The following is a 57,671-nucleotide window of genomic DNA, read 5'->3' as shown; positions in this document are numbered from 1 at the left end:
TGGAGTGGCGCCAGTTCCGGGTGATTTCCCAGCTAAATTACAAGTCGATTATGTTCGCGTTTACGATGGGAGTTTTAAATATGCGGTAACAGGCGATAACAAAGTGTACCAAAATGAAACTAGTAAAACCTATTCTGTAAATGCAATTGCGGGGGCGACCTACAACTGGACTGTTCCAGCGGGAGCAACAATTGCATCAGGACAGGGAACAAATTCGGTTACTGTAAATTGGGGAACTTCTGGAGGAGATGTTTCTGTAGCTGCAACAGTTTCGGGTTGTAATGTTAATACCTACAAACTAGCGGTTACAACCGAACCAGCATTACCAGTTGAAAAAATACATGAAGATTTTCAAAGTAATCGAAATGTATTGTATCCTGTAAAAACTGGAGTTTTGACAGAAGCTGTTGCGAATCCTTCTGCTACAGGAATTAACACATCGGCATTGGTTGGAAAATATGTTCGAAATTCAAGCGAATTATATGATGTTTTGAATATCAGAAACGTAACGATTACTAATGCGAACGATTATGTTTACGGAAGAAAAAGGCTTTCGTTTGATATTTATACTTCGGCTCCTGTTGGAACAAAAATATCCATGCAATTAGAAAACAGCAATGTAACGACTGCAACCAATTATCCGTTAGGAAGACATAGCGGTTTTAAAGCAACAACAACAGTTCAGAACAAATGGGAAACAATAGAATTTGAGTTCGAAAAAGTAATCGATCCAAATACAAGTGCTTTGGCGATTAATAATGTGGTGATTCTTTTTGAATCGAATTCTAATTCGGGTGCGACTTATTATTTTGATAATTTGCTGACAAAAGCAGCGCCAGAAAAACCGATTATTGCAACAGATGTTCTGCAAAACTATGATGGAGCAAACAAAATCATAAAAGGAACCACTACTGGAACGTATTCTGTTGTGGCAAATCCAGGAACGAATTCGGTTAACTCTTCTGCAAATGTGGCAAAGTACGTTAGAAATGCATCAGAACAATACGATGTTCTTTTCTTTAATACACAAACTTCAATCGAAGATGCTGGTTTATTTAAAAATCAAACCAATAAAATCATGATCGATGTATACACAACAGCACCAATTGGTACGGTTGTAAGCATGAATTTTGAAAATAGCGCGACTTCGCTTCCAGCCAATTATCCGACAGGAAGAAATAGTAATTATGTAGCCATTACAACCAAACAAAATCAATGGGAAACATTAACTTTTTACTATAATTCCAGTCCGGATGCTGGAACTTCGAATCTAGCGGTTAATCAAATGGTTTTATTGTTTAATTCAGGTTCGTACACAAGCGATACGTATTATTTTGATAATATCAGAATTGGTTCGACTAAACTTCCAGATACATTTACACCTGGTGTAGTGTATGAAGATTATCAAACTATTCATAATATTACTTTTAGAGATGCGATTGGGACTTATACGCCAAATACAGCAAATCCAAATGCTAGCGGAATCAATACTTCTTCGAATGTTGGAAAATACGTTCGCAAGTCAACAGAATTGTATGATAATTTCTCATTCAATACAACATTAAATAACATTGGAGATTTTAAAGCTGGAACAAAAAAGTTTGCGATGGATGTTTACACTTCTGCACCAGTTGGATCAATCATTTCATGGCAAGCAGAAAGCAGTGCTTCGGTTCCGTCCAATTATCCTGTTGGAAGACATAGTATTTATCAAGGAGTTGTAAAACAAAGTAATGCTTGGCATACCATTACTTTTACGTACGTAAGCACGCCAGATGCTTCGACACCAGATAATGACGTAAACCGTTTTGTTTTCTTGTTTGAACCGGGAACCAATTCTGGAAACACCTATTATTTTGATAATTTAAGAGCTTTAAATTTAGTCTCTACAGAAACACCTGCAGGATTGCCTTCGCCTTGGATGAGTACCGATTTAGGTGCAGTTACACCTGCAGGAGAAGCGGCACACTCAAACGGTACTTTTACCATTAAAGGAGCAGGAAATGATATTTGGGATACAAGCGATCAATTTCAATTTGTAAATCAGCCAATAACTGGAGATGCTGAGATTATTGCTAAAGTAAATTCGTTAACTAATACCAACACTTATGCAAAAGCAGGAGTAATGTTTCGAGAAACACTTACACCAACTTCCAAACACGCCATGACAGACGCAAGTGCTGCAGCTGGAATTGAGTTTTTAACTCGTGATACGACTTCAGGAGCAACAACTGCTACAGTTACAACAGGAGCGGCTCCAAAATGGGTTCGTTTAGTAAGATCTGGAAATGTATTTACTTCTTACGCTTCAGATAACGGAACAACATGGACACAAGTGGGAACTCCAAAAACAATTGCAATGGCAAGCACAATTTATGTGGGAATGGCAGTTACTTCTCATGCAAACGGAACTTTGACAACTGGAGTTTTCAGTGATGTAACGGTTAGAAATATTACAGCAAATCCGAATGTGAATTTAGCTTTAGGCAAAACTGCAACGGCTTCTACAGAAGAAAATGCAACACTTTCAGCAAACAAAGCTACAGACGGAGACGGAGGTACAAGATGGGCGAGTTCTTTTGCCAATGCAACCGAATGGATTTATGTGGATTTAGGAAGTAATTATACTCTTAACCGTGTGGTGTTAAAATGGGAAGCAGCTTATGCAACGCAGTACAAAGTACAGCTTTCGGCAGATAATGTTTTCACAGAAAATGAAACCATCAGCACACAAACGGCAAGCGATGGAGGAACTGATGATTTAGCAGTAAGCGGAACAGGAAGATATTTACGCATTTTATGTACAGCAAAAGCTTTGGCTCCGTATGGATATTCATTGTATGAAATTGAAGCTTACGGATCTTCATCAACGGCTAGAATGGCTTTGAATGTTGAAGAAGAACCTCAAACGGAAGAAGCTGTTTTTGCAGTATATCCGAATCCGACGACTAATTATGTTCAAGTTTCATCTCCTGAAAACTTAAACAATAAAGTCATTACGATTTACGACAACACAGGAAATCTGGTTCTGCAAAATAAGCTTCAAGGAAATGAAAGTGTAATTGATGTAAGCAAACTTCGCAGAGGAATCTACATTTTAAACTTTAAATCAGACCAAAAAAGCTGGAGCAAAAAGCTGATTAAGAAATAATTTTAAATCCGTTGGGTGCAATTCAAGGAGGGCATACCAGTTGCACCTGGCGGATCATTTAGTCATTTGAAAATGACTTTGGTTTTAGAATCTAATTATTATGTAACCCCAAAATTATTTAGATATGAAAAACAATAAAATTCAAAGATTTTCTATTCTGACCGCACTGTTTCTAGTGTTTTCAACTTTTATGTACGGTCAGGGGCCAGTTCCTTTTACGATAAGCAATAATTCCACTTTTGCAGACAGCGATCTTTATGTTGCCATTGTTGGAATCGATTATACTACAGGAAACCATGTTTGGGTAAATGCCAAAACAAGTCAGGTTTTGCCAATGAGTGCTTCTTATAACACGGTTACAGGGCCAACTTATGGCGGAAATACTGGGCCTGGGCAAAACTCAAAATATGCTGCATGTTTTACAAAACTGAGTGAAATTCCAAACAAAACCTTCACTTTGCCATTAATTGCAGGATGCAGGGTTTTTATTTCTAAAGGATCACAATTGTACTTTTACTTTTTTGGAGCCAGCGGAGCGCCTTCAGGATATGCTTCGCCAAATCCGCAGAATGCTACAGATCCAAATCAGGGAATTTTATATGAAATGATCGAATTGACGAACAATCAATACGGTTTCTTCGGAAATCCAACACGTGTAGATTCATACAAATATCCAATGGGATTAGAACTGTTTGGAGCAAACGGTTACCAAAAGAAAGTGGGAGATTTGAAAAAACATGCTGATATCGTAGCCGCTTTTAAAGCCAATGTTCCAGCAGAGTTTCAAGGTTGTGTAAACGATGCAACAGGAGAAATTACAGCACCTTCTAAAACACCAGCTTATGCACAAGGAGGACCGTATGAAAACTATTTAAAATCTTATATTGATGCCATTTGGAACAAATACAAAAATGAAGATTTAATTTTCTATGCAGGAGATGCAGGAGTTTTTAAAGGAAGAGTTATTGGAGAACAACTAGAAATGGTTGGGCAATCTGGTGCTTTTGTGGGAAGAACTGGACGTGTTCAAAACCGACCGACAACGCAAGAAGCTCTTGAAGGAAAAGGTGTTTTGGATAGAAGATTGGTCGACGGAGATCTGGATTTAGTAATTCAAGCTCAATTAACGGCTGCGATCAACCGACATGTGGTAAACACTACAACTGCAAATCCAGGACAGCAAAATTGGTACGATGCATCGAAATATTATCAGACAAACCCAACCAATCATTATTCTAAATTTTGGCATTTGCTAGGAATTAATATCGATAATCTAGCTTACGGATTTGCTTATGATGATGTTGCCGATCAGTCGCCATCGCTTCATTCGCCACAGCCAACTAAAGTTATTGCTACGTTTGGAGGTTATTACGGACTTACAACACCTTCGGTTCCAGCTTCAACAGATGTTATTACAGTATATAAAGATTGCAATTACACAGGTTTCTCTGGCGGATTAACAATTGGAGATTATAATCTGGCTCGTTTGAATTCTTTAGGAGTTTTAAATGATGATATTTCTTCACTAAAAATTACTCAAGGTTATCAGGCGATTTTATATCAAGATGATAATTTTGGCGGAGCTTCAACGGTAATCAATTCTGATAATTCTTGTTTGAATACCACTTGGAATGATAAAGTGAGCTCTATCAGAGTGATTGCAAACGGAACGGCAACTTTAGGAAATCAGACTTTCTTTCTTCAAAACAGAAACAGCGGTTTATATATGGATGTTTGGAATTCTAGCATGTCAAACGGAGCTGGAATCAATCAAGGCGCTTTGAATTCTGGAAACAATCAGAAATTTACTTTTACGCATTTAGGAGACGGAATGTATAAAATCATTGCGAACCATAGCGGTATGTCAATGGATATCAATAATTTTAATAAAGCCAATGGTGCAAGAGTAGAGCAGTATCCGTACAATGCAACGACAAATCAGCAGTTTATTTTGGTTTCTACGGGAGATGGCTATTATAAAATTGTTGCCCGTCATAGCGGAAGAATTGTTGAGGTTGCAGGAGCAAGTACAGCTTCTGGAGCGATTGTGCAGCAATGGGATAATAACAATCAGACTTGCGGACAATGGAAATTAGTTCCTGCAACATCTTCTCAAACTTCAGTTTTAATTCAAGCAGAAGATTATTCAGCTATGAGCGGAATTCAAGTTGAAACAACTACAGATACTGGCGGAGGATCAAATGTGGGTTACACAGAAACGGGAGATTGGCTGGCGTACAATAGCATTAATTTCCCAACAACAGGTTCTTATTTAATTGAATACCGAGTAGCAAGCGCGGTTACAGGCGGAAGATTATCTGCAGATTTAAATGCTGGAGCTATTGTTTTAGGAAATGTTGATATTCCGAATACAGGAGGATGGCAGAACTGGCAAACTGTTTCGCAAACTGTAAATGTAAATGCAGGAACGTATAATTTCGGAATCTACATTCAGAATACGGGAATGAATATTAACTGGATTAAAATCACAAAAGTGGCAGGAACAGCGAGAATGGCGACAGCTGAAACGGTAGAAGAACCAGAAGAAACGGTTTTAAATGTTTATCCAAGTCCAGTAGAAAATACTCTTTTTGTTACCACAGATCTTTCTGGAGGAACTGCAAAAATTGTAGATTCTCAAACTGGAACTACTTTGTTTTCACAAAAAATAACCAACAATAATAGTTTTGATGTTTCGCATCTTAGAAAAGGAATCTATTTTATAGTTTTTGAAAAAGATGGCAAACAAACCATCAAGCGATTCATAAAGAAATAGTTTTAAAAAGTGATCTCAGGCTTTAGATTTAGATCATAATTTACGTAGTGTTAGTTCTGCGAAATTAAATTATAGATCAAATCAAAAAATCTAAAGTCTGAAATCTTAAATCAAAATATATAACTCAAATAACCGTCCCATGTTTACGAGTTTATTAATCTATTAAAACAATTATTATGAAAAACAATTACCGAAGAATGCTGCAGAAATGCATGATTATTTTAGTGTTGGGTGCTTTTAATTTAGTTTCGGCCCAAAAGAAAGTAATAGCTTATGTTCCCAATTGGATAGATTTGAATTCTTTTTCAAGCACAATCCAGTACAGTAAATTGACGCATATTAATATTGCGTTCGAAAATCCTGATGCTAATGGTTATTTAAGTTTTAATTCAGGAAGCAATGCTATTATCAATGCGGCGCATGCGCAAAACGTAAAAGTATTTGTATCGCTTGGAGGAGGTTCTGTTTCAGAAGGCGGAGCAATTCGTGACAATTATTTCAATTTAATAACCCCAGCCAACAGAACGGCTTTTATTCAGAAAATCTATGATTATGTCGTTGCTCACAATTTTGATGGAGTAGATGTTGATTTGGAAGGTCCTGCTATTAATGGAGATTACGGCGGATTTGTAATCGCTTTGGCTAATAAATTGCATGCTAATGGAAAATTGATTTCAGCAGCGCTTTCAGAAGGATATGGTGGTGCCAATGTACCTTCATCTACTTTTGCGGCTTATGACTGGATCAATATCATGGCTTATGATGCAACTGGGCCTTGGGCGCCAAACAATCCGGGTCAGCATTCTCCTTACAGTATGGCAGTAAATCAGTTTAATTATTGGACAGGAAGAGGATTGCCAGCAAGCAAAGCTATTATCGGACTTCCGTTTTATGGCTACGGTTTTGGAGCTTCTGCCAATCAGGGAATTTCTTATGCCAATATTGTGGCTCAATATCCAGGAGCTGAAAATTTGGATCAGGTGGGAAATACAATTTATTATAACGGAATTCCAACCATCAAACAAAAAACAACTTTTGCAATTCAGAATGCAGGCGGAGTTATGATTTGGGAATTGTCTCAGGATGCAACAGGAACAAAATCTTTGTTAAATGCCATTAATCAGGTAATTACTGGAGGTACTTCTCCAGGAACAGGAACTTTAATTCAAGCTGAAAATTACAATACGATGAGCGGAGTTCAAACCGAAGCAACAACTGATACAGGTGGTGGATTAAACGTTGGATATTGCGATACAGGCGACTGGATGGCATATTACAATATTAATTTTCCAACTTCTGGTTCTTATCAAATAGAATATCGCGTTTCAAGTGCGGTTACAGGAGGTAGATTATCATCAGATTTAAATGCAGGAACGATTCAGCTTGGCGCCATAAATGTTCCAAATACAGGAGGATGGCAAAACTGGCAGACGATTACGCAAACCGTAAACGTAAATGCAGGAACATACAATTTTGGAATTTATGTTCAAAATACTGGTTTTAATATCAACTGGTTTAGAATAACAAAATCGGGTTCAACGGCAAGAACAGCTGCGCCAACTACAGAACAATCCATTGCGAGTTTAGAAGTTTATCCAAATCCAACCGAAAGCCAGCTTTTCTTTAGCACAGAGGTTTCTGGCGGAAATGTAAATGTCATCAACACAGAAGGTGGCGCAACTGTTTTTTCTCAAACTGTAAACAATAATAGTATTGATGTTTCGACTTTAAAAACAGGAATTTATCTGATTTCAGTAGAGAAAAACGGAATCAAAACGGTAAGACGTTTTATTAAAAAATAATCATAACCCATTTGCCATAATGGTTTTAGATGCATTAAATTTTAGGTTTTAATGTGATGAAAAGGTTGTCATTTTTTTGACAGCCTTTTTTTGTAGCGCAGAGTTTTAGGTTTAACCGCAAAGAGCGCAAAGGTTTACGCAAAGAGCGCTAAGTTTTTTTGAGCTAAATTTTTATAAAATGAAAAGTTCGCAAAGCTTTATCCATATAACTTTGCGAACTTTGCGTTTTAAGCGTATTCGAATAATAAAAAACTTTGCGCTCTTTGCGGTTAAATTACAAAGTTATTTCAAACTTTTAACGTCCCCATTTTTCAAATCGACTGTAAAATGATCTGCTGGAACTTCGTGCATGAATTTATTGAAGATGATAAGAAATAATTTCATCTGTTTTTGTAGCGGATTATCTTTTGAAAGATCAGTTTTTGAATCTTCTAAAAATAAATGAGACAAGACTTTATATTCTTTTACTCGTTGAATTCCAACATCGGTTAAAGCCAATTCATCTGCACTTCTAAAACGGTAAAAATCTACTAGAAGATCGTAGCCAGTCCAATTAAAGTTTTCTTTTTTGAGATTGTTTTTAGCTAGAACTTTTTCTGATTTAGCTTCAGCTTCATTCCATTGTTTTTGAAATTGATCTTTGTTTTTAAGAATAAAATCAAAATCTTTATCCGATTGCATATTGGCCAAAACCAGTAAATCTTTCGCAGAAACATTCAATATAAAATCTTTGAAAGCAGTAGGCCAATCGTCTTTTAAGAATCGAAGGCGAACTAATTCTTTCAAATGGAAATCGGTAAAATCGTGATAGTTTTTCGTTTTTAAAATATCAATATTCCAAATATCTTGCGTTTTCCGACTTTCCAAAAATTGATATTCCATTTTATACAAATCGAAAAGTTCGTTGTATCTCGGAACATCATCAATAGTAATAGTTTGAATATCTACAAGATTATCTTTTTTGAAAGTCAATAATTTATAAGCTGGAATATAAGCCGCAAGCGATGGCGTCTGAATATTAACCAAAGTATTTCCTTTTGCAGAAGTTCGAACTCCTGTATCATTAATATGCATATGTCCGCCAAAATGAATTTTTAGTCCTGCATCTGCAAAAACTTGTGCTACTTCTTCAACAGGAACACGGTTTAACTGCCATTTGTTAGGGCCAAGCAATTCTTTTATTTCTGCGGAAGCGTCATCGTTAAAATCAATCATTGGGAAATGGCTGAAAGCGATTAAAGTTTTTCCTTGTTTTTTGGCTTCCGCCGAAATCGTTTCAACCCATTTTATGAGATGTTTTTTGTTAGAAAGTACATTGTTGTAACCTGTACTGGCTTCGTTGTAATTCTTAGAATCTTTTTCTGCAGAAGCATTTTTCTTTGGTATATAAACATTTCCATCAATCGCCATTAGCCAAAGCCCGTCGATAGGTTCTACGACATAACTAACATCTGGAACTTCATAACCTGGCGCTACTTCATATACACGATTTGCCAGTTTAGCGCTTTCTAAAGCCTTTTCAAATGTATAGTTTTCGCTTTTATAAGAAGAAAATGGAGTAGACCAGAATTTGTATTTTTTATTCGGATGAAAACCAAAATCATGAAGCTGATCTGTAATTCCTAAATAACCCATTTTAGCAATATCGGCGCTAACAACTACTGGCTGTTCGATGTTTAAATTGGGCTTATAAAGGCCGTTTTTGCTAAAAATGGGCTGACTTTTACCATCATTTCCTAAGAAATCTTCTTTGCCTGATTCTTGAGCAAAAGGCCCAACTGGATCGTGATTTCCCGTTGTGATGAAGAATTCTATTCCGTATTTTTTGGTGTATTGTTCTAATATTGTGGCTAATCCGCGAACGTGAATCGGTTGACCGTCATCGGTATAATCTCCGGGAAGCGCCACGCATTTGATTTTTCGCTTTGCGATATCTTCTAAAGTAGCTATAAATGCAAAATAGTTTTCATTGAAAATTCGTGTAGAATGTAGCTGAGATGACATGGTTCGAAGCAAGGTATATTGACCCGTTTTCGGATTTAGAACGCCTTTGTAATCGGAGTCTGAGAATCTACCAAATAGATCCTGTAAATGGACATCAGATAAAAATGCGATTTGCGTTCCGTTGAGGTTTTTTGCTTTTTGTGCTGATACTGTATTATTGAAGAAAACTAGGAGCAATATTATGTATACTATTGTAAATTTTGAATTCATAGGTTTTTGTTTTTTTTACCGCAAAGGGCGCAATCCCGATAGCTATCGGGATACGCAGAGAGCGCAAAGATTTTGAGCGAAGTTTATATAATAAACAAGTTCACAAAGCTTTGTGGATTTTACAATTTAAAAAAAATAATTATCGAATCTAATTTTGACATAGCCCGCGGTTTCAACCGCGGGCTATGTTTGAAAAAATATCTGCATATAGCTTTGCGTACTTTACGTTTATAAACGTAATCTTAAATAAAAAAATCTTTGCGAACTTTGCGTATCCCGATAGCTATCGGGATTGCGTCCTTTGCGGTTAAGAAAAAAATTTAAGGCACGTTTACAGGATTATTTCTAACATAACTTCCATCATCATATTTAATCTGATAAGGAGAATTAAAGAAAGTGCTAGGCAGATAATAATCGGTTGAGATGATTTGCGCGCCAGATTTTTTAGCCGCTTCAAAATGAGAATAATCGTTTTTGCGGGCTTCTTTGGTGTCAGAATCGGCTCTGGTTCGTATTAAATAGCCTTTTTTAACTAATTCTTCGATTTGCGGATCTTCAGGATTGTTTCTAAATAAAGCAGCAGCTTCAGGTTTTCCTGGTTCGGCGTTAATAAAAACGGCGCGTCCCTTAAGGGACGGATGATTCAATGCGTACAAATCTCTTTTTGCGCCGTTGTTATCTAATAAGAATAAAAATCTTCCTTTTGCTTCTTTTAGGGTTGGCCAATTGTTGTTTAATACTGCTTCTTCGAGTGTTTTATATTTTCCGCGAACCATGTCTGGCGTAATCAATTTGTCTTTTCCTAATTCTTTACGGATTACTTTGTCCATTTCGTCAAAAACAGCAACAGTAAAATCTTCTGGTTTTGTTCCGAAGAAATTGGCATCGCCATCTTTTGGTTCTAAAGTGATGAAAACAGGAACGTGATTCGGATTGGCGTCTGACCATTTTTTCAATTCCTGAAGACAGATTTCGAAAGTATAGCAAGAAGTTCTAAAATCGATATCAGGCATATGAAAAACCTTAAAACCTGGCTTTTTCATTAATCCGTTTGGGTCGTAAGCTTCTTCAGATTTTGCAATGTCCAAACCTTTCGGATGCGCATATTTTCCGCCTTTCGCGTCAGCAAAAATGTCAATTTCCAGATTTCGCAAGCCTTTGTTTAATTGATCGGTAATGCTGATGTGAGTGTATTGTAAACCTTTAAGCGAACGAGAAGTATCTCTAGCCTGAATAAGATTATATAAGTCAGTTTCGATCGCGTGACGATAACTGTTATGTGATCCGATAACCTGAAGCTGGTTAATTTTCAGATTGTCGTTTTGCAATTGAGCACTTAAATTTAAAGTGCTGGCAAATAATAAGGTGAACAAAAATGGTTTCATGATTCTAAAATGTAATTAATGTTTGACTGGGACGCATCAAAAGAAAATTCCATTTTTTGAAAGTCACTAAATTAAATGTCATGTTCGATTTTGATGTTAGTTTAATAAAAAGAAATCGCAAAGGCATTCCTATTTCTGCTTGAAAAAAGTAGTATTTCTACATCAAATGTGTTTATTTTTTAATTTAAACATAACATTGACGCAAAAAGTATTGGAGTTTCATTTCCTTATTTTACGATATTAAAAAGCCTGTAATTACCGTATGAATAATCCTGAAATTTTTGAACAAACGTATAACCAATATTGGAAAAAGCTCAATGCCTTTTCTTATACGATGACTCAGGATAAAGACTTGGCGCAGAACATTGTTCAGGATGTTTTTGTTGATTTATGGGAAAGAAAAGAAGAACTGAATATTAACGCAATCGAACCCTTTTTGTTTCGTGCGGTGAAGAATCAGGTTTTCAAACATTATCAAAACAATCGTTTTGACAAGACTATTTTAGAAGAAAAATTCGAAGACTACATTATCGATAATTTTTCGACAATAGATCCAGAAGTGATGGATTTGCTTTATTCTCTATTAGACAAACTTCCAGAAAAGAGAAAAGAAGTTTTGCTGATGTATAAATTTCAAGACATGACAATTGATCAGATTGCTGAGGAACTTGGAATTTCTAAACAAACTGTAAAAAATCAGATTTCATCTGCGGTGAAACAACTTCGCGAAGGCTTAAAAGACTTGGCTTGGCTGGCTCCTTTTATTATTTTCAATCAAAAATTTTAAAATAACTTTCGCTTGATGTTTTCATAATATTTGGCGATAGTACGATTTCTGGTTTCTGGTACTTATTCATAACAATAAGTATTTATGATAAAAAGAATCAAACATAGTTTAGAATATCTGCTGGATAAAAGTTCGCGAGGAAAAACTTCATTGGCAGAAGAAAATTTATTACATGATTTTGCCTTTAGCGAATATCAGAATTCAAAATGGGATAATGATCTTATGGGAAATCCAGAAATCGAATCTCAAAACATATATGACGAAATTCAGTTAAGAATTGGAAAGAAAAGATCTTTCCGTCCTTATTTAAAATATATAGCTGCTGCCAGTATTCTTTTTCTGCTTGGTTTAGGATTTTTCTTGAGACCAAATGTTTTAAACCAAAAACAAATCACATTTAAAACGTCATCGATTCCCAAATCTATCCAATTAAGTGACGGTTCGAAAATTTATCTGGCAGCAAACTCATCATTTCAGTATCCTGAAAAATTTGAAGGCGATCAAAGAACGGTTTCCTTACTAAAAGGAAATGCGTTTTTTGAGGTTGCCAAAGACAAACAGCACCCTTTTATTATTCATTCTGGCGAAATAAAAACCAGAGTTGTGGGAACTTCATTTCACATTCAATTATCAAAATTAAACTGTAAGGTAATCGTAGTAACCGGAAAAGTAAATGTTTCTGGAAAAGGGCAGAGTGTTGATTTAATGCCGAATCAGGAAGCTTTATTTGAGTCTCAAAAATTGACCAAACAAATGGCTGATAAAGCTTTTTTGATCAATTGGTATAATGAAGATGTAACGCTGGAACAAACTACTTTAAAACAAGTAATTGCCATTTTACAATATAAATACGGAGTTTCATTTGAGTATGATGACAAACACGTATTAGCAACGCCGTTAACGGTATTCATCAAGAAGGACGCGACATTAGAAAATGTTTTGGAACAAATAAATTATATCACAAACCTAAAATTCAAAGTTTATGGCGAAATAGTAAAAGTGGATTAAAAACAAAAAAGCAGTTGCGGGAACAACTGCTATTAATAATTAAGCATCGTAAAAACAATTACTTAAATCATGTATTTTAAACCTTCTTATTTAAATCTAAAGAGTTTTGTCTTTTTAGTTCTGGCTTTACTTGCCTTTCAGAGCGGTTATAGTAAAACTAATTTGCTAAAAGAGTCAAAAGTAGCAAATAAAATAGAAAAAGCTACCCTTGTTTCTATTTTTTCAAAATTAACACAACAAACCGATTACAAATTCAGCTACGGACAAGCTGTAATTGCTGATAACACAGCTTATGCGGTAAATTATAGCAATGAGTCTATTACGGCGATTTTGAATGATCTTTCGCAAAAAGCAAATTTCAATTATAACATTAACGGAAAATTGATTTTAATTCAAAAAACAGCTGCGCCAAAAGCAGTTAATACTAAAGCGGTTGACAGAATTAAAGTAAAAGGAAAAGTGGTCGATGAAAATAAACTGCCGATTCCTGGAGCAACAATTACAGAAACAAGTTCGTCAAATTCAACGGTAACTAATTTCGATGGAGAATTTGAAATTACAGTTGGGGAAGGAAAAACGATTGACATTTCTTATATGGGTTATAAAACTAAAACAGTTGCCGTACAAACTGGTTTTATGACGATTCAATTAGATCCAAATACAGCGGAATTAAATGAAGTTTTGGTTGTAGGTTACGGAAAACAATCTAAAAAAGACGTTACTGGTGCGGTTACGCAGTTGGAAGCAGGAAACTTTAAACAAGGTGTAAATGTTTCTGTAGATAATTTAATGCAGGGAAAAGTGGCTGGTGTGCGTGTTGTAAATACAAGCGGTGAGCCAGGAGCGGGAGTAAACGTGACCATTCGTGGAGTTGGATCTATCAGAAGCGGAAGTACGCCTTTGTTTGTTGTAGACGGTGTGCCTTTGTCTAATGATGATGTGAGTCCGTCGGGAAGTAATGTTGGATTTGGAACTTCTTCGGCTAAAAATCCGCTGAACTTTTTGAATACAAGCGATATCGAATCTATTACAGTTTTGAAAGATGCATCGGCTTCTGCAATTTATGGAGCGAGAGGATCTAACGGAGTGGTTTTGGTAACGACTAAAAAAGGTTCTAAAGGTGAAGGAACATTAACTTTTGATACTTATACAGGAGTTGCAACTGTGGCTAACAAACTTGACGTTTTAAGCGCTGGCGAATATAGAAATGCCATAAAAGATAAAGCATTTGATCACGGAGGAAATACAGATTGGCAAGATGTAATTTACAGAACAGCTATTACAACAAACAATTCGCTATCTTTTTCTAAACAGACAGATTCTGGAAACTATTACGCTTCGATTGCTCAAATGGATCAAGAAGGAGTGGTTCGCAACAGTAATTTCAAACGTCTTTCTGGAAGAATCAATGCAGCTGAATCATTTTTGGATAACAAACGTTTGAAAGTAAAAATGAATCTTACGGCGAGTGAAACTAAAGATGATGGAGTTCCAACAAGTGATGACGGTGGTTCTAACGGACAATTGATTGTACATACGTTAATGGCAAATCCGACGCGTTCTGTTTTTGATGCGAATGGGAATTACACCAACTTTAATATGAATGCGCATTACAATCCAGCGTATTTGTTGAGCATTTACCAAGATCAAACTAGAACGTTGAGAGTTTTAGGAAACTTAGAAGCGTCTCTTAGAATTATTGACGGATTAGAATATAAATTGAACATTGGTGTCGATCGTTCGATGGCGGAGAGAAACACAACCATTTTTCCAAACTTAACCGATTTGAATCCGAAAGGGAAATATGTTCAGAATAACTTAGATTCTAAAAACTCTTTAGTTGAGCATTATCTAACTTACAATTTGAATTTAGATAAACATAAAATTGAAGCTTTAGGAGGTTTTTCATACCAAAAATTTGAAAGATCGGGTACAAGTTTCAGCATTGACGGAATCGCAAATCAAGGCGAGGGAGTTCCGCCTTCAATCAATCCTGGTTTTAAAGGCACGCAATCTGGAACAACAGGTTACGCGCAAGAAAACGAATTGCAGTCTTATTTTGGAAGATTGAATTACAGTTTTGATAACAGATATCTTTTAACAGCTTCTATGAGAGGTGATGGTTCTACTCGTTTTGGTAAAAATAATAAATATGGTTATTTCCCATCATTTGCCTTAGGATGGAATATTGCGAATGAAAGTTTCTTAAAAGATTCTTCGACATTAAACAATTTAAAACTAAGAGCGAGCTGGGGACAGACAGGAAACCAAGAAGTTGAAAACAAAATTACGCAAGCAAGCTATTCTTTATCTGGAGCTGATGGATATTATTTATACGATGATTTAAATCTAGTGAACGGAGTTTCTGTAAACAGAACACCAAATCCTGATTTGAAATGGGAGGTTGTAACGCAATACAACGTTGGTTTAGATTTCAATTTATGGAATGACAAATTGTACGGAACATTAGATTATTTCAATAAAACGACTACCGATGCGATTTTAAATGTTCCTTCTCAAGCTTTGAGCCCAACGACTACAATTTGGACGAATATTGACGGTAAAATCATCAATAAAGGTATCGAGTTTATGTTAGGTTCAAAAATTGTGGACACGAAGAATTTCTCTTGGAATATTGATATGAACGGAGCAACGCTTCATAATAAAATTGAAGATCTTCCGGTTTCAGAAATTTTGACAGGAACAATTTCTGGTCCTGGACAATCGGGTGTAAATGCGAATATCTACAAAAGCGGATACGCAGCTGGATCATTCTATTTGTTAGAACATATTGGTTTTGATGCCAACGGAGCAAATATCTTTAAAGATCAAAATGGAGACGGTAAAATTGACAATAGCGACAGAATCATTATCGAAGGAGCTTTACCAACTTTCTACTACGGATTTAATAGTGATATGAGATACAAAAACTTTACATTCTCATTTTCTATTATCGGACAAACGGGAGGCTATTTATTGAACAACACAGGTTTAAATGCATTAAATATCAATAACCTTGCATCTGACCGTAACGTGGCTACAAATTATTATGAGTCTGGAGCAAATCCTGCAAACTCACCAATTTTGTCCACTTTATTCTTAGAAAAATCAGACTTTATTCGATTGAATACGGCTCGTATTGGTTACAATTTTGATTTAAAAGGATTGAACTGGATCAACGGATTAACGCTTTATGTTACAGGTCAGAACTTAATTACGATTACAAATTACACAGGTTACGATCCGTTAATCAACAGTCCGAAATCAAACGGAGGAAATCAATCTATCGGTATCGATTATGCGAGTTATCCAACTTCTAGAACATTCAGTTTTGGAGCAACTTTAAAACTATAATTATTATGAAGACAAATACAATTTTTAATATTAAAACATTAGCAATATTCTCTTTTATATGGCTTTTTGCAAGCTGTACCAATCTTGACGAAGTTGTTCTGGATGAGGTTTTAGGAGAAGACGCTTCAAACCCAGCTGGAGCTTTGGCTGCAGCTTATGACCGTTTGGGAGATGGAACTTTTGTAGATCATGGCGGTGTTTTCTCTTTACAAGAATATACGACAGATGAGGCCATCCTGCCAACTCGCGGAAGTGACTGGGGAGACGGAGGAAAATGGAGAGACATGCATGAGTTTAGTTGGAAATCGGATAATGCCATTGTGGTAGATAACTGGAATAAATTGACAAACGGAATTACACGTTCATTAACAGCTATTCAATCGGTTGAAGAAAGTTCAATTCCAGAGAAGAAATTGTTTTTAGCAGAAGCGAAAGGACTTTTAGCGTATTATTTATATACCACTTTAGATTTGTACGGACAAGCGCCTTACAGAGATCCGATGAATCCAAATGCGCCTTTACAGATTTTAAAAGCCGATACGCAAATCGATCAATTGATAAAAGATGTTGAAGCTTTATTGCCAGATTTAGCAGAAATGGGAACGCAGCAGACGCATCATGGAAGATTTACAAAAGAAGCGGCGTATGGATTTTTAGCGCAGATGTATTTGAATCGTGCTGTTTTTAAAGATCGTTTTAATGCATCTTCAACCTTTAATTTTACTGAAGCTGCAGCAACGGGTACAGGAACAGACATGGATCGTGTAATTTATTATACTTCATTGCTGATTGATTCTGGAAAATATTCTTTAGAAAGTGATTATTTCAAAAACTTCGCAAGAGACAATGACAAAGGAAAAGAATTGATTTTTGCTATTTCTCAAAAGATCGATTACATCAGAAATGGTTCAAACAGTTTTGCTTATGTGTGTATGGAGCGTAACCAAAGAACATCTGCAGCAAATAGAGGAACAAATGCGGCTTGTACAACTCCCGAGTTTTTTGCAACATGGGACGGCAATCATGATGATCCGAGATTTCAGCAGAAATACCAATATGCTGATGGAACATGGTTTATGAATGATGGAACAGATATTAGTGTTCCAGCAACTGATATTGTACCGAAAAGTGCCAATTTGCCTTGGTTTCATTTTAATAGAGGAATTCAGTATGGACCACAATATGGACCAATCTTATTGTCATCTGGTTCATTGGAAATGGTTAACGGACGTATAAAAGTTTCTCCGTTATACATGGAAAAAAGCACAACAACGAGAATGGATTTTACGCCTTCTTTAACCTTCAAAAATCCAGCTCAAGCAGTTTTTGCTCAAAACGAAATCAATCAAGGAGCACGTGTTTTTAAATATGAATTTGATCCAGAAGGAGGAAACGGAAACAGTAATGTTGATATTCCATTATTCCGTTTAGGAGGAATTTATACCATGAGAGCCGAAGCTTATTTTAGAAAAGGAAATACTGGTGCTGCAATGGATGATTTGAACAAATTGCGTACAAACAGAAAAAGAGAATCTTTATTTGGAAGTACACCAGGAAAAGCTTTGACTGCAATTGATCAAACAGTTTTATACAATGAAATTGGTTTTGAATTGTATTGGGAATTATACAGAAGACCGCAGATGATCCGTTTCGGGAAATTTGATCTTGCCGGAACAGCAAAAGCAGCTTCGCAACCTTACAGAAGAGTTTTCCCAATTCCGCAGTCAACAATTGATGTAACGAAGGAATTCAAACAAAATCAAGGATACAATTAAGTTTGTTTTTTAGAAGTGACAAAGTGACAAAGGTGCAAAGGCACAAAGTAAAGCACTAAATCTAACACTAAATATTTACAATGAATTTTTTAGCAATTAAAAAACTTTGTCACTTAAAAACTTTAAAGTTTGTGTGTTAGTTTATTTTTTATTTTTTTTCAAAAAGCCTGTTTTCAAAAAAAAGCAGGCTTTTTTTTTAGATGCTAAGGTTCTGAGATGCTAAGATTCTAAGTTTTTTTCTGCATGCAGTGTATAGATGCACTGCAGTGCATCTAACCCAAAGTTTTTCCTCTCTAACTAATAAAATTTAAGGCTGTAAAAAGAAACTTAGAATCTTAGCATCTCAGAATCTTAGTATCTTTAAAAAGAACTTAAAAAAATATAATAAACGAATAGTTAAATATAATCTGTATCTGGTTGATAATAAGTAAATTTGAGTTAGAATTTTGCATTTTCAAATGTCTCAAATAAAAACATCATTAATAACTCAAAAAGTATAAAAATCATGATACATCAAATCGATACCACAGATAATATTGTTGCCTTTAGAGCATTGGCAGAAGTGACAAAAGATGATTTTGTAACTGCAGTGGCTCCAGCCGTTGAGCATTTGGTAAAACAGACAAATGAGATTAATTTCTTATTGGTTCTGGATACCGATATTGAGAATTTTACAGCGGGAGCGTGGCTGCAAGATGCTCTTCTTGGTTTGAAAAATCTTGGAAAATGGAATAGGGCAGCAATTGTTACTGATACAGATGAAATCATTTCTTTCACCAATGGTTTCAGCTATATTGTTCCGGGAGAGTTTCGCGGATATAAAAAAGTTGATTTTAATAAAGCATTAAATTGGGTTGAAGGAAATATTTCTTAACCAAATCTTCTCAAAAAAAGAAAAAGAGCGCTTATAGAAAATAAGCGCTCTTTTTTATGATAGTTTAAAACGATTAGTGATTGTATTCGATACCGCTGCTTGATTGAGCATCAATTTTATCTTTAGATACTTGACTATATTTTTTATAACATGCCGATGCCAAAATGGGTAATGCAAGACTTCCTACAACAGCACTTATTTTTGGATGCCCCGTTTTCTTCAAAACTGCCGATGCTAAAAGAGCACCAACGCCAGCACATACCATTTGTTTTACTGACAGATTTAATGGTTTACTTTCAGGTTTAATTCCGTGTAATAATGGGTCTATAAAATTCAAATTCTCCATAATGCCAATTAATTTTAATTATACTTATTTGTTATTTTTTTAATTTTTACTGTTTTCAGTGTCAGTTTCACTTTCAATTTTCTCAATTTCGACCTTTTCTTTCTTTATCGCTTGACGCAATAAAGCAAAAAGACTCATGTAAACGTTTGCCATAAAAACCAGAGAAAACCCTGCCAAAATATATCCTCTCCAATCATTTAACAAAAGTTTATAATCGCATATAATCAGAAAGGCAATTGTAACATAATGGCTAAAGCAATATTCACATGTGAGAAGATAAAAAAACTTTCTGGATAGGATGTATCTGTCATTTTTAGAATGTCTGACACACCATTCATGCGGTTCTCTAAAAATTTCTTCGTGTGTGACAGTCCAGCTGATACAAGCAATCGGAATTGCTAATACAAAAAGCCAGACAATTTGAACTGCTATAGTCATCAATTTAATACTTTACAATTTACGATAATTTTTGCTATTCTCTAGGGTGGTTTTCTGGATAATGTTCTGCATCAAAATCGTCCAATTCTTCATCTTCATCCAGATCGACGTCATTTTCAAGATCATTTTCGTAATCCAAATCAGGATCATATTCATCATTTAGATCATCTTCCGTGTCATCGTTTGTAATGGCATCATCTTCATTGATAATTCTTTCTTGATTCGGAATGTTCTCTGAACGGATATTTGTATTAGGCTCAAAATCTCCTTTTGGATGCAAAGAATCTTCAATAAACTCTTCCTGATATTGATACGGATCTTCATCACGCGCATAATTGTCATTGTCAATCAGCGTATTTTGTTCATAATAATCGGGATCGCTTTCGCCAAATTCTCGATTGTCATGTTTTTTCAAAACTTTTTTAAACTCGTCTTCATTTGAATATGTACCATCAATGAGAGTATTTTGTTCGATATAATCAGGATCAAATTGACCATAATCATGGTTGTGTTGCTTTTCCATAATACTATTTTTTAGTTATTACTTTTTTCAAGATTGAATCTTCATAAAGAAGACCTGCAAATTCTTTACAGTTTACTGTAATTGTCTTATCGTAGCTTTTAAAAGTCATGGCATTTTGGCTTTTATATTTTTTCGGATTGTACTAAATGACTTTAAAAAGCTGTATTTACAAATTTACTGCGTTATGAAAAGGAAGTTCTTATAAAAAAATAAACGATAGTTGCATAATTAACAGTTACTTATAATATAAATATTGTAAGAAATTATGTAAGTTTACTATGCTCGAACAATCTACATTTGAGGTTGAAATTAATGTATAATTAAATTTTAAATCAATATGGCGTCAGAAAAGGTAACCGCGTGCTGTCAGACTTTAATCGAAAAGAACTTAACAATAGCATTTGCAGAAAGCGCCTCTGCTGGAAAAATGTGTTATGAGTTTTCGAGAGTTATTAATTCCGGAAGAATTCTCATAGGAGGAATAGTATGTTATCACACTTCAATGAAGGAAGATTTGTTACATATTCCGTGGGGAACTATTGAACAGTATAGTGCAGAATCTGCAGAAGTTACCAAGTTAATGGCGCAAAATTTTTATCGCTACATTAATTCAGATATTTGTGTTGGTTTAACAGGACTGACAACGCCAGGCGGAAGCGAAAGCGAGTCAAAACCCGTTGGAACTATTTTTATCCATATCATTTTTGGCGAAAAGCAAATTGCCAAACGTTTTGAATTTAAAGGGACTCCAGAAAGTATAATTGATCAGGCAATAGATGTTGTAGCCGATTTGATTTTGAGGGAGATTTAAACCAATCAAACGTCCCTACGGGACGAAACACCAAAAACATTTTTTTTCTACCGATGAGATGTTCCTAGCGGAACATTTTTTCAAATTCTTTCTATTCCAGAAAAAAACTTTCCTCCGAACATTTTGTCTTAAAATAATACTCTAAAGACTTTTAGAAGGCATATTAAAGGCGATTATTTTTAAAATTCGTATTGGTGAAAAAAGAAATGTTCCGTTAGGAACATCTCATCGGTAGAACTTTAATTAATTATGTTTTTTCGTTCCGTAGGAACGTTTGGTTGGTAATGGCAAATACATACACACAATTGCATATACAATTTGTATTTGCAGTGAAATACAGAAAAGCATTAATTGCAAAGGAGTGGAAAGACAAATTACATCAATATATTACGGGCATAATTCAAGCCAATAGTCATAAAATGTTATGTATTAATAGCATGCCAGATCATATACATATTTTTATAGGAATGCGTCCCACACAATCTATTTCAGCGTTGGTTCAAAATGTAAAAACAGAAACCAGCAAATGGATTAAAGAACAAAAATTGTCACAAGATTTCTCTTGGCAAGAAGGTTACGGAGCATTTTCATATTCAAGAAGCCATGTGCCTAATGTCATTCAATATATTCAAAATCAAGAACAGCATCATAAAAAAGAAACATTTTTAGAGGAGTATCAAAAATTATTGAAAGCATTTGAAATAGAGTTCGATTATCAATACATTTTTAAAGAACCACTTATAATGTCAAACGTCCCTACAGGACGAAATGAACAATCTCATTTATTTTTTTTACCAATGAAATGTTCCGATGGAACATGTTTTTAATAATTTAAGAAATTATTTTCTAATATATAAAGAACCATTTTTAATCGTCTTTTTATCTAATAAACCTTGCAGATATAATTTCTCTAAAATGGAAGTCGCTTCAGAAGTTGATTTTTCTAATATCACAGCATACTCTTTTGGAGCCAATGTTGGGAAAATCTCGAATAAATCTAACGGATTTTCATTTTTAATATTCTTCTTTTTTGCTTTTGGAAACAACGTTAATAGGGCATTTTCGTAAGAAGAATAAGGTTTAGAACCATAAACTGTTAATTGATTATTATCGGCATCAGCCAAAAATAAAGTCGGAAAACCACGCACGCCAAGAGTTTTTGCTAAGTTTAAATCTTCTTGGAAAAGTTCTTCGGCGTCATCATAATCTGCTTTTAGTTTCTGAACATCTAAACCTGAAATTTTTGCAGCTTCTGCAATGTTCTCCCATTTTGCAATATTCTTTTTATCTAGATATAGCTTTTCGCGAAGAATGCGCATAAATTTCACAGCCTTTTCTTTACTCTGCATTTGGGCTCCTTTCATGGCAATGCAGGATGGATAAGAAGAATCTAACGGATCTTCAAGCCAAACATTTCCATCAATTGGCATTTCGTAATACAAACTAGCATCGTCCCAATGGTGCGCAACATCAGAAGGTTTGCTTATTCCGCCGCTGTTATAGCTCCAATCAGGCAATAAACCGCCCATTCGGTAATCAATTTCGAAATAATCGCCGTATTCCAGTTTTAATTTTCTAAGCTGAGGTTCAATTCCCCAACAAGAAGAACAAATGGGATCGGTATAGTAAATGATCTTAACAGGTTTATTTTCTACAGGAATGGCTGTTTTTGCATTCGTTTTTTCGCCAGCAGGCATTTCGCACATTCCATTCACAGGATCGCATAATAGCGGATTTGTTTTTTCTTCACTCATTCTAGAATTCGTTTGTGACTGGCAGCTTACACTGCAAATCAAGATTAATAGTATCGATAGTATTTTCATAGTTATGTTTAAAAGGTACTCTCGAGGTTTTGAATTGATACAAATTTCGAATGAATTTAGCTGCCAGTCAATTAGTCAAAAAAATATGACTAGGAAATACATGTTGGTTTTAAAAATTACCTCTGTTTTAAAAGTGAGATTATCATTACAAGGTGTAATTAATTGTTTATTTTTGCTTTACATAAAATAGAAGCCTCAGATGAATTATATTCAAAAAATTAAACGCCTTTACAACCTATCTGAAAATGAAAACTATGGATTTTCAGAAAAACAGATTCTCGATCTTGAGAAAACATTAAACGTAAAACTTCCTTCAAAACTCAAAGAATATTATTTAGAATTAGGAAAAGAAGAAAACCTTAATTACTGCTTTAACAGACTTTTGATACCTGAAAACGAGATCGGATTTTCTGATGATGATTTTCTGGTTTTTTACGAAGAAAATCAGAACGTCGCTTTTTGGGGAATTAAAAAAGAAGATTTATCACAGGAAAACCCGCCCGTATATGGCAATTACGACACAATAGAAAAATCGGATTGGGAAATAGAAACTGAAACAACAGATAACTTTTTTCTGCTGATGGCAGTTTTCAACGGGACTTTGGGCGGACTTCAATTTAACGGAAATTATTTAGGAGAAATCGATTCTGGAATTGTAAAACTTGTTGAAGAAAACTATACGCTTGTTCCCGAAATCAGCAGAGAAAATCAAAAGGTATATACAGATGATTTTTATGATGTAATCAGTTTGTCATTTGATCAGGAAAACAATTGCACAGGAGCTTTTATTGGATCAAGCGATCAGGAACGATTTGATGCCATTCTTGATCTTGTTGATATTGATTGGTCTTATCTGTCTTATGATGATGAAGAATATGATGAGGACGATGAAGAATAATCAAGTTTAAAAGTGATAATAAAATAAAGAATGAGAGAATTAAATTATTTAGTAAAGATAGAAGGTAACGAAGCGCTTTTAGAAAAATTCATTGAAGCGATTGATAACAATACAGTTAAAATAGATAGAGCATATCCAAATCCTTATGTATTAGATTCGGGTGAAAAATTTCTGCTATCGCCTATAATTGAATATTTTTTCCAGACTAGACCTTTCTCAAAAGAGTTTTATATTTCATTTGTTGAAAAACTAAGAAAGCTTACTGGATTTGAAAGTTACCGCTATTCATTAGGATTGCAAGCTGAGGAACTGGTTTTTAATAGTTTTGAAAGAGTAAAAAAAGGCAAATACAAGATTTTTATACCCAAAACAAAAGAAGAGCTTCCGAAACCCATATTGACAGAAGAGCAAAAAGAACTTTTAAGTTTTATATGTTATATCGCTGTCTCTCATATTAAATACGGTCCAAGTTATGCCACAGTTACTGCAAATGAGTATTTTGATGTGGTAACCGAATTGGGTTCTGATGAAGTAGAACAGCTTAAGAAAAACGGAACAGGCAAAATTCCAAAAGAGCTGACAGAATATAAAGACAAAGATTTTACAGGTAAAGCAAATGATGTTTTCGCCAAAATAAATCTTAAACTGAATACGGAAACAGAAGAAAGTTATGCAAAAGCATTGCACTTCGTGAATAACCTTCTAAAATCGGATTTTCCTAAAAGCTTCGAGATTAGTTTTTCATCAAAAGAAAAAGAATTGCTTCCTATAAAAGGACTTCCGAAATGCGGACAAAATTACTTTTTTGCTGGAGCATTGAAGTATCCAAATTTGCATAAAAGCATTTTAGAATATATTGATCTTACTAAAAAGAAATACGAATGGTACACCAATCTTGAAGCTGAAGATTGTGCGATGCCTTCAACTTTTGCTGTTTTTGCTTTAGGATTGCAAGACGAAAAATATCTTGAAACATTGATAGATTATTATCAAACAATAGATGGTGAACATCAGTCTATTCAGCAGAAATTTACACCTGTGTTTTTGGAGAAATTCGGAATAAACAAGAAATCAATAAAAGTGTATATCAATGCTATTTTATCGATGCAGGAACATCCGCATAATAAAGCGTTCATTTCTTATTTTACAAATGAAAATAGCTTGAAGTTATTGTTGGATAGTAAAGAGAATTTTGTTTCGTATTATTTTACAGACAAAGATTTAAAAGAATATTCAGATAGTAACACTAATGTTCAGGAAATGGCAGATTATTGCTGGGAAGGTGTGATGTATACTACGTTTGGACAAAGCAAAGGTTTTGCTAAAATTAGTAAACAGCTTACAGATGCAGAAAGAGAAATATTTGAAAAACTTTTGTGATAAAACGTTATGAATAGGAAAATATAGATTGAAGAATTCAGCAATAATATCTTTTTACTTGAAGTATTATTTCTGATATTTAATAGATTATGATTGAATGAACAAAGGAATATTTATGAAATTACGAAAAGAAATAGAACCTCAATTTGATGTTGCAAAAAAACATTATCCAGAAATTTTAAAACTGATTCTGGATTATACTGACTTTTGTGATGAAAATGGAGATGAAGAAAACCTGGAGTACAAAATACTCGAAGATAAATTACATCGAATATCAGGAAAAGAAATGTCTCAATTTAATCTTTGTGAATGGTGGGAAGAAGAAGGAGCAGAAGTTTTAGCATTTAATATTTCACTTCCAAATCCTGAAAAAACTGAAAATATTTCAAAAGATGAATTATACGAAGTAATAAGAAGACTAAAATCTTTTGAGGAACCAAAAGATCTTTCAGATTTTGCTGTTTCTTTTTATATTAACGTCGTCTCTGGAAACGGCTATTTTATGAAATGGTTACAGATGAATTTTAGCTCATTCAAGTTAAATTTATTTCAAAGAAATAAAGATAAAAAAGGTAAATATTTTGAATATTCAATTGACGAAGTTGTAGAAATTCTTTGGAATAATGGCAAATAAATTGTTATGAATAAACAAATACAAATTGAAGAGCTCAGTAATAACACTTTTTTCTGGAAGTATTATTTCTGCTGGTCACGCGGTTATGATGAAAAAGAAGAACTCAATATCGATGAGGTTCTAGAAGTTGTACAAATTAATGAAACTGAAGCCTACGAGTGGGAATGGAAGTTTTTCAATCAGAGTGATATAGAAGAGAATCCAAGATATGTTGCTGGCAAAATAAATGATGATTTAAACTATGCTGTTGAATTTGCCGAATACGAAATCAATTTTTTTCTGAATGATATTTACATTGGCAATCTGGGCGGACATTTTGAAGCTTGGTTTTTTACTTTGGATGAATTATTGGCTTTTGAAAAATATCCAAATCTGTTTCTTCTTTTTCTTCCAATGACAGGAATACAAGAAAATGAAACAGCTATTTTAAAACCCATAGTTGTAAAACATTTAAATGCAATTCCAAAGTTTGAAACACATTCAGAATATATTTCAGATTGTATTTTGAACGGATTAGTGATGCAATCTCCATTTCTAGAAATAAACGACATTGGATTGACCAATACCGAAAATCACAGCGTAAGAAACATAACAGATTACCCACGTTACAAAGAAGATGTAGCAGTATTGAATAAAATTTTAGTTTCTTTTATAAATGAGCAGCTATAGTAAACTTTGTTACTTTGCAACTCTGAACCTTTGTTTCTTAAAACACTCATTAAACTTTCATTAACAAAAAGTAAGATTTCATTATTTTATATTTGTAAGACACAAATTAATCCTAAAGCATTCTTCTCATGAAAATAAAGCCTTTTTTCTATATATTTTTATTCGGTATTATTTCGGTTTCGGCGTATAGTCAGAATGTGAAACTGATTAATATCAATCAGCTTAATGAGAGAATCAAAAACGGAAAAGACAGCACTTATGTCGTGAATTTTTGGGCAACATGGTGTGCGCCATGCATAAAAGAATTACCGCATTTTGAGAAATTGGGAGCAGAACACAAATCAGAAAAACTGGCTGTTTTATTGGTAAGTTTAGATTTTAAATCGAAACTAGAATCAAATGTAATTCCGTTTGTGAAAAGGAAGAATTTAAAGAATGAAGTCTTTTTGTTAAATGAAAGCAGTCCACAAGAATTTATTGATAGAATTGATCCAAGCTGGTCGGGAAGTATTCCAGCAACGCTTTTCATCAAAGGAGATAAAAGAAAATTTGTCGAAAGCGAATTTACCTATGAACAATTATTAACTGAATATAAAAAACTGTAAACCATTATGAAGAAAATAATCTTATTACTAGCATTAGCATTTTCTGCTTTTCTATCTCACGCACAAAATGCAGTTACACTTAAAGCGGGCGATGCGGCTCCAGATTTCAAACTGAAAAATGTAGACAACAAAGAAGTTTCTTTCGGAACTTTTAAAGATGCAAAAGGATATATTGTAGTTTTTACGTGCAATACATGTCCGTACGCAATTGGATATGAGCAAAGAATTATCGATTTGGATAAAAAATTCAAATCGCAAGGATATCCAGTAATTGCCATTAATCCAAATGATCCAGAAGCTTCTACGGCTGACACTTTTGCTAAAATGCAAGATTTAGCAAAAGACAAAAAATACTCTTTCCCATATTTATTTGATCCGGGACAAAAAATTACCGATGAGTACGGAGCAAAACGTACGCCTCATATTTTTATCGTTTCTAAAACTGCAAAAGGAAATGTTGTAGAATATGTTGGAGCAATAGATAATGATCCAGAAGGAAATAATCCGCAGAAAATAAAATATGCTGAAGATGTAATCGCATCATTAAAAATCGGACAGAAACCAGCAATTACTCAAACTAAAGAAATTGGCTGTACAGTAAAAAGAAAAGCAAAAGCTTAATTTTTTGTTTCAGGTTTCAAGTTTTAAGTTCCAAGTTAAACGCAACGGAATAAAACCTGAAACTAAAAAAAACAAAATCTTAAAAACACAAACGCCCCATATTTGGGGCGTTTTTTTGGCATGTATAGATGAACAAGTTTACTTTTTATCTATTTTATAAAGTCTTCCTTGATCGGTAACGGCGTATAATGCTTCATCTTTTCCTTGTGTAATATCTCTAAATCTTTGTCCTTCGCCAGCCAATAATCTTTCTTCTCCAACCACTTTATTGTCTTTAAAAGCTAAGCGTACAATATGCATACCGCTTAAAGCGCCTATGAATAAATTATTTTCCCATTCTGGAATTCGTTTTCCAGCGTAAAATGTCATTCCGCTTGGCGAAACTACAGGATCCCAGTAATAAACAGGCTGTTCCATTCCGGTTTGCTGCGTAATACCTTCTCCAATTTTCGTACCACTATATTCAATTCCATAAGTAATTGTTGGCCAGCCGTAATTTGCTCCAGCTTTAATTCGGTTAATTTCGTCACCGCCTCTTGGACCGTGTTCGCTTTGCCATAATTCGCCTGTTGTCGGATGCATAGCCAATCCCTGCGGGTTTCTGTGGCCAATAGTATAAAGTTCTGGCAAAGCTCCCGTTTGTGTAAAAGTAGGATTTCCAGGCGCAGCTTGTCCGCTTGTTGTAATATGAACAATTTTACCCAAACTGCTCGTTACAGCTTGTGCTAACGGACGAGTTTCTATTACTGATCTTTCGCCAATGCTTACAAATAAATTTCCAGTTTTGTCAAATAAAACTCGACCGCCGTAATGTAGTGTGCTTGCGTTTGGCGTATTCGAACGATAAATTACGGTTGTATTTTCAATCGCTTTTTCGTCGTCAGAAATTCTTCCTTTCGCTACAGCGGTAATATTTCCGCCAGCAACAACTTCAGAGAAAACCCAGTAAATCATACGGTTTGTAGCATATGCAGGATCAAGACAAATTCCAAGCAATCCGCCTTGGTTATCTGGATTAACAGCCGGAACACCAGTTAAGGCATTGCTGATAACACCAGCTTGAGTTACTATTTTAATTTTTCCAGCTTTTTCAGTTACAAGCAAACGTCCGTCAGGAAGATAAGCAACTCCCCAAGGAGCGCTTAAGCCGTTGGTGATAACTTTAGATTCAATTTCGGTGGTAGTTTGAATGCTTCCTGCGCGTGTCTGTCCTGAAAATGCAGGCTGATAAGTGGTGTTTGGTGTTCCTGTTTCTACAGGTGGTCCTGTTGGTCCTGGATCTGTGCCTCCATCTGTATTGTCGTTATTAGAGCAACTGCCTAAAACAAGAATTCCGGCAAGAAGAAAAATACTTTTTTGAATTATCATAATGCTTTCATTTTAATGGTTAAAATTAAATTTTTGCATTATCGAACATTTCGAAAGAGAAGATTTAAGATAGAGGTTTGTTAATTATGAAATGGTCAGTTTCGAACAAACTCTTATTTTCAATTAAGAATGCCTAAATGCTTATGCCATTTTATGTGAAGCAGCAGAATTTCAAAAAAGAGAAATCAAACTTCTTTTTGGAAAAAGCATTTAGTGGGACATGCCTAATTGGAACGGGAAATTGTTATAAAATATTGCCAGTAAGTATTGGATTGTCTTCTTCTTAGCAGAAATTTAACATTCAATATTTTAAAACAAATAAGGCTGAAGCCTTATTTTTAAAGGAGGTTTTAAAGACTCTTTAATTTTTTCATGAAGACGGGAAAAACTTCATTTAATTCGTCAAAAAGAGGGTTTTTGCGATTTTTAATTTTGATTTCACTGAATAATTTTAATCCTAAAGCAAATTGAGTCGCTTCTGAATCATTTGCAAAAATGTTCTTTTGTTTGATTTTTTCTATGATACCGAAAATCTCATCGTGATTGTCAAATTCAATTCCTAGTTCTTTTGCAGGTTCGGTTTCACCATTTGCATATTCCTTAAGACTTAAAGTAAGGTAATATTTGTTTGATCTTTTTTCCATGATTTTGTATTCTAAAATTTATTTAAGCCATTTGTCGACCAATATTTTAAAGGCTTCTTTATATTGCTCTCCAACTGTGATTTCTATTTTGTCAATAAAAATGGAGCTTTTGCTGATGGCGCTTATTTTATCTAATGAAATAATGAAAGAGCGATGCACACGCATAAATTTTGATGAAGGCAATTTTTCTTCTAAGGCCTTCAGCGAAATTAGAGACATCAAGGCTTTTTGAGAATCTTCTAGATGCACTTTTACATAATCTTTAAGACTTTCAATGTATGTGATGTCTTTCAATGAAATTCGCACCCATTGATATTCAACTTTCAAAAAGATAAACTCATCATCTGCGGCGATAGTAGTAAAATTATTATTGGCTTCTTCCGACAGTTGTAAAACTTTGCTTGAAGCGCGTAAAAACTCTTCGTAGCTGAAAGGCTTTAGAAGGTAATCTACGGCATTTACTTTATAACCTTCGATTGCATAATGATTATAGGCAGTTGTAAATATAATTTTGGGTAGTGGTCCCGCCTGATCCTGTATTAATCTTGCCAGTTCCATTCCGCTTAAATTGGGCATATTGATATCTAAGAAAACTAAATCGGGTTTTGTTTCTCTGATAAGCCCCATGGCATCAACAGCGTTGTCGCAAGTAGAAATTAATTCTAAAAACGGAGTCTGCTGTATAAAGGTCTCTACCAATTTTAAAGCCAATGGTTCATCATCTACTGCTATACATTTTAATACTGTCATTGCTCTAAATTTATTTTCAACTTAATTTTATATGTTCCGTGATCGGTAACTCCAAAAGAAATATAGTGATGATTCGGATAAATCAACTGCAATCTTCTTTTGGTGTTGGTCAAACCAATTCCGCCTACATCAGAAACTGCTGTTTTTTCAAAATAAGTGTTTTCTACTTCAAATTCCAGATTGCTTCCATTTTGTGTAAGCTTGATGTAAATCTCACTTTTATCAGTGGCATGAACGCCGTGTTTAAAAGCATTTTCTACTAAAGGTAGTAATAACATTGGAACAATAGGATAATCGTGTATTTTTTCAGGAATATCGGTTGTGATCGTCAGTTTGCTGTTGGCACGAAGTTTCATTAACGCAATGAAATCTCTCATAAATTCAGCTTCTTTCAGTAATGTTGTTTTTTCTTCTGTGCTGTAAAGCAAATAACGCATCATACGGCTTAAGGTGTGGAGCGCGTTTCGAGAATCCTCAATATCAGTGTAAGTAAGAGAATAGATGCTATTAAGCGAATTAAAGAAAAAATGCGGATTGATTTGTGCTTTCAGCATGGCTAACTCAGCCACTGTTTTATCTTGTTCTAATTTCTGTTTATGCTGTGCCGCTTTCTGCCAATGCTGTAACATTGCCCAACTGGTGCTTATTCCAAGAACCAATAATGTCAAAGTAAAAACGTAATTGTCAAAATAGGGGTTTTTGTATTTTTTAAAACCAATTGCCTTCATAATCTGATTATGAAGATCGGTTTGCGAGGTGTAGAAATATGCAATTAGCTGCATGGCAATGACAGCTGCAAATGCCCAAAGTAAGAAAGGGGAAGTATTGTCTTTTATGATGGTTTTTGGAACTATAATTTTTGCTGTAGAATAAAACAGAACCATTAGTAAAAATAGTACGATGCTCTGCCAAAGCCAGAATGCTTGCGGAAGCACAACATTCCAAGTCAGTGGAATATAAAACAGCATCAGATATCCTAATAAAGACCAGCCAAGAATGTGCAGCCCGGTAAATAAATAGGGTCTAAAAATATTCGGTGTCATTAATTTGTTGGTTTATTTGGACAATATTACATTTTATTTGAATACAATTTTTTAGCAATCGCCAAACCCCGAATCAGAGTCTCTAAAAAGCATTTTAGAGCCGATAAGATAAAAATTAAACACTTGTTTAATATTTAAAAAAAATCCATCGGTTCTCATCTTGCCTTTATCGATTGTTATTTGCTCTTCGTCTATTTGAAAAATTTCGTGTGTTATATTTTATTTCTTTTGTTGGCATATAATCGATAATTACACATTTTTTACAATGAATAAGCCATCATTTTTAAGCATCCTTGCAGCATCACTTATTATCGCTTCTTGCGGTAAAAATGATAAATCGGCTCAGGCCGGAGGTGCACCGCAGATTAAAGAATATAAGACTGTGATTTTACAGCCAGAATCAGCTACATTAAACAGCGATTTTCCTGCTAGTATTCAAGGACAGCAAAACATAGAAATCCGCCCAAGGGTAGAAGGCTACATAGACAAAATTTTTGTTGATGAAGGAGCTGTAGTAAAAGCTGGACAGCCATTATTTAAAATCAGTGCTCCAGAATATGAACAGCAAGTTCGTACAGCTGCCGCAAGCATTAAAAGCGCTCAGGCAGATGTAAGCTCTGCTAAATTGGCTGTTAACAAAGTAAGACCTTTGGTCGAAAAAGGAATTATCAGTAAATATGATTTAGAATCTGCTCAATATACATATGAATCTGCTGTAGCATCTTTAGCTCAGGCCAATGCAGCTTTAGTAAATGCTAAAGTTAATTTAGGATATACTACCGTTACCAGTCCAGTAAATGGAGTTGTAGGTTCAATTCCGTTTCGTTTAGGTAGTTTGGTAAGTTCTAATACTGCAGAACCTTTAACAACAGTTTCAAGTATTGGAAATGTGTACGCTTATTTTGCAATGAATGAGAAAACTTTACTGAATTTCACAAAGGATGCAGGCGCTTCATTAAACCAAAAACTGAAAAGCATGCCAGCAGTTTCTTTATTGCTTTCAGATGGTTCAACTTATGACCAAAAAGGAAATATTGAAACCGTAAACGGATTAATCAATACAGAAACAGGAACTGTAAACGTTAGAGCGCGTTTTCCAAATCCAAAAGGAATTATCAGAAGCGGAAGCAGCACAACGGTTAGAATTCCAAAAGAAGTAAAAGACGGCATTATTATTCCGCAAAGCGCAACGTTTGAACTTCAGGATAAAATGTTCGCAGTAGTTTTAGGAAAAGATGGTAAAACAAAAAATGCCAATATCACTGTACTTGAAAATACAGCTGGAAATTATTACGTGGTAACAAGCGGTTTGCAAGCAGGTGACCAAATCGTATTAGAAGGGGTAGCTTCTCTAAAAGAAGGAACTGAAATTAAAGCCCAAAAACAAAGTCCGGAAACAGTTTACGCCGATTTAAAATAAAAGAAATGTTTAAAAGATTTATACAAAGACCCGTACTCTCAACGGTAATATCTGTTATTATCGTCATTTTAGGTGTTTTAGGCCTAATTGAGTTACCGATTTCTCAATATCCCGATATTGCACCGCCAACTGTAAACGTTGCGGCAAGTTATACTGGAGCCAATGCCGATGTGGTACTGAAAAGTATCGTGATTCCGCTGGAAGAGCAGATTAATGGTGTAGAAAACATGACTTACATGACTTCTACAGCAACAAATGATGGTAACGCTTCAATCAAGGTTTTCTTTAAAGTAGGTACAAATCCTGACTTAGCAGCGGTAAACGTTCAGAACAGGGTTTCTAGAGCAACAAGTTTATTGCCAGTAGAGGTAACTCAGGCTGGGGTTACGGTAACTAAAAGCCAGAGTAGTAACTTATTGATTTTCTCTTTATACAGTGATGATAAAGCATACGATCAGACGTTTCTTCAAAACTATGCAAAAATTAACCTTGTACCGCAAATCCAGCGTGTAGTTGGAGTAGGAGATGTAACGGTTTTTGGTGCAAAAGATTACTCTATGAGAATCTGGCTGAAACCAGATATAATGCAGCAGTATAAACTGATTCCGAGTGATATTTCGGCAGCTTTGGCAGAGCAGAACATCGAGGCAGCGCCAGGTAAATTTGGTGAAAACGGAAATCAGGCTTTTCAATATGTAATTAAATACAAAGGACGTTTAACAAGCGCTCAGGAATTTGAGAATATTGTTATAAAATCGGTTGGAAACGGACAAATGCTAAGACTTAAAGATGTAGCTAAAGTAGAGTTAGGATCTTTAAGTTATTCTTCAACTATCAAAACAAACGGTGTAGAATCGGCAGCGATGGCAATTAGCCAGACTCCTGGATCAAATGCGCGTGACGTAATCATCAATTCTAAAAAGCTGATTGAAGAAGCGGCTAAAAGTTTTCCAAAAGGAATGAAATACACCATTATGGTGGACGTTAACGAGAACTTGGATGCTTCTATCGAAAAAGTAATTCATACTTTGGTTGAAGCTTTTATATTGGTTTTTATCGTAGTATTTATTTTCCTTCAAGATTTTAGATCGACATTAATTCCAGCGATTGCAGTTCCGGTTGCGATTGTAGGTACGTTTTTCTTCCTAAATTTATTCGGATTCACGATTAACTTATTGACGCTTTTTGCGATGGTGCTCGCCATTGGTATTGTGGTCGATGATGCAATTGTCGTCGTCGAGGCCGTACACGCTAAACTGGATCACGGATATAAATCGGCTAAAAAAGCGACTATTCACGCAATGGACGAAATTTCGGGAGCGATTATTTCGATTACATTGGTAATGGCTGCGGTATTTATTCCCGTAACCTTTATTACAGGATCTACAGGAGTTTTCTACAAACAGTTTGGTATTACACTGGCTGTGGCGATTATTCTTTCTGCAGTAAACGCCTTGACTTTGAGTCCGGCTTTATGTGCACTTTTATTGAAACCACATGCTGACGATCATAAACATAAAAGTTATTTACAGCGTTTTTATACTTCATTTAACGTTGCATTTGATAATGTTACGGCAAGATATAAACGTTCGGTGAGTTTTCTTTCTGCAAAAAAATGGATTGCATTAGCTTCAATTTTAATTGCTGGTGTGGCATTGGTTTATATGATGAAAACAACGCCATCTGCTTTCGTGCCTTCAGAAGATCAAGGAACTGTATTTGCTAACATTAGTTTACCGCCATCAGCTTCAATGGAGCGTTCTGATATTATTGCTAAAAGAGTAGATAGTATTGCGAAAACCATTCCGGGAGTTAAAAATACGCTTCGTATTGTCGGACAAAACTTTACTGCTGGAGCAGGTAGTGCTTACAGTATGGTTATTGTAAAACTGTATCCATGGGATCAGCGTGATCTTAGTGTTGATGATGTAATCGGACAGCTTTTTGCTAAAACAAGCGGTATTCGTGAAGCTAATATTTTCTTCATTTCGCCTCCAACTATTCAAGGTTTTGGACAAAGTGGTGGATTTGAATTCCAATTACAGGATAAAGGTGGACATACAACAGCTGAATTCTATAAAGTGAATAACGAATTCTTAACAAAATTATCTGAACGTCCAGAAATTCAATATGCGACAACGCCATTCAACCCTGGTTTCCCTCAGTATATGATGGATATTAATTTAGCGAAAGCGAAAGATGCAGGAGTTTCGGTAAATACGATTCTGTCAACCATGCAAGGATATTATGGTGGATTATACGCTTCAAATTTCAATAAATTCGGGAAACAATACCGTGTAATGGTTCAAGCAGCTCCAGAATTTAGAACGAATACGGAAGGATTGAATAAGATTTTCGTTCGAAATAGTGCAGGAAATATGGCACCAATTACAGAGTTTGTAAAAATGACAAGAGTTTTTGGACCAGAATCGATTTCGAGATTTAACTTATTTACCTCAATTTCGATTACAGGAGCACCAAAACCTGGTTACAGTTCTGGAGATGCCATTAAGGCAATTCAAGAAGTGGCTGCAGAAAATCTTCCTGCAGGTTATGGTTATGAATTTTCTGGATTAACACGTGAGGAATTAGCGTCGGGTGGTGAAACGATTTTCATTTTCATTTTATGTTTGGTATTCGTTTACTTCCTTTTAAGTGCACAATATGAGAGTTACATTCTGCCTTTTGCGGTATTATTCTCAATTCCGTTTGGATTAGCTGGAGCGTATCTGTTCTCAATTATTTTCAAATTGAATAGTAATATTTACCTGCAGATTTCCTTAATCATGCTGATCGGACTTCTTGCGAAGAATGGTATTTTGATTGTCGAATTTGCTTTGGACAGAAGAAGAAAAGGACTTCCGATTGTGCAAGCAGCAATTGATGGAGCAGTAGCACGTTTACGTCCAATTTTGATGACTTCGTTTGCCTTTATTTTAGGATTGGTTCCATTAATGTTTGCTTCTGGAGCGGGAGCTGTAGGAAATAGATCGATTGGTACAGGAGCCGTTGGAGGTATGTTAATCGGAACAATTTTAGGAGTATTTGTTATTCCGGTTCTGTTTATCATTTTCCAGACTTTACAAGAAAAAGTAAGCGGTCCGGCAAAAGATGGCTATGATGATGACGATGACGATGAAGACGAAATTCATTTAATAGAAGCTCACAAAGAGTAAAATTTAATTACAACGAAAATGACGAATAGTTCAAATAAATATATTTTACTGGTAATGACAGCCGCACTTATTAGTGCGTGCTCTGTTACCAAGAAATACGAACGTCCCACGACATTAAAAACAGATCAATTGTATCGCGATCAGTCTGAAACCGATTCTACGACAATTGCAGATATGCCTTGGAATACTGTTTTTAAAGATGAAAAACTGAATGCTTTAATTCAAAAAGGATTAGATCAGAACCTGAATCTAAAAAATGCAATTGAGAATATTGTTCAGGCAAGAGCTTCTCTGCGTCAGAGCAAATTGGCTTATTATCCAAGTTTGCAATTAGATGCTAATGTAACCCATAACAAACAATCTCAGGCAGGGTTGAACTTTCCAGCAGGAATCAACATCAATACTTTGACAACGACTTATAAATTAGGCGTAAGCACTTCGTGGGAAATTGATGTTTGGGGAAAATTAAGCAGTTCCAAAAGAGCTGCTTTAGCGACATATTTAGCTTCTGATGCAGCAAAACAGGCTGTTCAGACACAATTGATTGCTGATATTGCAAATAATTATTTCTTGCTTTTAGCATACGATAAGCAATTAGAAATTACAGAACAGACTTTAAAAACCCGTATTGAAAATGTAGAAACGATTAAAGCTTTAAAAGAAGGTGCAATCGTAACAGGAGCAGCTGTTGTTCAGAGTGAGGCTAATCAGCATGCGGCTGAAGTTTTAATTCCAGATTTGAAGCAAAACATTCGTGAAACCGAAAACGCAATAAATATTTTGCTAGGACAAGCTCCTGGACCAATTGATAGAGGTGTTTTAGGAACACAGATTATTCCTGAGAAAATTGCAATCGGAATGCCTGCCCAGCTATTAAATAATCGTCCTGATGTTCGTCAAGCGGAATTCAATTTCAGAGTGGCTTTTGAGTCGACAAATTTGGCAAAAACGTATTTCTATCCAAGTTTGACACTTACGGCAAGCACAGGATTTTCAAATTTAGAGTTAAACGATTTCTTCAGCCATTCGATATTTTATTCAATTATTGGAGGATTAACACAGCCGTTATTCAATAATGGCCTTAATAAAATGAGATTGACAACAGCTCAGTCGCAACAATTGCAAGCCTACAATAATTTCCAACAAAGTCTTTTAGTGGCAGGTCAGGAAGTTTCAAATGCGTTGTATTCGTATGAAATGGCTGTTGAGAAAGAAGATTCGAGAGCAAAACAGATTGCAGCTTTAGAAAAAGCAGTAGATTTTACTCAAGAACTGTTAGAATATAGTTCGGCAACCAATTATACAGATGTATTAACATCACAACAAAATCTTTTGGCCGCACAGTTAAGTGGAGTAGCCGATAATCTGCAAAAATTGCAAGCTGTTATTAATCTGTACAGAGCTTTAGGCGGTGGGTGGAGATAGGTTTTATTTCTTAAAATGAAACGTTTGCCGCTGCAATTAGGTCTTTGGTCTAAAATATGTTTCAAATTGTTGCAATGTTTTTACTTTTGAATCATTCAAATGAAGATATTGAGAGTTAGTAGCCGTTCCACATAGATCATACTAGTTCAGTATAATCCCTACAAAACATGACAATAAAACGCCTCAGAAATGAGGCGTTTTTCTTTTCATCAATATTTCTACCTTTTTTTCAGCTATTAATCTTTTTATATCGACCAGCAGAATAAGAAAGAGATAAAATACATCGACTAAAAACCGCTATTCGTCGATTTGTTTACTAAATTTATATACTGGATGCTTAAATATTAGATTCTGGCATCAATTTCGATTAATACCTACTAAAATTAACATTTAAATTCTAAAGACATGAAAAAGTTAGTATTTGCCTCTGTGCTTTTTATGAGTGTATTTTTTACTCAAGCGCAAGTTTCAGTAAATGTAAATATTGGTACCCCTCCAAATTGGGGACCACAAGGATATGATAATAGCAGATATTATTATTTGCCTGACATTGACGTATATTATGATATAAATCAAAGCGTATTTATTTACGACAACAGCGGAAAATGGATGCGTGAAAGAAGACTTCCTTCAAGATATAGAAATTATGATTTATACTCAGGTTATAAAGTGGTTTTGACCGATTATAGAGGAGATGCACCTTATAAGTACCATAAAAAACACAGAGCGGAATATCCGAAAGGTTACCACGGAAAACCTCAGAAAAACAGAGGTGAAAAACCGAAAGGCAACAACGGAAACCACTACGGAAATGATAAAGGAAACAAAGGAAATAAGTCAGACAAGAACCACGATCACGGTAATGGCAAACACCATTAATAAACATGACTAAAAGAAAACGCCTCCAATTGGAGGCGTTTTTGATTTTATAGTGTTTGAGTTTTATTCAGAAACCGCTTTCACTTTATGCCCAAAAGCTCCAAAAGAAAGAATGATCAAAAAGCAAACTAAAGGAATAATATATCCTGACTGAATATCATCATGATTCATATCGATTAAAGTTCCCATTCCGTACGGAATAATAGCACCGCCAACAATTGACATTACTAACCAAGAAGAACCTGTTCCAGTATTCGATTTTAAGCCTTTAATTCCTAAAGAGAAAATCGTTGGAAACATAATTGACATAAAGAACCCGATTCCTCCAAGAGCATAAATTACTGCAATTCCAGAACCGTAAATTGCCACTAGACAAAGCAATGTACTCATTATGCAATAGATAGAAAGCAGAACATAATCTTTTACAAATTTTAAAAAGAATGTTCCAATAAAACGTCCTGCCATAAAAAGGAAGCCGTAAACTCCTAAATAATATCCAGCTGTTTTTTCATCTAAGCCAGCTCCTTGCTGTGCAATTCTAATAAAGAAACTAGTAATGCAAACTTGAGCTCCAACATAGAAAAACTGAGCGACAACGCCCCAGCTTAAATGTCTGAATTTTAAAACTGAGAAAAATCCAGGCTTGATTTCAGCTTCTGTATGAGTAGCTTTCATTGAAGGCAATTGCACAAAATAGAAGATAACAGCAACTAGAACTAAGATGCTTCCCAATACAATATATGGCATTTTTACAGAAGCCGCCTCACCTAAAAGATAAGCTGCTTTTTCGGCTTCAGGCATTGCAGCCATTTGTTCTGGCGTATGATTGGTTCCTGAAAGAATAAATAACGAACCCACAATAGGAGCAACCATTGCGGCCAATCCGTTAAAAGATGCCGCTAAATTCAATCTTTTGGAAGAAGATTCTGCTGGTCCTAAAATCGCAGCGTACGGATTTGCACTTGTTTCTAAAATGGTTAAACCACAGCCAATTACAAAAAGAGCAAATAAAAACAATTCATAAGTTCTGGTATTCGCAGCAGGAACGAACAAAAAAGCTCCAACAGCAAAAACTAATAGTCCAGTTATGATACTATTTTTATATCCAAACCTTTTGATAAGCATTCCCGCAGGAATCGCCATAATAAAATAAGCAAAAAATACAGAAGTATCAATTAAAGTAGATTGACGGTTATTTAATTCGCACGCTTTCTTTAAGTGAGGAATTAATACGGAATCAAGATTATGGGCCATTCCCCAAAGAAAAAATAGGCATGTAACTAAAATAAAAGGAAGCAGATATTGTTTTTGATTTCCGCCTTCGGTTGGCACTTCATGTTGATCGCCGGCTTGGTTTGTAATTTGCATTGTTTAGATAGTTTTTAGTTTATTTTTTAAAGGTGGTAAGGTTCTGAGATACTGAGATTCTAAGTTTTTTTTGCAACAAAGACAATAAGTCGCAAAGTTTTTAAATAACTCGATATCTTAGCAGCAGCAAGTCATCGCGTATTTAAACGTCGTTTGTCGTCGATTGGATAATCTTCGAAGAAGTTGGGTTGAAATACATAATTTTATTTTTTTATCGGTGATGCTCTTTTAAATAAAAGCTAAAACACTTTTTTTGAAGAGACTTAAATTTTGTTTTTTAGTTTTGAAATATAGTGTTTTAATTACACTTCATCAAAAGAAATTCCGCCGTTTTTACTGCTCACGTAACAGGCTTCCACAATCTTCATTGTTCCTAAAACATCTTGAACGCTTGCAGACAAGTTTTGGTCAGAACCTTCTTTGTAACGCATCAGATTAGACATTGCTCCGATGAAAGCTTCAGGAAACCATGAACCTTCGAGTTTTACTTCTGTCCATTCGTATTCATTTTCATTATCTTTTTTTGGAAGCGCATACTCAAAAACGTCCGGAAGACCGTCAGGATAATTCATCAATAATCCCATTTTTGCTTTAATAGCGCCCTTTGTTCCTTCCCATTTAATATAGCTTTCTTCATGCTTTGGACCAAAATGATGATCGTGATTTGTATTGATTACCACATGGATATTTTCGCCATAATCCAAAATAATCGTAGATCGGCTTGATGATATTTTTTTAAGAGGATGCTTGAATGTTTTCGCCATTACGCTTTTCGGATTTCCCAGAAAAGATCGAATACAGTCAATATAATGAACACTATGGAAAAGAATTTCCAACCTCGGATGTTCCTTAATTAGAGGAAACAGTTCCCAAGGCGTATTTACAGTTACTTTGAATTCTAAATCGTATAATTCGCCAATAATTCCCTGATCTATTAAATATCTTGCGGCGCTTACAAAAGAAGCAAAACGCAATTGGAAATTAATTGCGGCAACTAAATTTTTTCTTTCACAGACTTCTACTATTTCGCGTGCTTGGGCTAAATCATTTCCCATTGGTTTCTGAATTAAAACTGCAGCTCCGTCAGGTAATTGCTCCAGAATTTCAATGTATTGATCGGGCAAAACTGTAATGTCATAAACAGCATTCGATGGCGCATTTTTTACAGCATCTGCAATAGTTTCAAAAACATGATCTATTTTGAATTCTTTCTGCAAATCATAAGCTTTTGAAATTGTTCTGTTGGTAATGCCAAAAACTTTAAAACCAGCCATTTCATAAGCAGGAAGATGCGCATCTTTTACAATACCGCTTGCTCCAATAATTACAATAGGCTGTTCTGTTTGGGGAAGTAGAGGTTTATAGGGAATATTCATTTCTTATATATTTTGAATTTGAGCCTGCCACGTTTAATTTTTGATGGAGCTGTTTCATATGTTCTTAACTAATTCTGAAAATGTAATCGATTGAAATAATAAATGTAAAAAACACAATTACAAAAGTAGAAATAAGATTTAAATAGGCAAGAAATCGTTTCTTTTTAAGAAATCTTTTTTAAATAAATTGATGATTCTTGATGCAATTTTTACAAACCATTTAAAAAATGTTATAAAAATTTAAAGTTTAACTATTTTATTAAGTCGAAAAACAAAATTTATCTCGATATTAATTTTTAAAAAGTATTTTTGTAATTGTAATTTTTACATTTATTAGTTTTGCTTTGTTGTTTTTTGAAGAATTGCAATGAAACATTAATTGATAACTTATTTTAGGAACGAGCAGACAAAGCTGTAACATATCAAAAATAAAATTTAAGAAAGAATAAAATGAAATATATTGTTTGCGAAAAACCGCAGGAATTTCTATTAAAAGAAACCAGTATTCCAGAACCAAAAGAGGGCGAAGTTTTATTGAAAATTAAAAGAATCGGAATCTGCGGAACTGATATTCACGCTTTTGGAGGCACTCAGCCTTATTTTGAATATCCAAGAATTTTAGGCCACGAATTGGCGGCTGAATATGTAAAAGGAAATGCAGCAGGTTTTAAACCTGGAGATAAAGTAACTTTTATTCCGTATTTCAACTGCGGTAAATGCGTAGCGTGCCGAAACGGATTGACGAATTGTTGTGTAAATATTAAAGTTTTCGGAGTTCATATTGATGGCGGAATGGCTGAGTATGTTTCGATTCCGGAACAATATTTATTGCACGGTCAAGGATTAGATTACGATGAACTGGCTTTGGTTGAACCATTAGCAATTGCAGCGCACGGAGTTAGAAGAGCAGCTGTAAAACCAACGGATACGGTTTTAGTAATGGGAGCAGGACCAATTGGAATTGGTTTGATTCAGTTTGCTAAAATTGCAGGTGCAAAAGTAATCGTAATGGATATCAACGATTACAGATTAAACTTCTGCAAAACAGAACTAAATGCAGATGAAACAATTAATCCATTAAACGATGACGTTGCTCAAAAATTAGCTGAATTAACCAACGGAGATATGGCAAATGTGGTAATTGATGCGACTGGAAATCAGAAAGTAATGAACAGCGCTTTTAATTATATTTCGCATGGCGGAAGATTTGTTTTGGTTGGACTTCAAAAAGGCGAATTGAGTTTCAGTCATCCTGATTTCCACAAAAGAGAATCGACTTTAATGAGCAGCAGAAATGCTACGATCGAAGATTTTGAATATGTAATGAAATGCCTGAAAGAAGGAAAAATCGATCCTAAAAAATATATCACGCACAGAACTAATTTTGATGGAATGATTGCTGATTTTGGGAATTTGATTGATCCTAAAAATAATGTAATTAAGGCGTTGATTGAAATAGAATAATTTTTTTTAAACACATAGAAACATAGAGTTTTTTGTTTCTCGAAAGAGAATAGAAAGAAACTAGTTTCTAACACATAGCTATGTGTGTTAATGCAAGTGAAACGCCTTTATGCGATTCCAAAATCTATGTTTCTATGTGTTTAAAAAATCTAACTACTACTAAACTTTAAATACCCACAAAAATGGATTTAAACTTAAAAAATAAAATAGTTGTTGTTTCTGGTTCGGCTGGAAAAGAAGGCAGTATCGGAGAAACAATCGTTAACAGATTGGCTGATGAAGGTGCAATCGCAGTTTTAGTTGACAGAAATGCAAGAGGTTTTGAATATGTAGAAAGACTTCAAAAAAGAGGAGTAAATTCACTGTTTGTACAAACTGATGTAACCGATCCTCTTGCAATAGAAAACGCTGTAAAAGTAATTGGAGCTAAGTACGGAAGAATCGATGCCATAATTAATAATGTTGGCGTAAATGACGGAGCAGGATTAGATTCAAGCTACGAGGATTTTATGAATTCTTTGAAATTGAATGTGGTAAGTTATTTTCTTTTAGCTAAATATTCACTTCCATACTTAAAAGAATCCAAAGGAAATATTTTAAATATCGGTTCAAAAGTTGCCTTAACTGGACAGGGCGGAACTTCGGGTTACGCTGCTGCGAAAGGCGGGGTTTTGGGCTTAACGAGAGAATGGGCTGTCGATTTGATTCAGTACGGAATTCGTTCGAATGCGATTATTATTGCCGAAAGTTATACACCTGCGTATGAAGATTGGATTAAAACATTGCCAGATGGAGAAGCGGTCTTGAAAAAAATTAGTAAAACGATTCCATTAGAAAACCGAATGACAAAAACAGAAGAAATTGCAGATACAGCTCTTTTCATCATTTCTGAAAAATCATCCCATACGACAGGACAATTTGTTTTTGTGGATGGAGGTTACGTACATTTAGATCGTGCATTAATCAGCGATGTTAATTAAAAAGTTATGAGTAAAAGAATAGATTCACATCAGCATTTTTGGGTATTTGATCCCGTTCGAGACAGCTGGATTGATGAAACGATGCAGAATATTCAAAGAGATTTTCTTCCTGAAGACTTAGAACCATTATTAAAAGAAAATCAGTTTGAAGGTTGTGTTGCTGTTCAGGCAAGCCAATCGGAAGAAGAAACTCAGTTTTTATTGGATTTAGCTTCTAAAAATGATTTTATAAAAGGAGTTGTAGGTTGGATTGATTTAAGAAATGAGAATATTGAGGATCGTTTGCAATTCTTTTCAGATCAAAAAAAACTGAAAGGTTTTAGACATGTTGTTCAGGGCGAAGCAGATGATTTTATGGATGGAGCAGAATTCAGAAGAGGAATTACCGCTTTAGAACCATTTAATTATACTTATGATATATTGATTTTTGAGCGTCAATTGCCAGCGGCTATTAGTTTGGTTAAAGATTTTCCAAACCAAAAATTTGTAATCGATCATATTGCAAAACCAGATATTAAATTAGGAAGCATTGAAAGCTGGAAAAAAGGAATTGAAGAAATTGCGAAATACGATAATGTTTGGTGTAAAATTTCTGGAATGGTCACAGAAGCCGATTGGAAAAACTGGAAACCAGAAGAATTGAAACCCTATTTAGATATAATTTTTGAAAACTTTTCAATTGATAAATTGATGTATGGATCTGATTGGCCAGTTCTAAATGTAGCTTCAGATTATAATGAAGTAGTAAAAACTTTAGAAGATTATATTTCGAAGTTTTCTGTTGAAGACCAGAATAAAATTTGGTTTGAGAATGCGAAGGAGTTTTATAAGCTATGAGTTGTTATGAGTTAGCTCATAGATTATAAGAGCCTGAAAGGCTCACATCATGAACACTGGGCAACGCCCAGTGACAGCAAATAGTAAGAAGTAAAAAAGCCCTGCAAGGGCGTAAGCATTAATCGTCACGTAATTGCTTACGCCCTTTCAGGGCTTTATAATGTAGGTTTATGAAAAATCATAGGGCGTTGCCCTATGGTGATGCTTTTAAGGCCTTTGGCCTCTTATTCTAGGAATGATAAAAACATAGCCTGTAGTTTCAACTACGGTAAAACAAAACGAGACGTGACAATATTACGTCCCGTGGTTGAAACCACGGTTTATGTTTGAAAAGGGTTCTAGAATTTAACCGCTTTCTTAGATACATTTTTATCAATAGTCGTCGTCTTCGAAAAATTTACCGAAGAACCACTTAAATCAATATTCTTGCTCGCTTCACCATTAATCGTAATAGCATTTGATGAAGAAGGATTAAACTCGATATTTTTCAGCGAAAGATTTTTTGTATTGTAAATTTCAAAAGCATTTTTGGCTTCAATATCCAATTGTGTGTTACTGATTTTAATTCCGTTAGCGTCAATTATAGAAAAGCCTTTTTGTGCTTTAGCAATTAGGTTTGAAATTTCAATATTCTCTAAATTCATTTCAGGAAGACCTTGCAAAAATACCGCTTGCTGAGCACCTTTAATTGTGATGTTTTTGATCACGATATTTTTAAACTGAGGCGTTTCTTCGTTTACCGGAATTGCTTTTGTGCTCACGGTATTTCCGCCTTCAGCCAAAGTTTCAGCGATTGATTTTCCTCCATAATACAAATCAAAAGAAATCGCTTGTGATGGAATATCAGTCATAAAAACATCAGAGATGAAGATGTTTTCTACAACACCGCCACGTCCGCGTGTGCTTTTGAAACGAAGTCCAACATCAGTTCCCATAAAAGTGCAGTTTGAAACATGAAGGTTTTTTACTCCTCCCGACATTTCACTTCCAACGGTAACACCGCCATGTCCATGATAAACGATATTATTTTTTACAATGATATTTTCGCATGGAACGCCTCTGTCGCGTCCGTCTTTATCTTTACCCGATTTAATACAGATGGCATCGTCACCTACATCAAAACTTGAATTTTCAATTACTACATTTTTACAAGATTCCACATCGAGACCATCACCATTTTGAGAAAACCATGGATTACGAACGGTTATGTTTCGAACAATTAAATCTTCAATCAATAAAGGATGAATATTCCAAGCTGGAGAATTTTGGAAAACAGATCCGTCAAACATTACTCGTTTACTATTTTGAATGCTGACCAAAACAGGACGTAGAAAATCATGAATCGCTTCAAAATCTTCTTTCGTTTTCAAGTCAAGACGAATGTTCTGATCTGCTCCTTTAGCACCTTTTAAATATTGTTCAGAAGGATACCAGCTGTCCTTTTTTTCGTTTAAAACACCGCCAGAAGCGACAATTTTTTTCCATTGCTCGTCTGTCAGTTTGCTTTTTTTGACTTGTCGCCATGCTTCACCAGAACCGTCCCATACGCCATTTCCAGTAAAAGCGATATTCTCTAAGTTTTTTCCGTAAATAGGAGAAATACAACGCCAAGTGTTTAAACCTTCAAAGCTGGTTTCTATAATAGGATATAAAGATTTATCAGTAGAAAATTTAATCAACGCACCTGTTTCAGCATGCAATTCGATATTGCTTTTTAGAATGATTGGACCAGTCAGCCAAATTCCTGGCGGAATAATTAGTTTTCCACCGCCTTTTTTAGACAATGCATCTATGGCATCAGCAAAAGCTTTTGTATTCAAAACATAACCACCGTTTACCGCTCCAAAGTCTTTTAAATTCACGCTGTATTGCGGAATTACAGGTTCTTGAACTTCAGCCATTTTAAACTCAATATTTTTATAAGTATCAGCAGATTTTTGTGCAGAAACTGTATTGAAACTCAAAGCAAAAGAGGCGAGAGCTATACATAAAATGTTAATTCGGTTAGTTTTCATTCTTATTTGTATTATAGTTAAAAGTCTTTCAGGGAAATCAATTTACTATTAAATCCTTTTTTATTCTGTGAATTTTTATTCAATAAATAAAATTACAGTTTTTTAATTTGAAATATTTAATGTAATCGATTACACAAATCTATTAAAAAAATAATATGAAATGACAGTTTTAGTGAGTTTATAACAGATTTTTTATGAATTTAACTTTTTTAATTGGGAAATTAGAAGATAATTAAAAGCCGAATTTTCGAAATGAATGTCTTGAAGCCAATATTACAGGAGGGTACAGGATGCACGTAATTTTATATTCTTTTAAATTGTCCCTGTTATTTGGTAAAAGTGTTAAAAATACAATTATTTGTAAAAATTATAGCGCTTTAAATAAATGCCTCGTAATTTTAGCTGAAGAAAAAAATCAATACTATAAATAATGCGTTTAATTCCTTTCAACAAATTACTGATTGTTTTTTTAATGGTATTCACACTTTCAGCAAGTGGAGCTGAAATCTGGGTTTCGCCATCAGGAAAAGATTCGAATATCGGAACAAAATCAAATCCGCTGGCAACGGTTCACATGGCAATACGAAAAGCCAGAGAACTTCGTCGTTTAAAAGATCCATCAATAAAAGACGGGATTCGTATTATAGTAATGAACGGAACGTATTATTTAAACGAGCCTTTATTTGTGCGCCCTGAAGATTCTGGAACTGCGGACAGTCCGACAACAATCGAAGCCGATGTAAATGCAAGACCAATTATAAGCGGTGGAATCGAAATCAAAAACTGGACAAAATCGACAACCGTAATAAACGGATTGAAAAAAGGTTCAGTTTGGGTGGCAGATGCACCAACAAAAGCAGGAACTTTAATTGATTTCAGACAATTATGGGTAAACGATAAAAAGGCAGTTAGAGCTAAAAATACGGCTGGAAACTCGATGGAAAGAATTTTGTCTTGGGATCATGAATCACAGACTTGCTGGATTCCGTTTAAAGATAAATCGGTTAAGTTCGAACCTGGAATGGAAATGTTTATTGTACAATGGTGGTCGAATGCGAATCTTAGAATTAAAAATATTGAAGTTCAGAAAGACAGCGCCAGACTTTCTTTTGAAGAACCTGAAAGCCGAATTCAAAGCGAACATCCTTGGCCAGCTCCGTGGATTTCTAAAAACAACGGAAATTCGGCTTATTTCTTAAACAACGCTTTTTCGCTTTTAAATGAACCTGGCGAATGGTATTTGGACAAAAAAAATGCTAAAATCTATTATATTCCAAGAGCTGGAGAAGATATTAATTCAGTTAAAGTTACCGCTCCGGTTTTGGAAAACCTTTTAGAAGTAAAAGGAACAATAGATTCTCCTGTACATCATTTTCAGTTTAAAGGAATTTCATTTCAGTACAGCAACTGGCTTCGTCCTTCACAGCAAGGTCATGTGCCGTTGCAGTCTGGCTTGTATTTGCTGGATGCTTACAAATTGAAACAGCCGGGAACGCCAAATCAGGCGAATTTAGAGAATCAGGCTTGGGTTGGAAGACCTCGCGCTGCCGTAGAAGTGAATTATGCTAATAATATTCAATTTGAATTGTGTCGTTTTGAGCATTTGGCTTCGACTGGCTTAGATTTAAATAAAGGAACAAATCACAATACGGTAAAAGGAAATTTATTTAAAGATATTGGCGGAAGTGCCATTAATGTTGGAATTTTTTCTGAGGAAGCTTTTGAAGCGCATTTGCCTTTAATCATAAAAGACAAAAGAGAAATGTGTTCGGATGAAGTAATCGCTGATAATTTAATCACCAACGTAACCAATGAAGATTGGGGAACTTTGGGAATCAGCGCTGGTTTTGTTCGAAATATTACGATTGAACACAACGAAATTTCAGATGTATCATACTCAGGAATCGCGATGGGCTGGGGCTGGACACACACGCCTAATGTGATGCAAAACAATAAAATTCTAGGAAATAAAATTCATCATTATGCGAAACATTTGCATGATGTTGCTGGAATTTATACGCTTTCGGCTCAGCCAGGAAGCCGAATTGAAGAAAATTATATTGACAAAGTTTACAACAGTCCGTATGCACACGATCCGTTTTTATGGCTGTATTTATACACGGATGAAGGAAGCGAAGGTTTTACGATTAAAAACAACTGGATTGCTGAAAAGAAAATCCTTAAAAATCATAACGGACCAAAAGGAAATATTTGGGAACATAATGATCCTTATGTAAGTTCAAAAATTAAAGATGCAGCCGGAATTAGAGCACCTTACAAAGATTTAGAAAAAGAGGTCGTAATCGATGAAAAATGGGGATTGCAGGAAATGCCAAAACCGTATGCAATCGAATTAATAGGTTCTGATTTTGATATTGAAAAAATCAAATCGACTTTAACTGGATTTAGAATTGTAGGTCAGGAATTGTACCAATGGAAAAATCATTTGGTGATTTATGGAAAAATGAATCAGCCGGAAAGAACGAAGCGAAAATTGGCGGGCGCTTTTCCATCATTACAAATTAAAATCTATGAAGATCTGGTTTACGATTTCCAAAACTTCGAAAGATGTAAAGATTCAAAACCAGCATCGGATTGGGAAAATGTAGTTTTAATAGCGAATCTTCCTGCTGATGAAAAGTTGCAAAAAGAATACGTGGAGTATCATAAAACGCAATTCGAGAAATGGCCAGAAGTTGCCAAAGGTTTCTGTAATGCCGATTTCCAGCAATTGCAAGTTTTCAAAAAAGACAGACAATTAATCTTGGTAATCAGTATTCCGAAAGGAGAAAATCTGGACAAACTAAATCCGAAAACAACACAAAATAATCCTCGTGTAGATGATTGGAACGCTTTAATGAAAAAATACCAATCTGGAATTGAAGGCGCAAAACCAGACGAAACTTGGATTTTCTTAGATAAGGTGAATGTGGAAGAGAAAAAATAGAAGAAAGAGACAAGAAGAAAGATTTTCTGGAGAATCAAGAAGAAAGAAAATCTGCCCAATCTGCTGAATCTGCGTCAAAAAATAAAACTAACCTCAGAGAAGATTTCGGAAATAATCTAAACTCAAAAATCTAAAATAATATACCCATGTTAAAAATAGCCATTCTAGGACTTGGAGAAGGACGAAGCACAATGTCGGCTGCAATAGAAAGTTCAAAACTAGAACTCGTTAAAATATGCGACCGAAACGAAGAATTGTGCAAACAGCGCGCAAAAGAATTCGATTTTCATTCGTACACCACTAATTACGACGATTTACTAAACGACGCGTCAATTGATATTATCGCGATTTATACGCCAGATCATTTGCATGCACAACACGTAAAACAAGCTTTATTGAGCGGAAAACATGTCGTTTGTACAAAACCTTTTATCGATGATCTTTCGGATGCAAAAGAATTGCTAGAATTAAGCAAATCAACTGGAAAAAAAGTTTTTATTGGTCAAAGTTCTCGTTTTTTCGAACCAGCCAAAAGACAAAAAGCAGATTACGAAGCAGGTTTAATAGGAGATTTAATTACGATTGAAGCACAATATCACGCCGATCACAGATGGTTTTTAAAGAAAGAATGGTCATTATTACAATCATTTAAATGGCTGTATGGAGGTTTGAGTCATCCTGTAGATTTTATTAGATGGTATTTGCCGAATATTCAGGAAGTAATGGGTTACGGAATGATCAGCAGTAACGGACAAAATGCAGGTTTAAAGAATGAAGATACGATGCACTTTATCTTTAAAGCAACTGACGGAAGAATTGCACGTGTAAGCGGTGTGTATACGTCTCCGACTCAGCCAGCACAACGCGACAGCGGAATGAGTACAATTCTGCGTGCTACGGAAGGAGCAAGTCAGGCCGATTATCATGAATTGCGTTATGCTATTACAGACAAAACTGGAGAAGAAAAAGTAATTACTTGGGGCGACAGTACGATAAAATATTATTTCCGTTTTGAAGGACAAAGTCATCATGGCGGAGAATATCAGAATTATTTAGAATATTTTGTAGACAGTATCGAACAAGGTTTTGAAGCGTATCCAAACATGGAAGAAGGAATTGGAACCGTAGCTTTATTACAAGCAATGGATAAATCGCTGCAAACTGGAATGCCGGTTAAAATTGCCGATATTCTTAATGAATACGGACTATGAACAGCATCTACGATAAATTAACCACGCTCGATTTTGTTATTGTTGCGGGTTATTTGGTGGCTTTACTAGTCATTGGATATGTGGTCAGTATGAAGCAGAGAAAGAAAAACGAAACGCTTTTTCTGGCGGGAAATTCCTTAAACTGGTACAGCATCGGTTTTAACATGTGGGGAACCAATGTTGGGCCTTCGTCATTATTGGCTTTTGCAAGTATTGGTTACGCTACGGGAATTGTAGCGGGAAATTTCGAATGGTATGCTTTTGTATTTTTACTGCTTTTGGCCATGGTTTTTGCACCAAGATATATTGCGAGCAAAGTAAGTACAATGCCCGAATATATGGGAAAACGCTACGGCGATAGTACCCAAAATATTTTGGCATGGTACGCTTTAGTAAAAATATTAGTAAGCTGGCTGTCTTTAGGATTATTCAGCGGAGGAGTTTTAGTGCGTCAGATTTTGGGAATTCCGATGTGGCAGAGCGTTACTGTTTTAGTGATTTTCTCTGGAATTTTTACTTTTGCGGGAGGATTAAAAGCGATTGCTAAAGTCAATGTTTTTCAGATGATTTTGCTGATCGTAGTTTCATTAACGCTTTCCTTTTTAGGTTTGCAAAAACTTGGCGGAATTGATGTTTTAATTGCCAAAACGCCCTCTAATTTTTGGAATTTAGTTCGTCCTTCTGATGATGCACATTATCCATGGCCAGCAATTTTGTTAGGATATCCTGTAGCGGCAGTTGCTTTTTTCTGTACGGATCAATCGATGGTGCAAAGTGTTTTAGGAGCTAAAAACTTAGAACAGGGACAATTGGGCGTCAACTTTATTGGATGGTTAAAAGTTATGGCGCTTCCGTTATTTATTTTACCAGGAATTTTGTGTTATGCCTTATATCCAGAATTAGGAAGTAATTCAGACTTAGCTTATATGACCATGGTTACAAACCTTTTTCCAAGCGGAATGAATGGTTTGGTTATCTGTGTAATGATTGCCGTTTTGGTGGGAACAATTGGTTCTTCTCTAAACGCTTTGAGCACCGTTTTTACGAATGATATTTATGTAAAGAAAATCAATCCAACGGCGTCGATTCAGGATCAGATTAAAATTGGACGTTTAACGATTGCTGCTGGATGTGTTTTTGCGATTCTAATTGCCGTTGCGATTGACAATATAAAAGGACAGAATTTATTCAACATTTTTCAAGCGGTTTTAGGTTTTCTGGCGCCTTCGTTATCTGTTGTTTTCCTTTTGAGTGTTTTCTGGAAACGCACAACCAAAAAAGCCGTAAATGCAACGCTTTCTTGGGGTTCTGCCTTTAGTTTGTTTGTTGGGGTTTTATACTTGTGGATTTTTCCTGCGGATAAATATCCAGTTTGGCCTCACTTTTTGTTGATTTCCTTTTACATTTTTGCTGTGCTTTTAATTACAGCAGTAATCATTTCTTTAACCGATAAAAATCCTGAAGTGAATGTTTCAGATGAAACGGATATTCCTAAAACTAGTAAAAAGGTTAAGCTTTTGTTTGGTTTGTTAGGGTTAACAATTTTCATTTTATATTTGGTTTTTAATGGGAATTAATAAACTCAAAGAACCTCAAATATAGCCCGTGGTTTCAACCACGGGAACGCAAAGAATATAACATTTCGTTTGTCAAAATATGTTTCCTGTGGTTGAAACCACGGGCTATGTTTTGAAAAAGATTGTAAATAAAGCAAATCTATTTTATAAGTTGCCTCCAGTTTTAACTGGAGGTGTATTTAGTAAAAATAGAAAAGGCTTTAGCCAAATTGTAGATATTTTGGCTAAAGCCTTTTGAGCTTTGTATTTTGTTTACATCCCGATTTATCGGGACGCAATTGAAACTTTTTTAAAATAAACCTTTGTGTCTTAGCGTCTTTGTGGCATAAAAAAATTACTCAGCCTTTTTTCTCCCTTCAATATTCGGCAAGAACCCCGTAATTACCCCAATCAAAGGCAGAAAAGCACAGATCTTAAATACATATTCAATACTCGTAGCATCGGCGATTTTTCCTAAAACAGCAGAACCCAATCCGCCCATTCCGAAAGCAAATCCGAAGAAAAGACCCGCTACAAGTCCGACTTTTCCAGGCATTAATTCAGTTGCATAAACCAGAATCGCTGAGAATGCCGAAGAAAGAATCAATCCGATAATTACAGATAAAGTTCCAACCCAGAATAAAGAAACATAAGGCAACATCAAAGTAAGCGGAGCAACGCCTAAAATAGAAACCCAGATTACATATTTACGTCCGAAACGGTCTCCAATTGGACCACCGATTAAAGTTCCTGCTGCAACAGCTCCCGAAAACAAGAATAAATACACTTGCGACTGTTGAATCGAGATATGGAATTTGTCAATCAAAAAGAACGTATAATAACTCGTAATACTGCTCATGTAGAAGTATTTAGAGAAAATCAAAACCAATAAAATTACAAGAGAAGCAATTACACGGTTTTTAGATAAATGATGTGTTTCAATTTTATGAGCCGATTTATTCGCATTTCTTTCAGATAAATGTTCTGTATACCAAACTGCAATTTTATACAAAGCAAAAACGCCGACCAAAGCAATAATACAAAACCAAGCCACATAACTTTGGCCATGTGGAATTACGATAAACGCAGCTAGCAAAGGGCCAATGGCACTTCCGGCATTTCCGCCCAATTGAAAAATGGATTGCGCTAAACCTCTTTTTCCGCCCGAAGCCAAATGCGCCACACGAGAAGATTCAGGATGAAAAATCGAAGATCCGATTCCGATTAAACTCACTGATAATAATAAGTATATAAAGTTAGAAGCGATTGAAACCATAAAAAGTCCGACCATCGTAAAACACATTCCAATAATCAGCGAATACGGTTTAGAATTTTTATCCGTATACATTCCCACAAAAGGCTGAAGGATAGAAGCTACGATTTGGTAGGTAAAAGTGATGATTCCGATTTGAGAGAAACTCAGGTTAAAGTTTTCTTTCAACAGCGGATAAATTGACGGCACTACAGCCTGTAAAAGGTCATTGACTAAATGAGAAAAACTGATAATAAAAAGTATCGAATACGTAGTTTTTTTAACTATGTCAGGATTTGCTTTAATAGTGTTCATGAGTTATTTTTTGATTCTTAATTTAGGTTTAAAAACAACAGCTGTATTATTTTTTACAAAATTGAAACAAATAACAATGTCAAAATTGCTATATTTGGACAATGAATAACCAGATTCGGACATATAGAATGGCGCAGGAACATGGATACAGAGAAGATCCATCGATTCCTGTTATTGGTTATACCGAAATGGTAACCAACGAAATGTGTATTTCACACTCGCACCCAAGAGGACAATTGATTTATGCTACTCGTGGCGTAATGAATGTTGTTGTGGGCAATCATATTTGGGTGGTAAATCCGTTGCAGGGTTTGTGGCTTCCGGGTGGAGTAGAGCATCAGGTTACTTTTCAGAAAGACGTTAATTACTACAGCGTTTTTATCGATCCGTCTGCAATGGCAGGATTGCCAGAGAAAAGTTTTTCATTTGATATTCCGATGTTTTTAAAACAATTGGTTTTCAAAATTATTTCTTTTGGAGTTGAAGGAAATTTAACTCCTCCACAACACAGAATCATATCGGTTTTTCTGGACGAATTGGCTTTAATAGAACCAAGCGCGACTTTCCTGCCAACAACCAATCACGAAAGATTGCAAAAAGTAGTCGAACTGATAATGGAAGATATCGCCAGCAAAAATACAATCGATTATTACGCTGAGCTTTCTTTTATGAGCAGTAGAACTTTGTCACGCTTATTTATCAAAGAACTCGGAATGAATTTCAGTGATTGGCGAACTCGTTTAAAATTGCTTGAAGCCATAAAACGTTTGGGCGAAAAACAATCCATAAAAGAAATCGCTTTCAATTTGGGTTACGAAAACACCAGTGCTTTCATTTATATGTTTAAAAAACATTTGGGCAAAACACCTTCTAATTATATTTTAGAAGATGAAAATGAATCTGAAAGGATGATTGCTTAGGTTTTGAGTGTAAATTGAACGCGGATGAGACGGATTTACTTCGTAAAGACAAGGATTTGCACGGATTTTTTCTTTTAGTTTTATCTAAAATTACCAGAATCATTGTCATTTCGACGAAGGAGAAATCTCCACGAGAAACTCGACAAAGATTGGACTTTCGTTGCGGAGTTACTTGCGAAGATTTGCTTCGCCTGTTCGCTATCGCTCGAGTCTCCTTCGTCGAAATGACAAAAATGCGGACAGCGCTTTCAAAATTAAGTGTTTATAAAAGCTCCTTAGATTTTTAGTTTCAAAACTTTAACAAAGCTATTGATAGTAAAAAAGAAAAAACCCGTTTTCATTCGCGTTTTCGCGATAGCAAATCCGTCTCATCCGCGTCCCATAAAATTCTAACATCATTTTTTTTAGTACTAAAAAAGTGATAAGCCATAATTTTTCCCTTAAAAAATTATCAAAAAGTACCCTTTTTTATGAAATAGCAGGATAGTGCAGGGTGTGAAATGTGATGAGAACACTTAACTTTAGTCCCAAAATACACTAACTATGCTAAACCGCTTTACCATTTTTAAAATTTTACTTCTTTTTGTTGCCTTTATTTTTTGTTTGCCATCATCGGCACAAGAAAAAACAAAAGAAGCGACATGGATCTGGTACCCAGGAGATTTCGAAGTTTGGTTAAGCAATAAAATGCAGGTAAGACGCACAGAACGCGAAGCTGTATTTCCTCCGCTTTGGCAATATTACAGTCCGTATGCTTTGGTTACTTTTCAAACAGAAGTAGATATTCCGCAACCAGACGACGTGAAAATTTACTCAGAAGGACCTTTTCAATTGCTTTTAGACGGCGTTCAGATTTACGGACAGCCAAAATCTATTGCAATTCCTGCCGGAAAACACAAAATCTCTTTTAAAGTCTACAATCAGGAAGTATTGCCGGCAATTTATATTAATGGAAAATATGTTAAATCTGATCCTTCATGGAAAGTAACCAATGAAGACAAACTTTGGATTGATGAAACCGGAAAAGCACAGCAATCCGGTACGCCATGGGTTCCTGTTGGTTCTTGGAATTTTAATTCGCCAGAAAGTAAACCTTCAGGATTCAAACTAACAACGAAACCTTTAAGCGCTAAAAAAACAGAAAAAATAGGAGCGGGTCAGTTGGTAGATTTCGGAAAAGAAACTTTTGGTTATATTAAAATTCACGGTTTAAAAGGAAAAGGGAAATTAGCGCTTTATTACGGTGAATCTCGCGAAGAAGCTTTGGATTCTGCTAAATGCGAAACTTTAGACCATTTATCTTTTGACGGAAAACAATCTGAAACTTATACGCATGACGGTTCGAAAGCATTTCGTTATGTTCAGGTACAAGCAGATGCAGGTGTAAAATACGATTCGATTTCAATGCTTTATGAATATCTGCCATTAGATTATCGTGGTGCATTCAAATCTTCAGACGAACAATTGAATAAAATTTGGGATGTGTCGGCTTATACTATGCATTTGACTTCTCGTGAATTTTTTATTGACGGAATTAAACGCGACCGTTGGGTTTGGTCTGGTGATGCTTATCAAAGTTATTTAATGAATTATTATTTATTCTTTGATTCGGCTTCTGTAGAAAGAACTTTGTTAGCGCTTCGCGGAAAAGATCCTGTAACGGCTCACGTAAATATTATAATGGATTATTCGCTGTATTGGTTTGTAGGTGTTTACGATTATTATTTGCACACAGGCGATACAAAATTCATCAAAACTTTTTATCCGAGAATGAAATCACTTATGGATTTCTGTTTAGAAAGAAGAAACAAAAACGGATTCCTTGAGCCATTAGAAGGCGACTGGGTTTTTATTGACTGGGCAGACGGATTGCCAAAAACAGGCGAAGTCAGTTTTGAACAAATGCTTTTAGCGAGAAGTTTAGAAGCTATGGCGGTAAGTGCTGAAATTGATGGAAAAACTGAAGACCAAAAACAATATCAAAAATTAGGAACTGATTTAAAAACCAAATTATTTGATGTTTTTTGGGATAAAAAAGAAAACGTGATGAAACACCAGCGTATCGATGGGAAAATACAAAACATCGTAACCAGATACGCTAATATGTTTGGTATTTTCTTCAATTATTTTAATGAAGAACAAAAACAAAGCGTAAAAAATAAAGTACTACTAAATAAAGATGTTCTTCAAATTACAACACCATATATGCGTTTTTATGAGTTGGAAGCTTTATGTGCGATAGGCGAACAGAATTATGTTTTAAAAGAAATGAAAGATTATTGGGGCGGCATGCTCAATGAAGGCGCAACCTCTTTTTGGGAAGAATACAATCCGAACAAAAAAGGAACGGAACATTTAACAATGTACGGTCGTCCTTACGGTAAAAGCCTTTGCCACGCTTGGGGAGCAAGTCCGATTTATTTGTTAGGGAAATATTATTTAGGTGTAAAACCAACTGCTCCAGGTTATTCAGAATACGAAATCAAACCTATTTTAGGCGGTTTAAAATGGATGGAAGGAAAAGTGCCAACACCAAACGGAGAAGTTGCTGTGTATTGCAGTACAAAAGAAATCAAAGTAAAAGCAGGCGAAGGAGAAGGAAAATTGATTTTTGAAAGTGCCAGCAAACCTAAAACAAACTCTGGAACAATTACTGAATTAGCAAAAAACAAATATCAATTGATTGTAAAACCGAATGTGGAGTACAAAGTGAGTTATAAGGCTTTGTGAGTTATGGGTTATGAGTTATGAGTTATGAGTGGTTAGTATTTAGTAATTAGTTCTTAGTTTATAACGAACAGTTTGTCATTCCTGTAAAGGTTAGATAATTCGGTAACAAAATTTAACTTTA

At 35.1% G+C, this 57,671-nt stretch carries 42 protein-coding genes (1 of these 42 running past the window's edge); 28 read left to right on the top strand and 14 right to left on the bottom strand.

The genetic code is table 11. The features are described 5' to 3' along the window. The 3 genes from NU08_RS16205 to NU08_RS16195 form a co-directional block, all read left to right on the top strand. Positions 1–3,151 carry the 3' portion of a family 16 glycosylhydrolase gene (locus NU08_RS16205; RefSeq protein ID WP_129748160.1) on the top strand. It extends 797 nt beyond the left edge of the window, so 3,151 of the gene's 3,948 nt are visible here — the last part of the coding sequence; its start codon lies beyond the left edge, outside the window; it ends in the stop codon at positions 3,149–3,151. 124 nt (positions 3,152–3,275) lie between these two features. Beyond that, the gene (locus NU08_RS16200) at positions 3,276–5,927 is read left to right on the top strand and encodes a beta-1,3-glucanase family protein (protein WP_129748159.1); all 2,652 of its coding nucleotides are present in this window, start codon (positions 3,276–3,278) and stop codon (positions 5,925–5,927) included. A gap of 176 nt (positions 5,928–6,103) precedes the next feature. Next, positions 6,104–7,729, top strand: coding sequence for a glycosyl hydrolase family 18 protein (locus NU08_RS16195; protein ID WP_129748158.1), 1,626 nt, complete (start codon positions 6,104–6,106; stop codon positions 7,727–7,729). Between the two features lie 282 nt (positions 7,730–8,011). On the opposite strand, the gene NU08_RS16190 is transcribed toward NU08_RS16195, so the two are convergent. Together NU08_RS16190 and NU08_RS16185 are read right to left on the bottom strand one after the other, a co-directional pair. Further along, positions 8,012–9,943 (bottom strand): metallophosphoesterase family protein, encoded by a 1,932-nt coding sequence (locus NU08_RS16190; RefSeq protein WP_129748157.1) that lies wholly within the window; start codon positions 9,941–9,943, stop codon positions 8,012–8,014. A 320-nt stretch (positions 9,944–10,263) separates the two neighbouring features. After that, the gene (locus NU08_RS16185; RefSeq protein WP_129748156.1) at positions 10,264–11,328 is read right to left on the bottom strand and encodes a phosphatidylinositol-specific phospholipase C1-like protein; all 1,065 of its coding nucleotides are present in this window, start codon (positions 11,326–11,328) and stop codon (positions 10,264–10,266) included. Between the two features lie 262 nt (positions 11,329–11,590). Between NU08_RS16185 and NU08_RS16180 the strand changes: the two genes are divergently transcribed. The 5 genes from NU08_RS16180 to NU08_RS16160 all read left to right on the top strand — a co-directional run bounded on the left by NU08_RS16180 (position 11,591) and on the right by NU08_RS16160 (position 19,126). Further along, complete coding sequence (locus NU08_RS16180) at positions 11,591–12,115, top strand: RNA polymerase sigma-70 factor (protein WP_129748155.1); 525 nt, start codon at positions 11,591–11,593, stop codon at positions 12,113–12,115. Positions 12,116–12,199: 84 nt separating this feature from the next. Further along, the gene (locus NU08_RS16175; RefSeq protein WP_129748154.1) at positions 12,200–13,123 is read left to right on the top strand and encodes a FecR family protein; all 924 of its coding nucleotides are present in this window, start codon (positions 12,200–12,202) and stop codon (positions 13,121–13,123) included. Between the two features lie 69 nt (positions 13,124–13,192). Continuing rightward, the gene (locus tag NU08_RS16170; protein WP_129748153.1) at positions 13,193–16,477 is read left to right on the top strand and encodes a SusC/RagA family TonB-linked outer membrane protein; all 3,285 of its coding nucleotides are present in this window, start codon (positions 13,193–13,195) and stop codon (positions 16,475–16,477) included. 5 nt (positions 16,478–16,482) lie between these two features. Beyond that, the gene (locus NU08_RS16165) at positions 16,483–18,252 is read left to right on the top strand and encodes a RagB/SusD family nutrient uptake outer membrane protein (protein ID WP_129748152.1); all 1,770 of its coding nucleotides are present in this window, start codon (positions 16,483–16,485) and stop codon (positions 18,250–18,252) included. Between the two features lie 505 nt (positions 18,253–18,757). Then, positions 18,758–19,126: an STAS/SEC14 domain-containing protein gene (locus tag NU08_RS16160; RefSeq protein WP_129748151.1), complete on the top strand. Its 369-nt coding sequence runs from the start codon at positions 18,758–18,760 to the stop codon at positions 19,124–19,126. A gap of 73 nt (positions 19,127–19,199) precedes the next feature. Here the strand turns inward: NU08_RS16160 and NU08_RS16155 are convergent, their stop codons facing one another. From NU08_RS16155 to NU08_RS16145, 3 genes are read right to left on the bottom strand one after another with little or no spacing between them, the layout of a single operon-like run. Beyond that, positions 19,200–19,472, bottom strand: a complete 273-nt coding sequence (locus NU08_RS16155; RefSeq protein ID WP_129748150.1) for a PrgI family protein — start codon at positions 19,470–19,472, stop codon at positions 19,200–19,202. A 39-nt stretch (positions 19,473–19,511) separates the two neighbouring features. Next, the gene (locus tag NU08_RS16150) at positions 19,512–19,910 is read right to left on the bottom strand and encodes a hypothetical protein (RefSeq protein ID WP_129748149.1); all 399 of its coding nucleotides are present in this window, start codon (positions 19,908–19,910) and stop codon (positions 19,512–19,514) included. Positions 19,911–19,944: 34 nt separating this feature from the next. After that, entirely contained in the window at positions 19,945–20,433 is a 489-nt protein-coding gene (locus tag NU08_RS16145; protein WP_129748148.1) for a hypothetical protein, read from the bottom strand. A gap of 337 nt (positions 20,434–20,770) precedes the next feature. Here NU08_RS16145 and NU08_RS16140 point away from each other — a divergent pair, with 337 nt between their 5' ends. Then, the gene (locus tag NU08_RS16140; protein ID WP_129748147.1) at positions 20,771–21,244 is read left to right on the top strand and encodes a CinA family protein; all 474 of its coding nucleotides are present in this window, start codon (positions 20,771–20,773) and stop codon (positions 21,242–21,244) included. A gap of 284 nt (positions 21,245–21,528) precedes the next feature. After that, on the top strand, positions 21,529–22,071 hold the full coding sequence (tnpA, locus tag NU08_RS16135; protein ID WP_317126365.1) for an IS200/IS605 family transposase: 543 nt from the start codon (positions 21,529–21,531) through the stop codon (positions 22,069–22,071). A gap of 12 nt (positions 22,072–22,083) precedes the next feature. Here the strand turns inward: tnpA and NU08_RS16130 are convergent, their stop codons facing one another. Then, positions 22,084–22,998 (bottom strand): DsbA family protein, encoded by a 915-nt coding sequence (locus tag NU08_RS16130; protein ID WP_129748146.1) that lies wholly within the window; start codon positions 22,996–22,998, stop codon positions 22,084–22,086. A 268-nt stretch (positions 22,999–23,266) separates the two neighbouring features. Here NU08_RS16130 and NU08_RS16125 point away from each other — a divergent pair, with 268 nt between their 5' ends. The 6 genes from NU08_RS16125 to NU08_RS16100 all read left to right on the top strand — a co-directional run bounded on the left by NU08_RS16125 (position 23,267) and on the right by NU08_RS16100 (position 27,874). Then, positions 23,267–23,965 (top strand): SMI1/KNR4 family protein, encoded by a 699-nt coding sequence (locus tag NU08_RS16125; protein ID WP_129748145.1) that lies wholly within the window; start codon positions 23,267–23,269, stop codon positions 23,963–23,965. A gap of 30 nt (positions 23,966–23,995) precedes the next feature. Further along, a complete protein-coding gene (locus NU08_RS16120) occupies positions 23,996–25,345 on the top strand; it encodes a DUF6138 family protein (RefSeq protein WP_129748144.1) in 1,350 nt (449 codons plus the stop codon). A 115-nt stretch (positions 25,346–25,460) separates the two neighbouring features. Next, complete coding sequence (locus NU08_RS16115; protein WP_129748143.1) at positions 25,461–25,979, top strand: hypothetical protein; 519 nt, start codon at positions 25,461–25,463, stop codon at positions 25,977–25,979. Between the two features lie 6 nt (positions 25,980–25,985). Further along, a complete protein-coding gene (locus NU08_RS16110) occupies positions 25,986–26,648 on the top strand; it encodes an Imm19 family immunity protein (RefSeq protein WP_129748142.1) in 663 nt (220 codons plus the stop codon). Positions 26,649–26,776: 128 nt separating this feature from the next. After that, the gene (locus tag NU08_RS16105) at positions 26,777–27,253 is read left to right on the top strand and encodes a TlpA family protein disulfide reductase (RefSeq protein WP_129748141.1); all 477 of its coding nucleotides are present in this window, start codon (positions 26,777–26,779) and stop codon (positions 27,251–27,253) included. 6 nt (positions 27,254–27,259) lie between these two features. Next, positions 27,260–27,874 (top strand): thioredoxin family protein, encoded by a 615-nt coding sequence (locus tag NU08_RS16100; protein ID WP_129748140.1) that lies wholly within the window; start codon positions 27,260–27,262, stop codon positions 27,872–27,874. A 138-nt stretch (positions 27,875–28,012) separates the two neighbouring features. Here NU08_RS16100 and NU08_RS16095 read toward each other — a convergent pair whose 3' ends face one another. The 4 genes from NU08_RS16095 to NU08_RS16080 all read right to left on the bottom strand — a co-directional run bounded on the left by NU08_RS16095 (position 28,013) and on the right by NU08_RS16080 (position 31,679). Further along, entirely contained in the window at positions 28,013–29,242 is a 1,230-nt protein-coding gene (locus NU08_RS16095) for a PQQ-dependent sugar dehydrogenase (protein WP_129748139.1), read from the bottom strand. Between the two features lie 350 nt (positions 29,243–29,592). After that, entirely contained in the window at positions 29,593–29,886 is a 294-nt protein-coding gene (locus NU08_RS16090) for a DUF3861 domain-containing protein (protein ID WP_129748138.1), read from the bottom strand. Positions 29,887–29,904: 18 nt separating this feature from the next. Further along, positions 29,905–30,636 carry a LytR/AlgR family response regulator transcription factor gene (locus tag NU08_RS16085; protein ID WP_129748137.1) on the bottom strand — a complete coding sequence of 244 codons (732 nt, stop codon included), beginning with the start codon at positions 30,634–30,636 and terminating at the stop codon, positions 29,905–29,907. Beyond that, positions 30,633–31,679 (bottom strand): sensor histidine kinase, encoded by a 1,047-nt coding sequence (locus NU08_RS16080; RefSeq protein ID WP_129748136.1) that lies wholly within the window; start codon positions 31,677–31,679, stop codon positions 30,633–30,635. The genes NU08_RS16085 and NU08_RS16080 overlap by 4 nt, the downstream gene beginning before the upstream one ends. A 265-nt stretch (positions 31,680–31,944) precedes the next feature. On the opposite strand from NU08_RS16080, the gene NU08_RS16075 reads away from it, so the two are divergent. The 4 genes from NU08_RS16075 (at position 31,945) to NU08_RS16060 (ending at position 38,579) form a co-directional block, all read left to right on the top strand. Then, on the top strand, positions 31,945–33,099 hold the full coding sequence (locus NU08_RS16075) for an efflux RND transporter periplasmic adaptor subunit (RefSeq protein ID WP_129748135.1): 1,155 nt from the start codon (positions 31,945–31,947) through the stop codon (positions 33,097–33,099). A gap of 5 nt (positions 33,100–33,104) precedes the next feature. Then, positions 33,105–36,275 (top strand): efflux RND transporter permease subunit, encoded by a 3,171-nt coding sequence (locus NU08_RS16070; RefSeq protein WP_129748134.1) that lies wholly within the window; start codon positions 33,105–33,107, stop codon positions 36,273–36,275. 18 nt (positions 36,276–36,293) lie between these two features. After that, positions 36,294–37,700, top strand: coding sequence for an efflux transporter outer membrane subunit (locus NU08_RS16065; protein ID WP_129748133.1), 1,407 nt, complete (start codon positions 36,294–36,296; stop codon positions 37,698–37,700). Positions 37,701–38,105: 405 nt separating this feature from the next. Beyond that, the gene (locus NU08_RS16060) at positions 38,106–38,579 is read left to right on the top strand and encodes a hypothetical protein (RefSeq protein ID WP_129748132.1); all 474 of its coding nucleotides are present in this window, start codon (positions 38,106–38,108) and stop codon (positions 38,577–38,579) included. Positions 38,580–38,642: 63 nt separating this feature from the next. On the opposite strand, the gene fucP is transcribed toward NU08_RS16060, so the two are convergent. Together fucP and NU08_RS16050 are read right to left on the bottom strand one after the other, a co-directional pair. Beyond that, positions 38,643–39,947 carry an L-fucose:H+ symporter permease gene (gene fucP / locus NU08_RS16055; RefSeq protein ID WP_129748131.1) on the bottom strand — a complete coding sequence of 435 codons (1,305 nt, stop codon included), beginning with the start codon at positions 39,945–39,947 and terminating at the stop codon, positions 38,643–38,645. Positions 39,948–40,249: 302 nt separating this feature from the next. After that, entirely contained in the window at positions 40,250–41,323 is a 1,074-nt protein-coding gene (locus NU08_RS16050; RefSeq protein ID WP_129748130.1) for a Gfo/Idh/MocA family protein, read from the bottom strand. A 450-nt stretch (positions 41,324–41,773) separates the two neighbouring features. Between NU08_RS16050 and NU08_RS16045 the strand changes: the two genes are divergently transcribed. The 3 genes from NU08_RS16045 (at position 41,774) to NU08_RS16035 (ending at position 44,604) form a co-directional block, all read left to right on the top strand. Then, complete coding sequence (locus NU08_RS16045; RefSeq protein ID WP_129748129.1) at positions 41,774–42,787, top strand: zinc-binding alcohol dehydrogenase family protein; 1,014 nt, start codon at positions 41,774–41,776, stop codon at positions 42,785–42,787. Between the two features lie 182 nt (positions 42,788–42,969). Next, the gene (locus NU08_RS16040) at positions 42,970–43,767 is read left to right on the top strand and encodes an SDR family oxidoreductase (protein WP_129748128.1); all 798 of its coding nucleotides are present in this window, start codon (positions 42,970–42,972) and stop codon (positions 43,765–43,767) included. Between the two features lie 6 nt (positions 43,768–43,773). After that, positions 43,774–44,604, top strand: coding sequence for an amidohydrolase family protein (locus tag NU08_RS16035; RefSeq protein ID WP_129748127.1), 831 nt, complete (start codon positions 43,774–43,776; stop codon positions 44,602–44,604). A gap of 338 nt (positions 44,605–44,942) precedes the next feature. Here NU08_RS16035 and NU08_RS16030 read toward each other — a convergent pair whose 3' ends face one another. Continuing rightward, a complete protein-coding gene (locus NU08_RS16030) occupies positions 44,943–46,619 on the bottom strand; it encodes a glycoside hydrolase family 28 protein (protein WP_129748126.1) in 1,677 nt (558 codons plus the stop codon). 430 nt (positions 46,620–47,049) lie between these two features. Between NU08_RS16030 and NU08_RS16025 the strand changes: the two genes are divergently transcribed. From NU08_RS16025 to NU08_RS16015, 3 genes are all read left to right on the top strand, one after another. Beyond that, a complete protein-coding gene (locus NU08_RS16025; protein WP_129748125.1) occupies positions 47,050–49,566 on the top strand; it encodes an L-rhamnose mutarotase in 2,517 nt (838 codons plus the stop codon). A gap of 146 nt (positions 49,567–49,712) precedes the next feature. Next, complete coding sequence (locus NU08_RS16020) at positions 49,713–50,777, top strand: Gfo/Idh/MocA family protein (protein WP_129748124.1); 1,065 nt, start codon at positions 49,713–49,715, stop codon at positions 50,775–50,777. Then, entirely contained in the window at positions 50,774–52,354 is a 1,581-nt protein-coding gene (locus NU08_RS16015; protein WP_129748123.1) for a sodium:solute symporter, read from the top strand. The genes NU08_RS16020 and NU08_RS16015 overlap by 4 nt, the downstream gene beginning before the upstream one ends. Positions 52,355–52,688: 334 nt before the next feature. On the opposite strand, the gene NU08_RS16010 is transcribed toward NU08_RS16015, so the two are convergent. Next, a complete protein-coding gene (locus tag NU08_RS16010) occupies positions 52,689–53,900 on the bottom strand; it encodes an MFS transporter (protein WP_129748122.1) in 1,212 nt (403 codons plus the stop codon). A gap of 101 nt (positions 53,901–54,001) precedes the next feature. Between NU08_RS16010 and NU08_RS16005 the strand changes: the two genes are divergently transcribed. Both NU08_RS16005 and NU08_RS16000 read left to right on the top strand, forming a co-directional pair. Next, a complete protein-coding gene (locus tag NU08_RS16005; RefSeq protein ID WP_242502572.1) occupies positions 54,002–54,820 on the top strand; it encodes an AraC family transcriptional regulator in 819 nt (272 codons plus the stop codon). A 543-nt stretch (positions 54,821–55,363) separates the two neighbouring features. Further along, positions 55,364–57,550, top strand: coding sequence for a family 78 glycoside hydrolase catalytic domain (locus NU08_RS16000; RefSeq protein ID WP_129748121.1), 2,187 nt, complete (start codon positions 55,364–55,366; stop codon positions 57,548–57,550). The last annotated feature ends 121 nt before the right edge of the window (positions 57,551–57,671 follow it).

This window comes from Flavobacterium anhuiense (assembly GCF_004151235.1).
In the GTDB taxonomy this organism is placed as follows: domain Bacteria; phylum Bacteroidota; class Bacteroidia; order Flavobacteriales; family Flavobacteriaceae; genus Flavobacterium; species Flavobacterium anhuiense_A.
This window is presented reverse-complemented; position numbering and strand designations above follow the sequence as displayed.

Bases quoted from the DNA above. Each gene is read 5' to 3' on its own strand.
- NU08_RS16200 (WP_129748159.1), top strand. From the start codon at position 3,276: ATGAAAAACAATAAAATTCAAAGATTTTCTATTCTGACCGCACTGTTT.
- NU08_RS16195 (WP_129748158.1), top strand. From the start codon at position 6,104: ATGAAAAACAATTACCGAAGAATGCTGCAGAAATGCATGATTATTTTA.
- NU08_RS16190 (WP_129748157.1), bottom strand. From the start codon at position 9,943: ATGAATTCAAAATTTACAATAGTATACATAATATTGCTCCTAGTTTTC.
- NU08_RS16185 (WP_129748156.1), bottom strand. From the start codon at position 11,328: ATGAAACCATTTTTGTTCACCTTATTATTTGCCAGCACTTTAAATTTA.
- NU08_RS16180 (WP_129748155.1), top strand. From the start codon at position 11,591: ATGAATAATCCTGAAATTTTTGAACAAACGTATAACCAATATTGGAAA.
- NU08_RS16175 (WP_129748154.1), top strand. From the start codon at position 12,200: ATGATAAAAAGAATCAAACATAGTTTAGAATATCTGCTGGATAAAAGT.
- NU08_RS16170 (WP_129748153.1), top strand. From the start codon at position 13,193: ATGTATTTTAAACCTTCTTATTTAAATCTAAAGAGTTTTGTCTTTTTA.
- NU08_RS16165 (WP_129748152.1), top strand. From the start codon at position 16,483: ATGAAGACAAATACAATTTTTAATATTAAAACATTAGCAATATTCTCT.
- NU08_RS16160 (WP_129748151.1), top strand. From the start codon at position 18,758: ATGATACATCAAATCGATACCACAGATAATATTGTTGCCTTTAGAGCA.
- NU08_RS16155 (WP_129748150.1), bottom strand. From the start codon at position 19,472: ATGGAGAATTTGAATTTTATAGACCCATTATTACACGGAATTAAACCT.
- NU08_RS16150 (WP_129748149.1), bottom strand. From the start codon at position 19,910: ATGACTATAGCAGTTCAAATTGTCTGGCTTTTTGTATTAGCAATTCCG.
- NU08_RS16145 (WP_129748148.1), bottom strand. From the start codon at position 20,433: ATGGAAAAGCAACACAACCATGATTATGGTCAATTTGATCCTGATTAT.
- NU08_RS16140 (WP_129748147.1), top strand. From the start codon at position 20,771: ATGGCGTCAGAAAAGGTAACCGCGTGCTGTCAGACTTTAATCGAAAAG.
- tnpA (WP_317126365.1), top strand. From the start codon at position 21,529: ATGGCAAATACATACACACAATTGCATATACAATTTGTATTTGCAGTG.
- NU08_RS16130 (WP_129748146.1), bottom strand. From the start codon at position 22,998: ATGAGTGAAGAAAAAACAAATCCGCTATTATGCGATCCTGTGAATGGA.
- NU08_RS16125 (WP_129748145.1), top strand. From the start codon at position 23,267: ATGAATTATATTCAAAAAATTAAACGCCTTTACAACCTATCTGAAAAT.
- NU08_RS16120 (WP_129748144.1), top strand. From the start codon at position 23,996: ATGAGAGAATTAAATTATTTAGTAAAGATAGAAGGTAACGAAGCGCTT.
- NU08_RS16115 (WP_129748143.1), top strand. From the start codon at position 25,461: ATGAAATTACGAAAAGAAATAGAACCTCAATTTGATGTTGCAAAAAAA.
- NU08_RS16110 (WP_129748142.1), top strand. From the start codon at position 25,986: ATGAATAAACAAATACAAATTGAAGAGCTCAGTAATAACACTTTTTTC.
- NU08_RS16105 (WP_129748141.1), top strand. From the start codon at position 26,777: ATGAAAATAAAGCCTTTTTTCTATATATTTTTATTCGGTATTATTTCG.
- NU08_RS16100 (WP_129748140.1), top strand. From the start codon at position 27,260: ATGAAGAAAATAATCTTATTACTAGCATTAGCATTTTCTGCTTTTCTA.
- NU08_RS16095 (WP_129748139.1), bottom strand. From the start codon at position 29,242: ATGATAATTCAAAAAAGTATTTTTCTTCTTGCCGGAATTCTTGTTTTA.
- NU08_RS16090 (WP_129748138.1), bottom strand. From the start codon at position 29,886: ATGGAAAAAAGATCAAACAAATATTACCTTACTTTAAGTCTTAAGGAA.
- NU08_RS16085 (WP_129748137.1), bottom strand. From the start codon at position 30,636: ATGACAGTATTAAAATGTATAGCAGTAGATGATGAACCATTGGCTTTA.
- NU08_RS16080 (WP_129748136.1), bottom strand. From the start codon at position 31,679: ATGACACCGAATATTTTTAGACCCTATTTATTTACCGGGCTGCACATT.
- NU08_RS16075 (WP_129748135.1), top strand. From the start codon at position 31,945: ATGAATAAGCCATCATTTTTAAGCATCCTTGCAGCATCACTTATTATC.
- NU08_RS16070 (WP_129748134.1), top strand. From the start codon at position 33,105: ATGTTTAAAAGATTTATACAAAGACCCGTACTCTCAACGGTAATATCT.
- NU08_RS16065 (WP_129748133.1), top strand. From the start codon at position 36,294: ATGACGAATAGTTCAAATAAATATATTTTACTGGTAATGACAGCCGCA.
- NU08_RS16060 (WP_129748132.1), top strand. From the start codon at position 38,106: ATGAAAAAGTTAGTATTTGCCTCTGTGCTTTTTATGAGTGTATTTTTT.
- fucP (WP_129748131.1), bottom strand. From the start codon at position 39,947: ATGCAAATTACAAACCAAGCCGGCGATCAACATGAAGTGCCAACCGAA.
- NU08_RS16050 (WP_129748130.1), bottom strand. From the start codon at position 41,323: ATGAATATTCCCTATAAACCTCTACTTCCCCAAACAGAACAGCCTATT.
- NU08_RS16045 (WP_129748129.1), top strand. From the start codon at position 41,774: ATGAAATATATTGTTTGCGAAAAACCGCAGGAATTTCTATTAAAAGAA.
- NU08_RS16040 (WP_129748128.1), top strand. From the start codon at position 42,970: ATGGATTTAAACTTAAAAAATAAAATAGTTGTTGTTTCTGGTTCGGCT.
- NU08_RS16035 (WP_129748127.1), top strand. From the start codon at position 43,774: ATGAGTAAAAGAATAGATTCACATCAGCATTTTTGGGTATTTGATCCC.
- NU08_RS16030 (WP_129748126.1), bottom strand. From the start codon at position 46,619: ATGAAAACTAACCGAATTAACATTTTATGTATAGCTCTCGCCTCTTTT.
- NU08_RS16025 (WP_129748125.1), top strand. From the start codon at position 47,050: ATGCGTTTAATTCCTTTCAACAAATTACTGATTGTTTTTTTAATGGTA.
- NU08_RS16020 (WP_129748124.1), top strand. From the start codon at position 49,713: ATGTTAAAAATAGCCATTCTAGGACTTGGAGAAGGACGAAGCACAATG.
- NU08_RS16015 (WP_129748123.1), top strand. From the start codon at position 50,774: ATGAACAGCATCTACGATAAATTAACCACGCTCGATTTTGTTATTGTT.
- NU08_RS16010 (WP_129748122.1), bottom strand. From the start codon at position 53,900: ATGAACACTATTAAAGCAAATCCTGACATAGTTAAAAAAACTACGTAT.
- NU08_RS16005 (WP_242502572.1), top strand. From the start codon at position 54,002: ATGAATAACCAGATTCGGACATATAGAATGGCGCAGGAACATGGATAC.
- NU08_RS16000 (WP_129748121.1), top strand. From the start codon at position 55,364: ATGCTAAACCGCTTTACCATTTTTAAAATTTTACTTCTTTTTGTTGCC.